The following is a 57,671-nucleotide window of genomic DNA, read 5'->3' as shown; positions in this document are numbered from 1 at the left end:
GCTTTTGCACCACCCTGGGATAACTAGAAGCTTACGCATGTGACACGAGCCTGCGAGGAATTACTTTAGAATGACGAATCGCAACGCACAGTAAGATGATGAGCGAGGAAATGTGCATATCGTAGAGGATAGGTGATGTTGGCGAAATCATCGTATAGAGAATTAACACGCAAAAGCAACTGATTGGTCTTCCGCTGCGTGTTTCATATAACCACACAAATAACGATACCCAGAAAAAGGCAAAGATTGCGGTGCCAATCATTCCGTTTTTGTACAGCAGCGTTCCTAAGATAAAACTGTGAGAACCGACAACAGCATTGTCGTTATTGCCGGCAGCAGCGACAACTTCACCTGTTGCTGGATGACCCCAAATCATTTTATGTTCATTGTCTTTGATACTTTGCCACGTTTGCCGATAGATTTCATATCGCACCTCACTCGAATTGTCACGCACTTCATTAATGGCTTGTGTTGATTGTGTAAACTGAGTTGCGATCAGGTTCGTTGCTGGAGGAATGGCTAGTGCTGTAAAACTCATAACTGCCATCAGTGCGAAAATAATCGTAGGTCCCCAGAGTTTCGTAAGATTATTCAATATGTAATGCAAGATGAGCATAACGGGTAAAGCAACCCAAACTGCCCGCGTTCCACTCCAAAAAAGTAGAAACAGACAGCCAGAAAGTAGACCAATTGACCACAAGTGATTTTTGATTTCTCGGGAAATCAAACTAACAAATCCCAAGTAAATAGCTAAAAACTCTGGATAGATAAAAAAGAGACTATAACGCCACCAACCATTAATATTTCCATAGTTTGTATAAGGCAGCAGGTAATATGGGTTGTTGATAACATTAAAGCCACGGATCTCCTCCCCACTTAACATTGAGTATAGATTGCGAATTTGCAGAGGTAGGAAGAAAGATTCTGGAATCACAAAATGGGCAAGTAGCCAAAGCACGAGCATCTGAACGACACTTATGGTAAATGCCCAGGCAACGACTTCAACGCGAATTTTAATGTTGTTGCTCTGAATATACCAGAGCCATAATGCTGGACAAAATGTTAGTAGCAGTGCGGTAGAAAGCTTATCTCTTCCAGGTACCGAATAAGCGAGTAAGATTGTTGCAATCTGGTAGACACCGAAGGCAATGAAAGCCATCACAGGAACCGTTGGGCGTTTGAGGCGAATTTCACCATGTTTATGCCATTCATAAATGGCAACAACCAACAGCAACAGTGAGGACATATAGCGATAAAGACCGGCAACCCACCAAATTGGTATTAGGAGAATATTAGCGCAAACAAAACGTTCTCCCAAACTTAGCGCTTGCCAACGAATCCAGACACCTGAAAACAAATTATTTGTTTTGGCTGGCATGGCGACAGATTTAGATGGGTAGAGATGAGACATGGTTTTATGCTTCAGTTTCTAGTAATTCACGTTGACGTCCATAGCGATAGCCAACATCTTTTGGTTCAACATAGTTGACCACTAGCCCCATAACTTGGGCGTGATGCTGCACGAGCTGTTCAAAGCCATCCATGACTGCATAGCGATCGCTCTTACCTGAACGCACCACAAACAGGACATTGCGCACAACTGAACTCATCAAGTTTGTTTCACTAGCTAAACCAATCGGTGGGCTATCCACAAGAACATAGTCATAACCGCCTTCTGCTTGAATCTGGTCTAAATTTTGTTGAAATCTACCACGAGCAAAGTATTCGGGAATTTTGGTTTTTGATAGATTAGGTGCTGGCAACAAGTCTAATCCCAGACATACCGAGACAGGTGTTTGTTGACCATTCTTCGGTTGCTTTTGTAGCTGTCCTAAGCGCCGACTAAGTTCAGCTTGTCGCAGATCGCCATCGACAATCAACACGCGAAAACCAAAGTTAACCAAGGCTAGAGCCAGTCCCAAAGTGACAGTAGTCTTGCCTTCGCCTGAGGTAGGACTTGTCACTAATAAACGTTGATGCTCTAACATCAAAACAGCAGAAGCAAGCCGTTGTAACTCGATTGCCACCTCACCCGACAAGTTGCGCTCCATATCGGTACGTTTGAGGCGAGAAATCCGCCCCAGTACTGGGAATTCCACTTGTTCGAGATCCTTCGGACGCAGCATCGGATTGCGCTTTTCTAAGAAGAAAATTAAGCTGATGCTGCCAAACAATCCTGCTAAGATGCCACCAAGAGCGATCGCGCGTTTGCTCGGTTCTTCCGGTTTAGGATCGATGACAGGAGCATCCAAAGTTTGAACGTTAGGATACACGCTGAAGGGATTTGTTTTTGTTTGTTCAACTTGACCAAGAATGCTCTTGTACACTCCCTCTGCAATCTCGTATTGCCGCTGCAAGTTGATCAGCTGCGATCTATTTTGAGTAATGCTGTTGAGTTCTGCGTTGACACGATTAATCTCGCTAGCAATTTGATTGGCTTGTTGCTGCAAGCCAGCAGCATTATTTTGCGATCGAATCAGTTCAGCAATCATTTCGATGCGGCTGTCGCGAGTTCCGTTACCACCCAGCGTCGGATCTATTTGATTGGCACTTGCACCAGGAGCTGCGATCGCAATCTGTTGGTTCATAATCTGCATCAACTCATCGCGCTGAGACAACAACGATTGGACTTGCGGACTTTCATCTGTATACCGACTTCTTGCTTCTGCCAAAGCAGTTTCAGCATCCGAAAGTTTTTGGCGAATCGCTTGGTATTCTCTGTTTTCTCCTAGACGAAGTGAATTCATTGCCTGTTGCGCGTTGATTCCCAAACGTTGAGAAGCTGCTTGTGCCTGAGCTTGATTCGCTTGAGCTTGTGATAACACATTGGTATACGTTGTTCTTAACTCACGCTGTTGATTGATCAGCGATCTTGTTTGCTCTGTGACTTCAGTTAGCCCTGTTGATTGTTGAAAATTGGCTAACTCCGCCTGTGCTTTTGCCAACTGTGCTTGGGCGTCTTCTAAATCAGTTTGAGAAAATTGCTTACGTACATTTGTATCTTGATGGCGCAGTTCGTTAAGACGAAGCTGATAAACATTGATCAGGTTACTTAACCTCTTTTGCGCAATTTCTGGGCTAGAAGCTTTAACTTGTAAATTGATAATCGTTGATTGCTCTTGCGGTGTCGCACTAAATGCCAACTTGTAATCACTGAGTCGTGGATACAAGCTTTTTTCTGGATCAACAGCAAGTGCCCGTTCCATTACAGTATCGCTGGTTAAAATTGTCATTTGAATCTGTAAAGGATTAAGCTCTCTCGTGAATCCTAATGCCGAATTTTGCAGTTGACCTAAGGTTCCTAAATTAGTATCTAACCGTGTTGTTGGTTGGGGAAGATTTAATTTGGCACTTGCCTTCCATACAGGAGCAACATTCGTCTTTGTATAGATGACAGCATACAATGTGCCAGCAAGGATGACACCATTCAACAGTAATAATGGCATCCAGTGCCTACGGATGATATTGACTATGTGGTTCATATTCTTTCTCAGCTATTGACCGAATAACTTGAAACGCAAGTAGCCACGCAGTCCTAAACGCAGAACTGCTCTACCTTCAGAAGGAAATAGAGTACAAATGCCACGCCGTAACAATCGTTCTAGGGTATCCTTAGCGCTCCGCCCAATCTCCATGCTTTCTCGCCATGAAAGCCAAATAATCTCCATTTTTTCTGCCCAAGGAACATTACCCTGCTGTAGTGCTGTGAGCGTGCGGTAGTCTACATCCTGTCGCATATTCAACCGGTCAGCTAACCCTACGTTTGCAGATGCCTGATTAATAAAATTGGCTGTATCTTCTCTTTCCTGAATTAAATACGACAAATTGTCATTGCGAGCTTGTTTGTTGTTACCGTGTATTCGATAAAACATCAACGGTTCGTTGATACAGCCCACCTCACCATAAAAAGGAACAACCACAGTTAAATATGTATCCGCTGCTGCAGCTTTTCGAGTAGGAATAGGTAGTGCTTTTTGCAATGCAGCACGGCGATATGCAAGTCCAGAGGTAATTCCCATTGCATATCTTCCCCATCGCAATAACAAAGGGCGCACATCTCCTTGGTTAAGCAAGGTAGAACCTTGACCAATAGGTAGCCCATCTGTGTCTACAGACGTCCAACAGTGGGAAATTTGAACCCATTCTGGATGTTCGTAAAAGCCTGCAACAACCTTCATCAGTTTGTCTTGATGAAAGTAGTCATCAGCATCGAGAAAACAAATTATTTCTCCGTGCGCATGAGCAATGCCAGTGTTTAATGCCTCCCCTTGTCCAGCGTTCTTTTGAAAGATAGCTGTGAGGTTTTCTGTGTAAGCTTCTATAATTTCACGAGAATTGTCTGTTGACTCATCATCAACAACGATCAATTCCCAGTTTTGATACGTCTGGTGTAAAACACTTTCAATGGCTTGATTTAAGAATCGACCGTAGTTGTAGTTGTTTATAATGACACTTACCAGCGGTGTCTTGTCAATGCTAGAAGGTGTTGATTGTTGTTGAAGTGTTTGAGTCATTGTCTTACCCGCAATATGAATAGAGGCAGGCAGTATTTTTGTGTAAGCGTTTAGCGAATACAAAGTTCTCACACAGCAATGCTGAAGATAACTTCATGCTTTGATGTGACCCATTAAGAAAAAGTGACAACATTTTGCCGTATTCATACGGTAATGCGATCCACTTGCTCACGACTTACTGCAAGATGTTTCGGTTTGATGAATTTGTGTAAGTTGGCAACTTACGGATGAGTTCTCGTAAAACATCTGTTTTTGTTCTTTCTGTTCGTTGGCAATAAGCTTCTAGTGCGCTCATTTCCATTTCTGAAACTTTAAAAGTAATCCACTGCTTCTGTTTGTTTGACACATCTATATACATGAAAAAGGGTTCCGAGTTCCTATCGTTTCGTTGTCTGTGTTAATGCGCCAGCAGGAAGCCGCTAGCAATCAACGCGGCAACTGTTCTGAACAAGCAAGAAACCCATGACCTCACATTTTATAGGTCATGGGCTATTGATAAGTGCTATGACAATTGAATTCAATTATCTATTTGTCACCGGAAAGCTCTCCAGTCAGGTGAGACAGTCCTAGTTTATTTGTTTGAAACAAACGTTGACTCAAAAAGTCACACTTTTTCCGTTGACTTGGTCTGCTTAAGTGCACTCTTGGTGTCTTCTTCAACAGGCCACAACGTAGATGCTCCGCTGGCAGTTCTTATACATATTAGGGTATTTACTACCCTTTCCAACTTTAAATTCTAAGTCGAAATTATATACGTTTAATACTTAGTATGCTGTATGTCATGCTACAAAAAACCAAACTTTACTTAAAATTCCAGAACTCAATCATTAATTGTTCATTATTTATTTGACGAAGTTTCGGTCTAGTGATAAGCTCTTGAGCATTTAAGTTGCCTACCATAGTCATAGAGGAAAAGGAAACAAGCCCAAAGACAAAATGCAAGATGTCACCTTGAATTTGTACTTAGGTCACAATACTTATCAGAAGAATACTTGAAAATGAACTCAAATATCGTTGGCGTAGCGTAATAGAATTGGTAGCTAAGGCCTTTTTATCCAGAGAGGTTTTGGCTGAACGCTATACCTATCTTTTGATAGAAGTTAAAGAACATAAAACTGGTTGATCGTAAAAGAGAGACCTAACTAAGTAGCAGTAAATTACTTTAAGTTTTCTGCTTGTCGCCTATCTTAGGTAAGATACTAATAGAGCTAATGTATTTAAGAGGGATAGCCCTATCCGTTGTCTAAATGTTGTACATTTCAAACTTCACATTTGTGAACTAAGCTTTGACCAATTAAGTCTGTAGATTTGTCCTCATGTGATCTTTGTTAACGACAAGATGTGATCCTGATCAAAGGCGGGATCGTCTCCCCCTCATATCATCTTTGGCGTGTGCTGCACAGAATGTAAAGTAGCTGAGTTGTGGCTTTGATGAATACAAAACTGCCATCTAATCAAGTTCAATTTTATTTGCCGAACTTAGACTCGCTTGAGAGTTCTGAGCAAGCTTTTGCTGATGCCTTTCTGAGAACTGCCCAAACGCTACACCAGTACTTGGCACAACTTCAGTCAGCCGTCAGAGCAATTCAAGGTTTTACAGACGAGCCTTTTAGCTCGGCTATCTTAGGGCTGTACTCCAAAGTATGTAGCCACTACTATTCCTACGTTCTACTGGAAATATACCAACAAGATCAAATCGGAATTAATTTTTTGGTAGAACAGTTATGTGAAGCTACTATTACGCTGATGTATTTGCTGGAGGAAGCAGATCAAGCTCTGTTTTATGAATACATTTCTACTTCAATTGAGCAAGCTTGCTCCCTCTTGGTTGACGTTAAAGAGGAGCTAAAAGAGTCTCCTAAACACATAGAGTTGCTAAAGCTAAAAGAAAAACTAGAGATTTTTGTCTCGACACACCAAGAATATCCTACTCGATACTCATCAGGTGCAAAACAAAAAAAATGGGGTTTTTCCACAGCAGATACGACAAACAAGCGTGCAGAACTTCTAGGATTCAGTTTTATTTGCAATCCAGCTCGGCAGTTTAGCTCGAAAGTTACACCAGCAAGTTGGTTAGATCTCTACCTCAATTATGCTCAACCTTCTCTTACTCATGCTAGTAACCCAGACAACCTATGTATTAACTTTACACGCCTGCGAGATACTTCCCATCTTTGCCTACATACTACCCAAAGTTTTTTAGAAGAAATAGTGCACCGCAATAACTTTAGTAGTTCAAGCTTAGCATCACAGCAAAATCGCCTGACTTCACTTTATGAATGGTTTCACAATGCTCACCGACTGTATCAATTGCATCATTCACGAAATCGCTAAAATAAATTGTGTTATTCATTGATTTGAAATTTGCGTTTTTACCAAATGAATAGAAAGTTTAATCTCTGGTGTAAATCAGTTTTGCTGAAGCCTGACGACTCATACGGTAAGTAAACTCACCAACAGAAGGATTAGGTGTTTCTGGATTAATTGTTCGAGTTGTTTTTCGCCAATCTTGGTTAGTTGCTAGTGAGACATTTAATTTACCATCAGGCTTTCTACAGAGTTTCATCCATAACTTGCCGTGTTCGCCACACAAAAACTCTTCAATCCAGACATTATTATCAACGTATACACCTTTCGCGGCTAACTCAATTGCACTTTGACGTGGCATATTTGCTACATTTTGTTGGATCTCTAATGCTCCTGTATAAAATAAAAAATATTTTGGGCTGCCTAAACGCCACAATCGCCGCTCGCAGTACGGGCAATAAAAGCGTGGTACATTTTTACGACTACTACGTTTGCCAGGCATTAGAAACCTCTTATAACAACTACTGCTCTAGAAAAACTGATTTTTATACTGCAAGCTCAACACCAAACTTCACACCACCTCACAATTAAATAAGCAACAATGAATGTTTTTTATTCTTCGCTCTTTATACTACTTCAATACCAAGAAAGAATTTCCAGGAAATATGGAAAATTACAGCATTAATTTAGCAAAAAATATCAATTTAACTGGAAGTAATCAGGTTATGCAAAATCACATAAAAATAAATTTTGCGGTCGTCATTTAACTAAGATAGATAGCTTAATTTTTTATACAAAATTTACATAAAAACCTCAAGTAAAGAACTAGAACTTAGACCCTTACTTTTGCTGCTCACTATAATTACAACAAATCCTTATAAGGAAGCTGCTGTCAATACGTATTCTTACCATCTTCCGAATACGTTACCTATGAATTCTGTTTGCGATCGCAATCTTAAAATAAGAACTCGGTATACCCAGATATTACTTAGAACTTACTTTCTGCCGCAACTAGTTGTTAAAAACTACCCCTTAATTTATTGTTTTTAATAACTTGCAACGCACTAAAAGAAATCAAAATTTTTGCATCCTAAGTTAAATTTACGCAGATCTATCCCTCTTAACTAGGGTTGTTTAAGTGCACTCTAATGGTGTCTTCTTCAACAACCCACAGCGTAAAAACGCTGGGTAAACTGTCTAGCAGTTAGGACTTAGTTTTTTTGTAGGCAGGAAATATACTGAAATATTCTGTTTTTTTCAGGTGTTATTTACAGTATGTACATACCAACACTAAAAAATCTGTATTCTACTATACAAAAATCTTCTTGTATTCAATAACTCTTTTTTATTTAAGTACAAAACTCGCTTCCGTTCTGTACAAATAGCGGCATTTGCCCAGAAAAGCCTGCTATATTTTTCTTTTTTAAAAGTTGTTTCTTGATCGTGAGAAATAAATTCCCTTGTATATCTAACATCTGTAATTCTCATAGTACTTTTTTGATTGACTTAGCTTCAAAATTAAGTTTGATGAGAAAAAACTTAATTTTAAAAACTATATGAACTTCTCAGCACCAGTGTAGATATTTATGCAGCCAGTTTCAAAGCACTATTTAAAGTTTTGATGAAGTTGCGTTTAAAGATTTTATGAAGGCAAGATAATACTTTTCTCAAAGAAAAGTCTCTGATTAATATCTTGTAACGGAAAAACCTGATTGCGATTACAAAACTATCTTACCTAATTTTGTTAAAAATAAGTTAAAAAAAAACAAATTTTAAAAGATTTGCTCTGGATTAGTGTATAGAGAGTTACTTTTAAGTAGTACTATTATCAAGGCAGTAGTAAGCAAGCAGCAATAAGTTGTGCTCAACACACCAGTTAGCTTCAAATTGAGTAGTAGTTTTCACTCATTTAATTTTGAGTAACAGAATAAAAGTAGCAGGTGCAGGGCTTGTAGCTAATTACAGTCTATTTATCGCTGTTAATTCATTTGGTTTTTGCTCTATAGCTGTGACAGCTACAATGAAAAGCTTGCTAAAAACTCGCATTTTATTAAGAAAGATAAAGATTGTAAAGAACTGTAGATAAATTAACTTAAGTAAAGCTAGGTAAATAAGGTACTCAGTACTATGCCAGAGATTCTCCAACTCAGCACACGCAGTTATCTTTAACTGCGCTTGGCTGTGTATTTTTAAGAACTCAACCCTTGTATACTTCAGGCATTAAAGACAATAGGCTTGTCATTTTCATGTGTCGTCACAAACCCTAACTTGAAAGCGCGTGGCAGCAATGAATCAAGTGTGACTCATTATGCTTATCTACTGATATCAATTGAAAAATGTTTAAGTTGTACCATCGCTCGCAATATTTATGTGTCTTACTGTGTATTGTGAGCTTGACCGTTACTTTAATACTTACTCCTACATTCCATCAAAAGACTGTTGCTAGCACTCGCACTCATTCTGCGGCTGAGTTGCGAGGTGTTTGGTTAACAAATATAGATAGTGATGTTTTATTTGAGAGCGATCGCCTCAAAAACGCAATTGGGCGTCTGCATCAACTTAATTTCAATACGCTCTATCCTACTGTGTGGAATTGGGGCTACACACTTTATCCTAGTCGAGTTGCGCAACGTGTCATTGGGCGATCGCTCGATCCCACACCAGGGCTACAAAGACGCGATGTTTTGAATGAAATCGTACAGCAAGCGCATCGAAAAGGGATGGCAGCGATTCCTTGGTTTGAATTTGGCTTTATGGCACCGGCTGACTCATTACTTGCTCAACGTCATCCCCAGTGGCTTACGAGTCGCCGCGATGGCAGTAAAATTTGGCAAGAGGGAACGCACGAGCGCGTCTGGTTAAATCCTTTTCGCCCAGATGTACAGCAGTTTATTTTGGACTTAATTGTCGAAATTGTTGGTAATTACGATGTAGATGGCATTCAATTTGACGATCACTTTGGTTTACCCTCAGAGTTTGGCTACGATGCTTACACTGTAGCTCTCTACCAAAAAGAACACCAAGGACAAAGTCCTCCCAGCGATCCCCAAGATGCAGAGTGGGTTCGTTGGCGCGCTGACAAAATTACAAACTACATGCAACGAGTGTTTCATACCATCAAGGCTAGGAAGCAGAATTGCTTAATTTCTGTATCCCCAAATCCACAACGAGTTTCTTATGACTTATTTCTAGCAGACTGGGAAAAATGGGAACGCAAAGGATTCATTGAAGAACTGATCTTGCAGGTATATCGTAACGATATTAATGTTTTTATTAGTGAACTACAGTATCCAGAAGTCGTTGCTGCGCAACGACACATCCCAGTTGGTGTGGGAATTTTAAGTGGGCTGAAAAATCGTCATGTTCCCATCAAGCAGGTTCAAGAGCAAGTTACAGAAGTGCGCCGACACAAATTTGCCGGAGTTTCCTTCTTCTTTTATGAAACTTTGTGGAATCTTTCTCAGGAAAAATCAAGCGATCGCCAATCTGTCTTCCAAAGACTTTTCTCAGCCGCAACACCGCGACCAAATATTTACAAGGGGTGGAAGAGTAACTAGTTTTGAATTTTGAGTTTTGAATTTTGAATTGTTCGCTTTCCAAAGGTGCCGGATTTAACTCAACACTTAACACTCATAACTCTCTTAAACTCAACACTCAACATTCAAAACTCAACACTTTTTCTTCCCTCATCCACCGATCCCCAGGCGTCCTGCTAAAGCGGGAGTAAGAGGTAAAAGTGTCGCAACCATTAAAAATAAAGCCAATAGCCCTAAAGCGGCGCGGGCGTCGTCGGGTTCGCTCAGTTCATTTTGGCTGGGGCGTTCTAAGTCGCGTTGTAAGAAAACAATGACAACTGCCCAATATAAAGCTAAAGGATTAGCAAAAGAGGCGATCGCCAACACAATTAAAGTTGCGATCGTCGTGCGTCCAGCAGTTTTACGTCCATAAATTGCTTGCACAATTCGACCACCATCGAGTTGTCCTGCTGGCATCAAGTTTATCGCTGTAATAACTAAACCCAACCAACCAATAACGGTTAGTGGGTGAACCGCGACGACATTCTGTTGGAGTGCAGAACCTAAAATGACACGAGCAATTGTGCCTACTAAAATCGACCCTTGAAAAAACTCAGTCGGCACTTGAAACAAACTTTCAGGACGAGACAGTATCAAACCGAGAACTAATAAAGTAAACGATAAAATGCCGCCAAAGGCAGGTCCAGCAAAAGCAACATCAAACAATACTGTCCGGTTAGGTAAGATTGACTGAAATCGAGTAATTGCACCGAAAGCACCAATTTGCAGAGTTGGGAGAAAAAATGGTGGACTTAGCCGCACTTGATAACGCTGTGCGAGTAACCGATGTCCGAGTTCGTGTGTTAGTAAAACTGCTAAGATACCTGCTGCAATCGGTAATGGTTCTTGATATCGCTGGATATTTGTCAAGAAATCAAAGCCTAGTAAAATGCCTCCGGCTTCCAGACAGGTTGCGATCGTAGCGATGAGTAAGACAACTGCTAGAATTGTTTGCGCTACGTTAGTAGGCTGGGGATCGTTACGGCTAGGAAGAACAATGACAACAGGTCTACCATCAAGGTTCTCAACTAAAAATAAACGATAGCGATCGCCTAATTGCTGGTGTAGATTACTGCTTAATTTCTGAAAAACAGCTTCTGGTTCTCCCCGCAGATTACCTTTAAAGATAATTCCTTCTTGGTAAGGAATGGTTTCTGTCGCAAAAAAAGTATCGATCCCAAAAATACCACGTATTGCTCCCAAGTCTTCTTCAGCAATTGAAACTGCCTCAGGTTGTAGTTGTGGTGGAACATCTGATGCTTGATCGTCTTGAGTTGCATTAGCAAGGCGTTCAGTTGCCCGCGATCGCAAGATAGCATCTTGACCGGCTGCTCTCAATTGCCTTCCCAAAAAAATATATACTACGGCTGAAGCAACTAACAAAAACAAGATCCCGACAATATTGATATAAATTCCAGTAGCAAATAAACCAAAAAATAACAGCCAAGGAGCCATTAACACTACTGACTGTAACCAAGCTATGACTCCTAGTTTGCCGTAAGGTCTAGCGCGATAAAAGCCCCAGCCTAATATGGTGAAAGCTGCTAATACAATCAGCCCGACTATAGAAGTTTCGGATGTTATGGACATTTTCTCCACCTTCGCTTCAACCTGCGATCAGCTCTAGACAGCTAGCTGTTGCCGATACTCTTAATAATTTACAGGACTTCTTTGCTTAGGAGTGAAGAGCTAGTAGTTGATCTCGATAAGTCATGTTGGTAATTGCCTGTGGCTATTTGATTAAAACCGTTTACCAGACTTCAGTTTTGGTTCACTGCACAAGGCAAAATTGAGTGCACGAATCGCTATCGCATTCTTTAACTAGCAGCAGTGCAGTAATTGCCAAATGAGGAAAATTAGACATTGAGGCATTCAGTTTGTTATCTGCTATGACAGTGCATAACGTTTTGTTGCAAAATTAGTCACTAGAGGAAGGGTTCTCTGTATTCTGGATCGTTGGTACTGAAAAATTATGCTTTTTTCAGGTGTGTTATTAAAAAGCTGTTTTTCAGAGGTAACAATGTCATTAAGAGTAGTTATAGAAAGCAATATTGGAATGAAACTTCGTACTATCTGCTTGAGGACGCGTTTTTAAGTTCTGACAATCGAAATGTGCAGTGTAATAAGCTTAGAAATTATTTAACGAACTTGAGAGCCAAACCTACACAAGATTAAATATTACGTAATGACATCCAGCTCACAAGTATTGCAACTTCAGTTACAAATCATTAAAGCACTTTATCCGTAGTACTTAGGTATAGTTTGAACACAAGCATTATACAAGAATTGGGCAAACAATTTAGTCATTTGCCTGCAAATTGTTAATTGGTGGTTATTTCTAGAGTATTGCATCCAAATGTATATATATATACAGTTATTTGAAAGAGAATAATTTTAGATAATATTTACCTGAAGTCAAATTATCAAGGGTGAAAATAAACGTAAGTTAATGCGTTGATGATTAATGGTGAATTGCTATTAACCATGCACCAACCTAAATGTAATATATAATTCTGCCCAGCTACGCCTTGGTTATTTTTTTAAAATTAAGAAAATCTTTAGAACAAACAATATTAATTAGTTTGGCAAAGCTTCTTAGAACTAGCTTGTCATTAGTTTATATAAATTATTGTCATTAATAAAATTTTTCAGATAGCTTGCAATATCAACAACAATGAGTAAGATATCTCGGCGTCAAGTGCTTAGAACTGGGTTAGCTGCTGGTGCAATGTTAACTGCAACCCAGTGTGGTGGTAATAATACTAGTCAGCAGCCTACAACAGGACCAACAATTATTACAAATCAAATCAAAGATGTAACTCTACGCTTGATTGGAACAGGTGTTTCTCAAATTAATGAAATTCGAGCGCAAGCTGAGAAAGATTTAGGGTTTAAGCTTAGTATGCGTGCTCTAAGTACTGAGGAAAACAATCAAATTGCAATTACTCAGCCAAAGCAATATGACATTTTTGATGGAGAATATTTCAGTTTACCCTTAGTTATTCCTTCAGGGAACTTACAGCCAATTGACGTTAAGAGAGTTCCAGAATTTGACAAGATAGTACCCATCTTTACGACTGGAGATTTATATCCAAGCGCGCCTGTAAATACTTCACAAGGAACTGCACCGCGTAACGTGATGTTTGTAACAGGTCAAGATTCAACAGAATTTGCCAACCAACCCACAGAATTTGCCACACTTATTCCTTTCCAGTACAACGCTGATACATTAGGTTATCGCCCCGATCTTGTAGATGACGAAATTGTGTCTTGGGGGCAACTTTTTGACCCCAAATATAAAGGAAGAACAGCACTTTTAGATATTCCCTCAATTGGCATTATGGATGCTGCTATGGTCGTGGAAGCCCAAGGGATCATGCAGTTTGGTGATAAAGGCAATATGACTCGCGAAGAACTCGATCGCATTGCAGCAATTTTAATTGAGCAAAAACGAGCCGGACAATTTCGTGCTTTTTGGAAGACTTTTGACGAATCAGTCAATTTAATGTCTGCTGGAGAAGTTGTTTTACAATCGATGTGGTCGCCAGCTGTGACTGCTGTTAAAGCTAGAGGTTTAGAGTGTGTTTATGCTCCACTCAAAGAAGGATATCGTGGTTGGGGTGGTGGTATTGGACTATCGCGTAATCTTTCAGGGATTGAACTTGATGCTGCTTACGAATACATTAACTGGATGCTAGACGGCTGGGTAGGTGGTTTTTTGGGAAGACAAGGTTATTACAGCGCGATCCCTGAAAATGCCCGCAAGCACATGTCAGCAGCAGAGTGGAATTTCTGGTATGAAGGTCAGCCAGCTTCTGAAGATATCATTGATCCTTTTGGCAAGAAAATTGAGTCGCAAGGCGCAGTACGTGATGGCGGTTCCTTTAACGATCGCATGGGTAATGTTGTCTGTTGGAACTCGGTCATGGACGAACAAACTTACTTAGTACAGAAATGGAATGAGTTTGTTGCAGCATAATAAAGTGGCGCAGGCATCTTGCCTGCTAACATCTTAATAAATTTCATCTAGTTTTAAGAAAGTCTGTAGTAGCACATTTGCACCTTGAGTACACTGTTCTGGCGAAGTATACTCATCTTCGGCATGACTAATACCAGCAAGACTTGGCACAAAAATCATTCCCATATCCGCAAATCGACCAATTTCTTGAGCATCATGTCCAGCGCGACTCGGTAAATAAGTATAACTTAAGCCTGATTGCTGACAAACTTGGGCGATCGCTTCTTGAATATTCGGTGCAGCTAATGTCGGTAATACATGCAGCATTTGCGTCATTTCTATTTCAGTCTGAGTTGCAGCAGCAATGTCTCCCAGCTGATTTTTGATCTGCGCCACCATATCTTCTAGATGAGTCTGAGACATATCACGCAAGTCAATTTTCAAATCTACTTTTGCTGGGACAATATTTGCCGCATTGGGAGAAACACTAAAGTAACCTACTGTCGCTACCTGTTCTCCTGGTGTTTCTGTAGCTAACTTGTTGACAGCTAAGACAATTTGTGATGCAGCTACCAAAGCATCTTTACGCATATTCATTGGGGTAGTTCCTGCATGATTAGGACGCCCCGTAACAGTGACATGGTGGCGGTACTGTCCCACAATGCCAATCACAACTCCGACTTCATCTGCTGTACTTTCTAAAACACCACCTTGTTCGACGTGTAATTCTACAAAAGCAGCAATATCACCAGGCTGGCGCTTTGCGGTTGCCAGTTGCGACCAATCACCACCAATTTGTGCTAAACACGTTTCAATTGGCGTACCATCGTTGCGACGGTAGCACTTGGGATCGAGAACCGCAGTACCCGCCATTGCTTTACAGCCAAGAACGCTATTTTCTTCATCGGTAAAAACCATCACTTCAATTGGATGTTGCAGGCGAATATTATTTTCTTGCAAGACGTGGACAACTTCGATTCCTGCCAAAACTCCGAGAACACCATCAAATTTACCTGCTACCGGAACAGTATCAATGTGCGAACCTGTAGCTAGCGCCCCTGCACCTTCTTTTCTTCCTGCATAAGTACCAATAATATTTCCTGCTGCATCAACTCGCACTGTCATTCCTGCTTCAATCATCCATGATTGTACAAGTTGGCGTGCTAATAAATCTTCTGGAGTGAACGCAACGCGACTCACACCGCCTCCTGGTAATTTGCCAATTTCTGCTAACTGCGAAATATTTCGATTCAAGCGATCGCCATTTACCACAGGTATCAATGCAACAGTCATAATATCCTCTTGATTACGTTGTACTTTGTTGAACGAGTTGTATTACTAACCCTCTTGACGACGGGAAAGAAGTTGGAATGCTGCGATCGCAACTCCAATAAGCAAAAAAGAAAACGCTGTTGTCAGTGTTCCCAATGCATACAACGCTGGTGTTGTCACATTAGTTGTCATGCCAAAAATTTCTAGCGGTAACGTATTGTTTTCCCCAGAAATCAAAGATGTGCGGGTAAATTCATCGTAAGAAAGCGTGAAACCAAATAGACCTACACCAATCAAACTAGGAGCAATTAAAGGTAACAAAATTTGCCAAAATGTCTGAGCATCATTTGCACCTAAGTCGCGCGATGCTTCTTCATAAGAAGGATTAAATCGATTAAATACGCCCACCATAATTAAAAAAGCAAAAGGTAGCGTCCATGTCAAATGCCCTGCTAATGCCGAAGAATACCACTGATTTTCTATGCCAAGTAAACTAAATACAATTCCAATTCCCAAAGACACAAGAATACTTGGGACAATCAAACTAGAAATTGTTAAATAAAATATTAAATTCGATCCCCAAAATTTACTCCGAAATGCCATGCCTGCTAAAACACTCAAAGCAACGGTAATCGCCATTACTAATAAACCTAACAAAAAAGAACGCTGAAATGCACTGACAAAATCACCAACCCGTTGCTGTTGAAAAACTTCTCCCAACCAGTAAAAACTAAATCCCCGCATGGGAAAAGTTAACTGTCCTTCTGATCCTTGTAGTGATAAAAGAAAAATTGCTGAAAAAGGCCCATACAAGAACAAAACAAATAGACCGAAAAAAGCAGCTAATAAATAAAAAGAAAGAGGTCGTTTTTTACTCATTTAATCTAAAGTTCTTTACGAATATCAACTGCGCGTAAAATTCCAAAGACAAGTAGTAGAGTCACTAAAAGTAAAATGACTGCGTTTGCTGCAGCCATAGGATATTGCAAACTTCCAATCTGAGTCCGAATTAAATATCCAACAGAAGATGATTGTCCGCCACTCATGAGCCTAACAGTGGCAAATTCACCCATAACAAGCGTCACAATAAAAATTGAACCGATCGCAATTCCTGGTGCTGCTAAAGGTAAGATAATTTCTTTTTGAATTTGCCATCCTGAAGCACCTGCATCTTCAGCCGCTGCCACTAAAGCGCGATCAATGCGCATCATACTGTTAAAGATAGGAGCAATCATAAATAAACTATAGAGATGCACCATTACTAAGACAACAGCAAAGTCAGAGAACAAAAACATTTCTATCGGCTGATTAGTAACACCAAGTGCCATGAGTGTTTGATTCAGCACTCCTTCACGACCTAAAAATGGAATCCAAGAAATCATCCGAATGATATTAGATGTTAAAAAAGGAATTGTGCAGATTAAAAATAAAACAATTTGCCAGCGCAAACTCGTAACATGAAAGGCTAAAAAGTAGGCAATAGGATAAGCGATCGCTAATGTTATCAACCAGACAATTGCCACAAATTTAAATGTATTGATGTAAGTTGCTAAATAAACTGGAGAAGAAAAAATAGCAGCATAATTGTCCCAGGTGAATGCTGGGGTCATCGAGTAACCAGTGAACTCCCAGAAACTCACCATTAAAATTGCAGCAATTGGAATGACTAAAAATAAGAGAAAAACTAAAGTTTGAGGTGCGACTAATAAATAAGGCTGTATATTTTTCCATTTTTTCATATAAAGTTTAATATTAAAGTGGTAGAAAAACCGTTACACCAATCCTCTAAAATTCAGCATATGTAAACAAGAGAAAATCATTAATTATGCCCTTTGTAATCCCAGAGCAGATTTTTGATTATATTTATTAATGAGCTAAAAAAACACAGTCATCTGTTGACCAACGCAGTGTTATAAGTTGACCTTCTTGTAAAGAACTATTCTGCCAATCACCACTGCGAACTTTATAAAGCAGTTCTTGCCCTGTCTTTTCTACCATCAAGGAAACTCGCGTGACATATCCAGTTAGTTCAACCGCAGTAATTCGTACTAAAATATGATTTTGCTTGGTAGATGGTATCAAAGTTGCTGCTGAGTAGGGTTCTAATTCAACCAAGTCAGCCCGAATGGAACACGCCGCTTCATTTCCGATTACAGCCCCGTATCCGCGACAAAAAAGTGAACCAATTCCTTTTACATCTAACTCAATTAAGTCGCTATTTGTATCAGCAATACAATTGATTATCTTACCTGTAAAAATATTTTGATCGCCCATAAATTTAGCGACAAACTGCGAAGCCGGAGTCCGAAAAACTTCAGCAGGAGTGGCAACTTGTTCGATATGACCGTGGTTCATGACAACAATTTGATCGGATAGTGCAAACGCTTCGTCTACTCCGTGCGTTACCTGAATGAATGTCATACCAAACTGTTTTTGAATTTTGCGCAATTCTCCGCGCATCCTCAACCGTAGAGTTTCATCCAACGCGCTTAAGGGTTCATCGAGAAGTAAGACTTTGGGACGCGTTACTAATGCCCTTGCTAGTGCAACTCGCTGCTGTTGTCCGCCACTCAATTGTGCAGGTTTGCGTTCAGCAAGATGACTTAAACCAATAAGTTCTAACATTTCTCCTACACGGGTACGGCGATCGCTTTGCGGAATCTTACGCATCTTTAAGCCAAAGTCCACATTTTGCCAAACGGTTTTATGCGGAAACAGTGCATAATTTTGAAACATCATTGCAGTGTCGCGCTTGGCTGGCGGTAAGTTATTGACGCGGCGATCGCCTATGAGGACATCGCCACTTGTCACATCTTCGTGTCCTGCAATCATCCGTAGTGTTGTTGTTTTCCCACAACCACTTGGTCCTAACAAGCAGCAATAATCTCCCGCAGGAATATCTAAGTTCAAATTCTCTACCGCAACAAACGAACCATACTTTTTGCTGACTGAGCGTAAACTGACTCCCTGTGCTGTCACACCCAAGTCGCGAACTGCATGAGTTTTTCCTACGCTGTTGATTTTAGTTCCAATGTTCATAGCACATTTCCTGCAAAATGCGGATAGAGAATTTTACACGTTTTGTTGTTGATAAATTGTTAGTTACTGACAGTTGATTAATTATTACTGTATTCTGTATACATTAAAGGCAAACTTGAAAAAAGTTGTTATTAACAATACATTTTTTTCATCCTGATGAGTGTGGAGTTTATTGTATTAGCAGCTACTTAATTCTTTAATACTTTGCATATGCTAAATAAAAAATAGCTAAGTTATCTTAAAGAAAATAGTTGTGATAGCGGCATTTCACTCAGCTCACTCAAGCTTCATCCACCATTTCTAAAATTTGATAATACAAAGCTGAAGACACCCTGAACTGCGAAGTAACAATTAGGTTATCCATTAGTAGCTTAACCGCAGCAACTAAATTTTGGCGTTTTGCCTCAACTAATATACCAAGTAGCCCAGTAATTCTTAATCCTAAACGATTCGCTTCTGCTCTACCACGTCGCTCATCAATCAACAGCAAATCAGCATTCAGTTCTAAGGTAAGAGCAATTGCCTCAGACTCCCCTGGATCTAGCCGTACCTTTTCTTGAAGGAGTTTAACGATCTTACGGTTTGCAATTTGTTTAACTTCAAGCCAGGAGACAGCTTGAAGTTTGAGTGTTGCTGGTGCTGAAGGCTCGGCATCTGTAAGTTCACGATACACTGCTTCAGGAATAATAACTTGATTGTAGAGTTGAAATAGGAGGTGCAAGTGTCGAATTGCTACTAAATTCGTGATTGCCGATGTATCGCTAATAACAATCACAACCGTCCTAATTCTCGCAGATTTTTTAGATCAAGTTCAAAGTCCTCAACATCGTAACAGTAGAGGGGGATATTGTGCTGCTTCAGAAGTTGACGAAAAGCATTAGGTTGCAAATCTGCTAATTGGCTAGCATACCCAAGCGTTAAACGACCTGTCTGAAACAGGTGTAATGCAATTTCTTGACGAAACTCACTTGGTGAAAGCTGAGATGCTTGAAGGATCTCATCTGATATGACAATACTCATGATCCAAATGCCTTGCTTAATACATCAGAATACCTCAAGGATTTTAGGTACCAACAAAAAAGACTGCCATAGCCTAAAACGCAATCAGTGCAACGACTATACACTATCAATGAGTCACGGAGGCGATCGCTTTACCCTCTATTTTTAATTCTGGCACAATTTTATAAGTAGTGAATCCGCTGACAGCAGCACAATTTATAATTCTTCCCTGCTTTTCTATATATAGCAACCCTAAAGCAAAACAACATTAATCGCTACGTGCTGATATGGCTAAGTATACTCCTGCCAAAACTATGGCAAACGCGCACCAATTAGCTATACTCAAATTTTCAGCAAAAATCACGATCGCCAGCACTGCCGCGATCGCTGGAATTGCTAACATCGAAACAGCAACAAACCCAGAAGAAAATCTTGCCAAGCTATACGTGAGTAACCCTTGACCGATGACTTGGCAAACAATTGCTAAAGAAATAATACTCAACCAACCAACTCTAGATGTCGGAAACAATGGTTCTTGAGTCAGCAAAACAACGGGCAATACACCCAAACTACCAATTAAACACGTCCATTGCATAATCACTGGCGTAGCAAATTTAAGGCGGAGTTGCTCTAAACTCAAAAGACACACTGCGGCTAACATCGCCGCGCCTAACGCCGCACTATCTCCGACAACATTACTATTCGTACTCTGAAAGTCTTCAATGCCAATTGCGATCGCACCACAAACTGCAATAGCCATCCCTAGCACAAATCTACCTGAGAATCTTTGACCAAGTACTACCCAAGCTCCCAATGTTGTAAAGATTGGCATCATATTGTTAAGTAATGTGGAATTAGCAACACTTGTTTGTGTTAACGACCATGCCCACAGTGTTAGAGAAGCGGCAAAACTCGTTCCGGCAATTGTTAGTAGACTGCGATCGCGCCAGGTGTAAATTAGCAACGAGACAGAACTTTGCCTGCGTATTTGACTGGCAAACCTAACTCCGTTCCAGCCCGCAAATGCGATCGCTGCCATACCCAAGCGATTCAAAGTTGTCGCATTCGAGCCAATTTCTTGCTGAGCAACGACAGTTAAAATCGAAGCAAACGCAATTCCGAGTAAAGCAATGCCCAGTGCGATCGCTGCAAGTCCATTTGTGATAAGTTCTTGATTTGTATTGCCACCAAGTCGGAACTGCTCCATAATGCGATCGCCATCATCGGAATTATCGGCTTAATATACACTGCTCGGTAGCCTCAAAAATGTATATAAATAGACTCTGTGGTCAAAAGATGATCCCCGCAGTGCTCTCTTAAATTAGCCACAAAAGAACGAAGAAATGAAATGTCATATCTGCTATGACTAGGTTTTAGGTCTTTTCTTATGTAGTATTTATGAAAGAAGATATTTACTGTACTCTGTATACAGTTACCAAATCATCAATTCAATTTTTTTGACGAAACCTTCTCCACTTAAGATAATTGGCGGTTGTAGCTTGTCGTGTAAATAATAAGGAGTCATACTTTGCCCCTGTCACCGCGATCGCTCCAGCGTAATCAATCACTACAGGAGCAAACTTATCAAGCACTACGTACAGCTATCCTATCGGGTGAACTAACTCCAGGACAGCGGTTAATCGAAACTCATCTTGCCAAAAAATTACAGGTGAGTAGAACTCCGATTCGGGAAGCACTGCGGCAACTGCAACGCGAGGAATTAGTGGTCGTTGAGCCAAACAATATTTTACGTGTTGCTACCATTTCTATGATCGATGCCGTACAGTTGTACGATTGCCGACTAGCACTTGAGCAATTATCCGTAGCAGAAGCCTGTGAAAATGCGACCGAAGCTCAAATCCAAAACTTAAATCTGATGGTGATGCAAGCTGAAAAGCTGATCAATAGTAAACCGTCTCAACTAACTAACTTTCAACTTCTCGATTTAGACTACCGTTTTCATCGTTTACTCGCCGAGAGTTCAGGAAACTTGTGGCTGCGATCGCTTTTAGATCAAGTTTTTGATAAGATGATGCTTCTGAGGATTCATACGATTCAAAATAATCGCGACGTGTTAGAAATTCGGACTGAGCATCGCCGGATTTATGAAGCAGTGCAAGCAAGGAATGCTGATGCAGCAACTCAAGCGATTAAAGCTCATCTTGTTGCGAGTAAAGAGCGAGTTGTGCGAGAAATGAAGAATTTGCAACAAACTCGTGGCATTGTTCAAGAAGGTTGATAAAATTTTAGGCTTTGGATTAATATCGCATTTATTTTTAAACTCATTTGACGGGCAATTATTAACAACAGATATGACCGAGACTACTTCAAATTCAGGCACAAAACGGATTTTTATTTGTGGTTCAGCGCTACGCGGACAACCCGACCATCAAAACCTACAATCTGCCAAATTTATCAAAGAAGCAAAAACACAATCTCGTTATCGACTTCATGCCGCAGGTGACGGTTGGCATCCCGCAATTTACGAAGTAGAACAAGGAGGCATTTCGATTCCTGGGGAAGTTTATGAACTCACTCAAGAACAGTTTGATTATTTAGCCTCAACTGAACCACCAAATATGTATCCGAGTGATATCGTTCTAGACAATGGCGAAGTTCTCACTGCTTTTCTTTATCCACAAGAGTTAGTAGAAAAATATAATTGGCCTGATATTTCGCATCATGGTGGTTGGGCGGCTTATAAAGCTGCGGGCTAGGGATGTACGAATGCGATCGCTTCCCTGCAAAATTCGCGTAGCAACTCCGCAAGAAGATGCCATCATTGCGGAGCATTTCTGTTTGATGTGGCAAGATATTATTTCTGCTGACTCTGTTAAATCCAACTGGCAAGAAATCACGCTAGAGTTTATCGAACACGCACGCCAAGATTTTTTTTACCAAGCTTTTGTCGCCGAAGTTGATTCTAAAGTTGTTGGTTCTGTAGGTTGTCAGTTATTTGCTGGACTTTACCCGCATGTTCTCACTGAGCAGTATCGTAAAAGTGGCTACATCTGGGGTGTTTATGTTGAGTCAGCTTACCGCAGACAAGGTATTGCAAAACAACTCACACTAAAATCACTCGAATATCTCAAATCTCTCGACTGTACAAGAGCAGTTCTTCATGCTTCTCCATTAGGTAAACCTGTGTACTCTAGCTTAGGCTTTACTCAAAGTAATGAAATGTGCTTTGATTTAGAGAATCATAATTTACATTAACTGCCTGCATAAATGCGAGTGCAAATAGAATTCGCAGCTAAACAAACAAAGTCCACCTCCGTGGACTAACTCATACAAGTTCTATATCTTAGTATGCCTCCGCACACTTCGTTTTGATAGCCCCGACTTCAGTCGGAGGGCATTTGGTTCATAAAAGCAAAACCCTGAAGCATTCCCGTATATGGCTTAGCAATGGGATAAGCTAAATCGCCTTTCTTACTCGTATTTAAGCCCAAACTTACCAAAGCTTCCACAAATTTAACTGCAACACTGACTCCATCAATGACAGGAACTCCTAATTCTTGACTGAGTTGCGCTGATAAGTCAGCCATACCGCCACAGCCTAAAACGATCGCTCCTGCACCATCTTCTACTAAAGCTTGACGACATTCATCAAAAATCGTTTTTCTTGCATGAGAATTTTCATCTTCAAGTTCGAGTACAGGCAAATCTATCGCCCGAATTCGACGGCAAAAGTGCGTCATACCATAGTTTGCAACTAAATGTTGAGCAATGATCCGCGTTCGACTTAACGTTGTCACAATCGAAAATCCAGTAGAAATCAAACTGGCAGCGTGCATGGCAGCTTCTGCAATTCCCACCACCGGACCTTTTGCTAATTCCCGCGCAGCGAGTAACCCAGGATCGCCAAAGCAAGCAATCACATAACCATCAATACCTGCAGCTTCTCCTTTTTTGATTTCTTCAAGAATGCCAATAACACTCAGTGCTTCATCATAGTGTCCTTCAATTGATACAGGTCCCATCTGCGGGTTACACGCAATAATCTCAGTTTCAGAACTTGCTGAGGCGATCGCACTCTCAGCAATCTTTTGTGTCATGCTTGCAGTGGTATTAGGGTTGATGACTTTAATTTTCATTGATGTTTTTTTGCCTGAATGCCTTGAGAACTAAAAATGACAAGTTCTAAATACGAGTGATTAATGCAAGAAATCTGATATTCAGGACTCTAACCGTTACGTTTGAAAAGCTGCCAGAATTGAGGGGCGAACGTTCAGATGTTTCACGACTAGAGTATGAAGCCAAAAATTCCACAACATCATTGAAAATGCAGTGGCTAGTGCAGCACCGACAATTCCTAACCAGTGGATGCCAATTAAATTTAAAACGACGTTGACAATAGCAGTTGCTCCCATTACCAATGCTGCCTGAGTTTGATGTCCTGTCATCATCAATAAATATCCTACTGAGCCTGTCCCAACGTTAATAAGTTGCCCTAAAATGAGAATGATCAAAGATTCTTTAGCGACCGTGAATTCTGATCCAAATAATTGCAGCATAGGCGTAGCAAAAATAATTAGACCTATACCAATAACTAACGCCGGATAAAACATCCATCGAGCAATTGTAGAAATTAATTGTTGCAATCCTTGGCGATCGCCTTGAGCATATAGTGCAGCGATCATCGGAGCAGAAATTGCATTTACGGCTTTGAGGATAAAGTTAACCCAAAGCGATGTTTTCAGCGCAGCACCATAAACACCAACCGCTTTGGCTCCAAGCATCACTCCGAGCATCAATGTATCAGTTTGACTCAGAATAACAGATGAGCCATCAAATAACATCAATGGTAGTGCAACTCTCCACCACTGACTCATCGCATAAACTGGCTTAGCTTGCTCAACTTCGGTATTTAACTTTTGCTGAAAAAGCAACGCCTGAAGAGTTAAAACTATCAACATTGACAGTATTGACAAGCTAATGACGACTGTGCTGTTCAAACTTTGGTGTAATTGCCAAACGAACGCAATGCCAATTAAAACTAAGGGATAAATAATTAGATATGGAGCATAAGCAAGCGTCATTTGCTGGAAGGCTCTAATAATTTGTTGCAGAAGATTTGCCAATGCGATCAAAGGCACAATCCAAATACCGATCAGGAGTGTTTGCGAATAATCTAATCTTTGATACAGCGCTAACCACAATAAAACAGCTGTGCTAAATGCTACTGTAATTAAGCTAGCAATCAAAGTTTGTTGCCAACTCCCGCGAATAATTCCCCGCAAATGTGCCCAATCTTGCTTAACACGGTATTCAGGAATAAATCGTAAAACAGCAGTTGGTAAGCCTAACCCTGCGATAAACGCCAGAGAAAGACTCAGTGCGATCGCAAAATCATAAATGCCATACTCAGTAACTCCCATCCAACGAGCCAGCAAAATTTGGGATGCATAGATTGTGCCAATACTAATAATTTGCACACTGAGTGCTACTCCCGCACCGCGTACTAGCGTTATCAGCAAGTCAGGCTGACGTTTTATCCACAATTTAAGACGCAATTTAGGCATTTCTCAGATAAAAGTGAACACAAGATGCCCATCCCACAGTGATTTGATGTTTTTTTTGTAGGGTAGGCTTCTAGCCTGCCTATGCCGTAACAAGAAAACCCACGTTAGTGGGCTGCTAAAAAATATGCCTGTTAAGGACTCACAATATTTAAAGGTTTGAGAACACCTAACACATTGATACAATCAAACCATTCCTGATGGCGCTTGCATCGCTGGTTGAACTTGCGGCTGGAATTGGAACAAGGAGTATACCACATTTCGGCGAATATTAGTCATCATATCCAAAAACAACTCATATCCTTCGCTCTTGTACTCAATTAATGGATCTTTTTGTCCATAACCGCGCAATCCTACCGATTCGCGCAACGCATCCATTTGTTGTAAATGTTCGCGCCACAAAGTATCAATCTGCTGCAAAATAAAGAATCGCTCAGCTTGACGCATTAATCCTGGTTGAATTTGATCGACCTGTGCTTCCTTAACATCATACGCAATTCGTACTTGCTCGTGAAGGAAAGTTTTAATTTCACTTACCGAAAGATCTTCCATCTGATTCGGTTCTAAATCAGCCAGAAGATAAACAAATTCTTTGACCTTGCTCACCAAATTTGTCAGATCCCACTCTTCTGATGGCAAATCGGGATTAATATAATAATCCACAATTTCATCCATCGTTTTTTCGGCGTACTTAATCACCAACTCTTTCAAGTCCAAACCTTCAAGAACGCGGCGACGTTCAGCATAAATTGCTCGACGCTGGTTATTCATCACCTCGTCGTACTCAAACACCTGCTTACGGATGTCGTAGTAGTACGTTTCGACTTTCTTTTGCGCGCCTTCTAAACTGCGAGTCAGCATCTTAGACTCAATGGGCATATCTTCTTCAACCTTAAAGGCACTCATCAAGCCCGCAACGCGATCGCCGCCAAAAATCCGCAGTAAGTTATCTTCCAAACTCAAGAAAAAGCGCGTCGAACCAGGGTCGCCTTGTCTTCCGGCGCGTCCCCGCAATTGGTTATCAATACGGCGTGACTCGTGACGTTCCGTTCCAATGACATGCAAGCCACCAAGTTGCACAACCTCATCATGTTCGCGGGATGTAAATTGCTCGTATTCGCGTAACAGAGCATTATAAACTTCTCGCAGCTTTTGAATCACAGGATCGTCAGTCGGCGCTTTTTCTGCTGCAACTGCGACTTTATCTTCAGCCGCGAGTTCAGGTAAACTGCGCTCGCCATACTCTCTTACAGCAAATTCTACTGCTGTTTTCAGTTGTTGCTCCAATTCCCGCGATAGCTGAGTTGGGAAAATCTGCGGTGAGGCTTTCCATGTTTTGACTTTCTTGCCAGGAACAAAACCTTGACCGCTACCACTACTTGATGCGGGTAAACCTGATGCTCTTTCTACTGCAAAAATATCTTCATCTTCGGGTTGCACAATCCGAGGCATAAAGTATTCGCGCAGCTTAAGTCGTGCCATGTAATCCGCATTACCACCGAGAATAATATCGGTTCCGCGACCCGCCATGTTTGTTGCAATTGTGACAGCGCCTTTACGACCAGCTTGGGCTACAATTTCCGACTCGCGTTCGACGTTCTCCGGTCGGGCATTGAGTAAGTTGTGCGGTACGTTACGTTGACTTAATAAGGCACTGAGATATTCCGATTTTTCGACACTTGTGGTTCCTACTAAAACAGGGCGACCTTGTTCGTGCATTTCGGTACATTCTTCGGCGATCGCCTGCCACTTACCTCGTTCTGTTTTATATACCACGTCAGATACGTCTTGACGTCTGGTAGGACGATTTGTCGGAATAATCGTCACTTCTAACTTATAAATTCTTTCAAACTCTGCTTCCTCTGTTTTTGCTGTTCCGGTCATCCCTGCTAATTTGGGATACAGCAAAAACAAGTTTTGATAAGTAATTGTTGCTAAAGTTTGTGTTTCTGGTTGAATTTCAACTCTTTCTTTTGCTTCGATTGCTTGGTGTAGTCCATCACTCCAGCGCCTTCCTGGAAGAACTCGTCCTGTGAACTCATCCACAATTATGACTTCATCATTACGGACAATATATTTAACGTCTTTGACGAACAGTTCTTTTGCCTTAAGTGCGTTAAAGATGTAGTGTGCCCAAGGGTCGTTAGGATCGTATAAATCTTTAACTTGCAGCATTTCTTCTGCTGCTGCGAAACCTTCATCCGTTAAAATGACGTTGTGAGCTTTTTCATCAACTTCGTAGTGTTCCTCTTTTTGTAGCGCAGCAGCGACTTGGGCGGCTTGCAAATATTTTTCTGTTGGACGTTCAACTTGTCCAGAAATAATCAGAGGCGTCCGTGCTTCGTCTACGAGAATTGAATCAACTTCGTCAATCACACAGTAGTTAAAAGGACGTTGTACAACTTCCTGAATGGAAGAAGCCATATTATCGCGCAAGTAGTCAAAGCCTACCTCGCTGTTTGTGACATAGGTAATATCGCAATCATAGTTTTTCTTGCGTTCTGATGGTCCCATTCCTGCTTGAATCAAGCCGACACTCAGCCCCAAGAAACGATGAATTTGACCCATCCACTCAGCGTCACGGCGTGCCAAGTAGTCGTTAACTGTAACAATATGTACGCCTTTTCCTGAAATGGCATTGAGGTAAGCAGGAAGCGTTGATACCAACGTTTTGCCTTCTCCAGTTTTCATTTCGGCGATCTGACCTTGATGTAGGATTGTTCCACCGAGAATTTGTACATCAAAGTGACGCATTCCTAGCACTCGTCTTCCCGCTTCTCGCACTACTGCAAAAGCTTCTGGCAGCAGATCGTCCAAGGTTTCGCCTTTATCCAACCGCTGCTTAAACTCTGCTGTTTTGCTACTAAGTTGCTGATCGGAAAGTGCTTGAATGTCTTCCTCAAGGAGGTTGACTTCTGTAACGTAAGGCTGGAATTTTTTGAGCTTACGAGCGTTAGGGTCGCCCAGCAAGTTTTTCAGCATGGCAGGTAAAGGAAACTTTAGAAATTATTCTGATTTTTGAGCATAAAGATGGAGTTAGCAAACTGCAAGCACTTGATTTTTGATTGAATACACGTCTACAAGTGAATTACAGCTAAAAACTCAAACATCTTATTAGTCTGTCTTGGCTAGATGCTCTAAGTTTAGACTATATCCATCGTATCATCTTGCTCTCAGGAAGGGTGGCAATTAAGGTGCGGATCGCCCTGCAACTAAAATCGAATTCCTACTTGACCGTTGACTCCCCGAACTGAGTTATAGCCAACACCGACAACTAAGTTACTAGCTGTGTCTACCTGTAAACCACCCGACAAAGCTATACCTTGATCGTCAGAATATAAACCAATACCAACGTAAGGAGAAATCACAGGTAAACCAAAAAATTTGAGCACATCTACGCCAGAAGAACTATCTGGTCCTCTACCTAATTCAACACCCAAATCAAAGACTCTTGCCCCTACAGAAAATGTTACATCACCTTCCCTGCCACCTACAGAAACCCACGGTTGAGGAATCAGTTGCGCGTTGACTGGAGTAGGTGCGGCTAACACAACCAAAGCTGAAGTCGCTAAAATTTCTTTAATTCTCATCTCTCACACTCCTCATTTTTTATTTTCACAAAGTAAAAAAATAACAATTTATATTGTGGGGTAGACATCTTGCTTGTCCTCTGCCTGAGACTTACTGTGATGCTTCCCACTCAGGTGATAGACGCCGAAAATTGTATTCTGTTGCACCAGAATGGCAGCTCACACAGCTACTGACATCGACGGGGCGGGGTAGTTTAATGTTAGGATGCAAGGCTTTGAAATAACGCGATTCTCCAACACGGTAAGGTGTGGGTTCTTCCTTAAGCAAAGGACGTGAGAAATTACGTAGATAGTTCCAAATCAGTAAACGTGGTGGATCGACTAGTTGCGGAAGTGTGACACCGTAGTGCTGCTGATCTTGCAATAGCCTTTGCCAAGTTTGAGTTGGCATAACTGCGGGAGGTAAAGCAATATGGCAACTCGCACAATTTTCTAGATAAAGTTCTTGTCCTAATTGATAGCGTGACGGCACGATATCTACAGTACCAATTTCTTCTGTAGCTGCCTCTTGTTGAGGAGAAGGCTGGGCTGTGGCGATCGCTAGCCCCCAACCCATCAGGATACTCCACAGCAAAATGACTAGTAGAAAAAATTGCGATCGCCTCCGATGCTGCGCTGCGCGCGATCGCTTCCTAGTCCAGTATGGTTTTTGCATCATCCGATCGCCCCCTCATCACATTCGAGCTTTGCTGAATATAGCAATAGAACAATTCAATAGTATTCGCTGAGTTGCTGATAATTCACACTTTTTACTCAGTCACAAGGACGCGGTACAATCAATCGAGATCGGGAAGCAGTTGTTCTCACTTCATACCACAGTCGTTCATATTGAGTCGCCATAACTTCTGCAGTAAAGCTTTTAGCTGCTATTTCTTGCCCTTTTTGCCCAAAGCGCCAGCGCAGTTCTGGATTGTCTCGTAAGTGACAGATTGCGCTTGCCAGCCCATCAACATCATCTTGAGCGACCAAAATGCCAGTCTCGCCATCGATAACGGCTTCTGACACACTTCCTACACGAGTCGCAATCACAGGACACGCCGCTAGCATTGCTTCAACGATCGCCAGCGGAAACCCCTCAGACCGTGATGGTAAAACAAAAATATCAAAATTAGCTAAGTAGCTACGCGGATTGTCAACCCAACCTGGCATTTTTAAGCGATCGCTGATACCTAATTTTTGTGCAAGTTGTTCGAGTTCTTGACGTTGCCCACCTTCACCGAGAATAACGACTTGCACTTTTTCAACTTTAGCTATTGCTCGTAGTAATACATCATGAGCTTTCATTGCATCTAATCGTCCGACGCTACCCACAACAATTTCACGCTTGGGCTGTGGTGGTTGGGGAGGTACAATATCTGGTACGCCGTTGGGTATGGAAATAACTGTATTGCGTCCTAAGGCATAAAAATCTTCCATTTGTCGGGCGCTTGCTTTACCAACTGCAACATGAGCATCAACACGCAAAGATAGCATTCGCGTTCGTAATAAAGTCGTAGGATCGGTAGTTCTTAGGGGTAATTGATCGACACGTACAACTCGCGTGTTAGGAAGTAAAAGCGCAGCAAATAAGCCTGTTGCACCTTGCCACGGCGTACAAAGGTTCAAATGGATAATATCAGGACGTAAGCGGTACAGTGCCCTATAATGGGCGGCAAATGACCAAGGATGATTAGGCGTAACAATAACACGCGTTGCTTGGGGACGACGCGAGGCGATCGCATCTACAACTTGCTTTGAAGTTCCCATAACAGTAGCGGCGATGCTATCTGATACCTGGGCAACAAGATGACCAAGACTAATTTCTGCACCACCAATTCCCTCAGAATCAGTGTAGGTCACTACACGCAGTGGACGATCTAAGTTCATCTGAGTTGTCATTTAATTGCTAATACAATCATTCTGCGGCTATCCAGTGTTAGTGGTTCACCGTTATTTCCATAACCTTGTACTTCTTGAAAACCAGTTTGTAACAACCAATCGCGTAATTCAGTAAAAGTGAAGTGACGTACAAAGTAATTCATTTGCCGTACTTGCCCATCACGAATAACAGTACGCTTGGTATAAGTTCTATTGGTAAATACATCAAAGCGAGTACGATCAATTAAATAATTGCAATCACGCTCTGTCACAGCATTAGCCCGAAATTCTTTCAAAATTCGGTACAAGCTTTGCAATTCTAATAGCAACTTACCACCTGGTTTGAGAGCGCGGTAAGCTTGTGCTAGCACTTTACGATTGTCTTCATCGTCAAAGTAGCCAAAAGCAGTGAACCAGTTAATAATACAATCAAAGTGTTCTGTCCAAGGTAGCGATTGCATATCACCCTGAATGTATTCAACATCAATACCTACTTGAGCATCTTTACGCGCTTTCTCCAGAAACAAAGCTGTAGCATCCAATCCTATGACACTACAGCCGCGCTGTGCGAGTAGATTAGCAATTCGCCCATGTCCACAGGCTAAATCGAGTACGGTCATTCTGGCTTGTAGTTGCAACAAATTCCAAATTAAATTGACTTCACGCTCGTTGCGTTCTGGTGTTAAATACGGTTCATAGAAGTACAAATAGTCTTCATTGAACAAAGCGGCAAAGTCAAATTCAGACATCACTCAGTTTAGGGAATGGGAATTGATCGCAATAGCCTTTCTATAACAGATTTAGCTTTGCGTCCGCCAGCTGGGATGAGACGATGACACAAGACATGAGGTGCTAGATATTTTACATCATCAGGAATCGCATAAGTGCGATCGCACAAATAAGCTAACGCCTGTGTTGCTTTGTGTAATGCTACTGTACCACGGGGACTTACGCCTAGCATGATATCTTCATCTTCTCGTGTTGCGCGTACAAGCTCGATCATGTAACGTTGTAATGATTTTTCCACTTTGACAGCCGCACAACTGCGGCGTAATTCTGCAACTTCTGCTAATGTGATGCAAGGTTGTAAATCAGCTACTGTAATGCCTTCTTGTAACCGTTGCAACATAGATAACTCTTCTGCTTCACTCGGATAACCCAAACTCAAAGACAAAATAAAGCGATCCATTTGTGCTTCTGGTAAGGGAAAAGTTCCTTGGTATTCAATTGGGTTTTGAGTTGCAATCACAAAAAAAGGACTCGGAACTCGCCGCGAAACTCCATCAACAGTGACTTGTTCCTCTTCCATCACTTCTAATAGCGCCGATTGCGTACGCGGTGTTGCACGGTTAATTTCATCTGCTAGTAGTACATTTGTAAATACTGGACCTGGAAGATATTCAAATTCCCCTGTTTTAGGATTCCAAATGTTAGTTCCAGTAATATCTGTCGGTAATAGATCAGGAGTGCATTGTAAGCGCTGAAACTTACCCGCAACCGAACGCGCTAATGATTTTGCTAGCAGAGTTTTACCGACACCAGGAACATCTTCTAGCAGTACATGACCTCCAGCAAGCAAGGAAACTAAAACTAAGCGAATTGGTTCAGCTTTACCAACAATCGTACGACCTAGGTTCTGCGTGAGAATCTCGATTTTTTTCATGCACTACTACAGTTTTTCAATCAGCAATTTAGAGTGTTGAGGATCAAGAATAACCTTGGGGCAACTACACTCAGCAGTTCATCACTTAGTGTTCCCTTGTAGTACCTCTTTTGCAGCAGTGCAATCAAATTGAATTTGTGCCTTTAATTCATCTAATGAAGCAAACTTTTGTTCTGGGCGTAAAAATTTTTCTAGCTGTACAGTTAATGTTTTGCCGTATAAATCTCCCGACCAATCAAATAAATATACTTCTACGGATGGATGCGTACCATTGATGGTAGGACGATTACCAATATTCATGACGCCTTGACAATTATCTCCATCTTGAATAAAAACCTGAACTGCGTAAACTCCTTTACTTGGAAGAAATTTCTCAGGCGGTACTGCGATATTAGCAGTAGGAAAACCAATTGTTCTACCTAACTGTTGTCCTTTAACTACGGTTCCTGTAAGAGTGTAGGGGCGTCCTAATAATTCTTTAGCACATGGTAGATCACCATGTTCAAGTGCTTGACGGATTGCAGAACTACTGATGCGATCGCCTGCACGCGCATGAATCGGAACAATCGTTACCGGAATGCCAAAACCCGCCGCGATCGCTTTTAAATCTTTAGCAGTACCACAACGCTGCTTACCAAAACAAAAGTTTTCTCCAACACTAATTTCTTGACAACACAACTGCTGAATGAGGATTTTTTCAACAAAGTCTTGCGGGCTTAAAGCCGCTAAATCCTTTGTAAATGGCACTCGCACTAGTTGTTCTACGCCTAAGGATTGTAATTGCTTTACCTTCTCATCTAAAGGTGTCAACAGCGATCGCTTTTTCCCTGTAAAAAACTCTTGTGGATGTGGATTAAAAGTTACAACAGTACTATAAATATGTTCGGGGCGATCGCTACTAGATACTTGTTGTGTTTCAGCATTAACTGATAAAGGGTAAGACAGTAAGGATTTTACTTCCTCCTGGCTCTTGATGCGATGCAAAATTGGACGAATAACCTCTTGATGCCCAAGGTGAATGCCATCAAAGTTTCCTAGGGCAACCGCAGTTGGTGTCAAAGCATTAGTTAGAGAAGAAGTAACCCACACGCTTTACATTTTGACATAAATAGGTCAATGGTAACAGATTAGGAGAGGTCAGGGGTCGGGGGTTAGAGATTGGGAAAGTTTTTTCTGCTAATTTTATTCTGCGATTTCTCAACCCCAATCTTTCTTTTGGTCAAATTTCCATTTGGACAAGGGATGCAGTGCATCTAGGTAAGTCAAGTTGTAGTGCAACGGTGTAATTGTAATGAAATTGTGACGAATTGCCTCGACATCAGTTGGCATATCCTGCGGTAGATCTAAACCTTGTTTGGCTGGTGTAACGTCTTCAAGTAACTCTCCAGCTAGCCAGTAATAAGTTTTACCACGCGGATCGACACGCTTTTCAAAGACATCAACATAGCGACGAATTCCCTGACGTGTGATTTGCACCCCTGCAATTTCTGCTAATTCGACCGCAGGAATATTAACATTGAGTAACATGACTTCGGGTAAAGGCTGACTTGCGATCTTGTCGAGTAAATCAACTGCAAATGTCGCAGCCGGTTGAAATGCTTTAGAAGTAAAACTTGTCAGTGACAGTGCGACACTAGGTATACCCTCAATGATACCCTCCATAGCGGCGGAAACAGTACCAGAGTAGAGAATATCAGTACCTAAATTTGCACCCTGATTGATACCGGAAAGCACAAAATCTGGTGGACTATCAAGCAATGCCCATAGTGCTAGTTTCACGCAGTCAGCAGGAGTTCCTGAACAAGCCCAAGCTTTGATACTAGGGTGAAATACCGACTCGACAAGTTCCGCACGAATTGGTTGATGTAACGTTAATCCATGTCCAGTTGCCGATCGCTCGCGATCTGGACAAACAACAGTAACTTCGTGTCCGGCTGCTGCTAAAGTATCGGCTAGAGTACGAATTCCCAGCGCGTAAATACCGTCGTCGTTGCAGATAAGTAATTTCATAGAGGTCGGAGATCAGAGGTCGGAGATCAGGGGAAGAATTAGTAACTAGCCACTAATCACTAGCCACTAATCACTAGCCACTCGCTCCTCGCCCCTACTCCCTTTTAAACTGATACGATACACTTAATATTGAATTGAATAGCTGGCTTTCAGAGAATTACTGTTGAATACAACAAGCATGAGCAATCAGCCTAGCACTTTAAAGGCTCAACTAGAAACTTTACGACAAGAAGGCATAAGCGCGATCGCTGCTGCTGATTCCTTGGATCGATTAGAGGAACTTCGAGTAGTTTACCTCGGTAAGAAGGGTCAACTATCAGGATTATTGCGCAGCATGGGGCAATTGAGTGCTGAAGAACGTCCGCAAATTGGGGCGATCGCCAATGTTGTTAAAGAAGCTTTACAAGACGAACTAGAAAACCAGCGTCAAAAATTACAAGCGGCTGCAATTCAAGCACAATTAAAAGCAGAAACGATTGATGTCACCATGCCTGGTGTTTACCGCCCGCTTGGTCGCGTTCATCCGCTCCACAGTACAATGGATAGGGTGCTGGATATCTTTGTTGGTCTAGGCTACACTGTGGCTCAAGGACCAGAGATGGAAACTGATTACTATAATTTTGAAGCACTTAATTTCCAACCAGATCATCCTGCACGCGATATGCAGGACACTTTGTTTCTTCCTGATGGAAACTTACTACGGACGCATACTTCCAACGTGCAAATTCACTACATGGAAGATAACGATCCGCCAGTAAGAGTTGCAATTCCAGGACGCTGCTATCGTCGCGATACTGTAGATGCTACCCACGCCGCAGTGTTCCACCAAATCGAAATTTTGGCAATCGATGAAGGTTTGACTTTTACCGACCTCAAAGGAACAGTTAAAATATTCCTACAAGAATTATTCGGTGATTCACCAATTCGCTTCCGCGCAAGTTATTTTCCCTTTACTGAACCTTCCGCCGAAGTAGACGTGCAATGGAAAGGTCGTTGGTTAGAAGTAATGGGCTGCGGTATGGTTGATCCTAATGTGCTTAAAGCCGTAGGTTACGACCCTGAAGTTTATACAGGGTTTGCTGCAGGAATGGGTGTGGAAAGATTAGCAATGGTATTGCACGAAATTGATGATATTCGTCGTTTCTATAACAGCGACTTGCGCTTTTTACAACAGTTTTAGAATGCAAACTAACGACAGCGATCGCAATGTCCACAATTAAATGCTGCTTGATCGAACCCAAATGCACTTAAGAGAAATCGCCAACGACACGCACGAGTGTTCAGATATTCATTAATTTGATCCGCGACATTGAGTTGTCCTGGAGATTGTAAGCGTGTCTGATGAATAATGTAATTGAAAGGATCTTGCCATTCAAGTTGACCATTACTGTGAAGTAGTGCAAGGGCGATCGCACTTTCAGCATCTCGCGGAACTTCACCTTTTGTAGGTAACTTTTTGGCTAACTGCTGTGCTTTGATGTATTGCGATCGCACTGATGCCGTAAAAAATTCTTGACGTTGCTTATCTTCAGAATCTAGCCATCCTGTCGGTTCACTCACAAGTGTTAAAGCAATACTGAGTTTACCATCACGCCCTGCGCGTCCAATTTCTTGCACATATTCGGAAAGTAACATTGGTGCATGAAAGTGAATTACCCAGCGGACATCGGGCTTATTAATCCCCATGCCAAATGCTGAGGTACAAACCACAACAGGTATTTTGCTACTTAACCAGTGATTTTCAATTTCTCGACGTTCTTCTGGGCTTAAACCTGCATGGTAAGCAGCTGTAGTGTAACCTTGTTGGTTCAACCATTGAGCTAAACTTTCGCTATCTCGACGTGTACGCACATAAATTAATCCAGCCTGTTTTGGTTTGGCTTGAATAAATTTTAATAACTGTTGTTTTCGACCGCGTGGTGTCCACACGGTTTGAACTTTAAGGTGGAGGTTTGAACGATAGGGATTTTGGCGAAAGAATTGAGGTTGCTGGAGTTGTAAAACTTGTTGAATTATACTTTGAGCTTGCGGATCGGCAGTAGCGGTAAAAGCAGCGATCGCAATTTTTGTTCCCTGTGGTTTTGATTGTAACAATGCAGGTCGTACTGCACCTAAACGGCGGTATGCTGGGCGAAAGGTATCTCCCCACTGTACTAAACAATGTGCTTCATCAAGAATCAGGCTGTTGATCTTTACTTGCGGTTGACACAAGCGTTCCCACACAGGTGCACTAAGCAGTGTTTCGGGTGAAAGATAAAGTAACTTGAGCTGCTGTCGTTCTAATTGCTGTAAAATTTGCTTGCGTTGATATGTTGATAATTCGCTGTGTAATAGTGCAGCTGCTAGGCGGCGATCGCGTAATTCTTTGACTTGGTTTTCCATCAAAGCGACTAACGGCGACACTACCAGCGTTAAACCAGGTTGCAGTAATGCCGGAAGTTGAAAGCAAATCGATTTACCCCCACCTGTGGGCATGATGATGAGAGTATCTTGCTGCGATAGTAAGCTACAGATAATTTCTTCCTGGGGTTGGCGGAATTCTTGATATCCCCAAATTTTTTGTAAAGTGTCTCGCAGTTTTTGCGTGGCGATCGCGTTTGACTGATTCATCAGTAATAAGGTGGATTGTCAGGATTTACTTTTAAGGTTTCCCCCAAAATGAAGTAAATGCGATCGTAAGCTTGGCGAATAAATTCGCAGCTTAACAAACCTGATCCACCTCCGTAAACTCATAAAATCAGAGTCGTATAAAACGATCGAGGTAAAACTCGTTTATTCATACCAATAAAAAGATGATTGCATCCAATATTCAACGATCTCATCTCGTATCTCCTCTGCTTCTTCTGTTAAGCGTGTATTAACACTGGAAACTTATGAACTTAATAAAATTCCTTTCTCTCAATCCAACTGATACAATATTTTGTCTTGCTCGCAACATACTCCAAACAACAAGACTATTGATACCTAAGTTATCGATATGACTTATTAAGAGTGTGTTTGTACGTAAATATTGAATTTACTTTTGAGAAAAATGGATAAAAACAAAAGTCAAGCTTACTGGCGGGCTAACACAGCTTTAATCCGAAATCTTTTAATTGTCTGGGCGCTAGTATCGCTTATTTTCAGCATTTTACTTGTTGAACCATTAAATGCGATACAACTTGGTCGAGTTCCTCTTGGTTTCTGGATGGCACAGCAAGGCTCAATTTTAACGTTTGTTGTGCTGATTTTTATTTACGCGGTGCAGATGGATCGGCTCGATCGCAAATACGGAATTAGAAAGTGAGGGTAAATCATGTCAGTTGAACTTTGGACGATTGGATTTGTTGCCCTGACTTTTGCGTTATATCTGTATATTGGTTGGCGATCGCGCGTGCGAGATAGTTCGGGTTTTTACGTCGCTGGGCAAGGTGTTCCCCCAATTGCTAACGGCGCAGCAACAGCAGCAGATTGGATGTCAGCAGCTTCGTTTATTTCGATGGCGGGGCTAATTTCCTTTTTGGGTTACGACGGTTCAATTTACTTAATGGGTTGGACTGGAGGTTATGTATTATTAGCGTTACTGTTAGCACCATATCTGCGGAAGTTTGGTAAATATACTGTGCCAGATTTCGTAGGCGATCGCTACTATTCCAACATTGCCCGTTTAGTTGCGGTTGTTGCAGCTTTGTTTGTGTCTCTGACGTATGTTGCAGGACAAATGCGGGGTGTAGGAATTGTATTCAGCCGCTTTTTACAGGTAGATATCGCTACAGGTGTGATTATCGGGATGGTGATTGTGGCATTCTTTTCTGTATTGGGAGGAATGAAAGGAATTACTTGGACACAAGTAGCACAATACTGTATATTAATCGTTGCCTTTTTGATTCCCGCATCCGCGATCGCACTTCTACTCACAGGAAACCCCATTCCACAACTAGCTTTTACTTTTAGCGATATTGTTGCGAATTTGAACCAAGTTCAACTCGACTTAGGTTTTCAAGAATATACGCAGCCGTTTGCGAATAAAACACAGTTAGATGTTCTATTCATTACGATTGCCTTGATGGTAGGAACTGCTGGATTACCTCACGTTATTGTGCGTTTTTACACGGTTCCTGATGTTCGCGCTGCGCGTTATTCAGCAGGTTGGGCATTACTGTTTATCGCCTTGTTGTATACCAGCGCTCCTGCATTAGCAACGTTTGCGCGATATAACCTGATTAATTCTTTACATAATCAAACCATTGAGGAAGTCCGTCAGCTGGATTGGGCAAATAAATGGGAACGAACAAAACTACTGGCTTTTGACGATCGAAACAACAACGGGCGGTTTGAATTAACACCCGATTCTGCAACCAACGAAATTACGATTGATCCTGATATTATTGTGCTTTCTACTCCAGAAGTTGCCAACCTGGCACCGTGGGTGATTGCTATTGTTGCAGCAGGAGGACTCGCAGCAGCATTATCTACTGCGTCAGGATTACTCTTAGTGATTTCGAGTTCAGTAGCGCACGATATTTACTATCGTATCCTCAAGCCGGACGCCACAGAAACACAACGAGTATTTGTTGGGCGAATTATGGTAGGGCTTGCAGTGGCGCTAGCAGGTTACTTCGGCATTAATCCTCCAGGATTTGTCGCGCAGGTTGTTGCTTTCGCGTTTGGTTTAGCCGCCGCTAGCTTTTTCCCTGTGATTATTCTCGGCATTTTTGATAAACGAACAAACCGTGAAGGTGCGATCGCCGGAATGGTAACAGGTTTACTCTTTACAATCTTCTATATTGTCGGTGTTAAATTCTCTGGAATGACACCGTGGTTCTTTGGCGTTTCTGCTGAAGGAATTGGTACTTTGGGCATGATCATTAACTTTATCGTCACCATAGTTGTCTCGCGTTTGACACCACCACCACCACTAGCAGTACAAGAAATGGTTGAAGACTTGCGATCGCCCGCCGGAGAATTACCACCCGAAGCTGTACATTAGGGTAGTTGGGGAGACTAAGAGAGTTATGAATGTTGAGTGTTGAGTTATGAGTTAAGAAAATTCTTTTAATTCAAAATGTGCTAAAGCACCGCTACGCTAACAAAACTCAAAACTCTATTACCTACTCTCCTACTCTCCCACACTCCACTAAGCAATCACTCTTTGTTATCTCAATTACCAATTACCGGTTACCCATTACCCATCAACCCTAAATCACTGCAATACATTCAATCTCTACCAATACATCTTTGGGCAAACGCGACACCTCGACACACGCACGGGCAGGGGCGCTAGATTCATCAAAATACTGGCTATACACAGTATTCATTGCCGCAAAATCATTCATATTAGCGAGAAACACTGTCGTTTTCACAATATCTGAAAACGTTGCACCAGCAGCTGCTAAGATTGCTTTAAGGTTTGCCATAACTTGTGTCGTTTGCTGTGATACATCATCACCCACGATCGCACTTGATGGATCGAGGGGAATTTGACCGGCAACAAAAATCATTTGACCACTTGCAGCAATGGCTTGATTATATGGTCCTACAGGTGCAGGAGCCTGAGCAGTACGAATAATTTTCCGTGTCATTGTGTATTTGATTCTAATTAAGATAAACGAGGTCGGATACCATAATGGCGATAACGCCAATAATCTCGCAAGATGCGATCGTGATCAAAGCAAAGATGCGTTGGCATCCGCCAAGATTCAAAAATCCCCAAGTTCTTTGCATCATCTCCAGCTTGTGGTTCGCCAGTTGCTGTTGCTAAAAAGACGACACTCAGCGTATGCTTGCGCGGATCGCGATTTGGATCTGAATATACCTGAAATTGTTCAATAAGTTCTACTTGCAAGCCTGTTTCTTCTTCAGCTTCGCGTAGCGCTGCAGTCTCTACAGATTCCCCATAGTCAACAAAACCCCCAGGAATTGCCCAACCTAGCGGTGAATTGAGACGCTCAATTAATACAATTGGTCGATGCGGTTTATCAACCAACTCAATAATAATGTCAACTGTGGGAACGGGATTGCGGTAGTTCATTAATTAATAAGTTCTATTTTCTTCACCTATTGAGAACTCATCAGTGGGTATCCAAGACGTTGTAATTCTACTCCAGCGATCGCCTCATATTTAACTAAATTTTCGCCTACAAGAATATCTTGCCATTTGCGCTTACTCGTACTGCCATCTGTTGCCAATGGATACTGTTCCACAGGATGTAATGATATAGCGCGTTCCACATCACTTGGTGTGACAGATAAACCAATAAACTCTGCGAGCGAGAATAGCTGTTCTGCCGTTGATTTTTTTAAATCTTCATAGTAAATAATCTTATAACTTTCAGGCGATCTTGTTGATAGCCCATCTAGCCAACCTGCTACATGAACGTGCCACTGACAAGGCCATACACTCTTATCAAAGTAAATCTCATAGGGAGAGAGATCTGATTTAATTTTGCCTTCTTTTACTTGCAGATAATAATAAGATAATAGTGCATCTCTTCCATCTCTAACAACATAGATTACTTTTGCAGGTATATCGACAAAAGGAGTATGGCTTTTAACAATGAGTGGTCTAATGCTAGGTTTTTTTTTCTTCTCTAATTTATATTTATGAATATCAGGTACTGTACTCTCTGTTAACCGCCATCCACCTCTTTTTTGATGAATTAATGCAGTTAGTAAGCGCCGTAACCAAGTATTACCAGATCTTGGGAAAGATATTAAGTAAGTTTCATTACGAGCCACTCTAGGAAAAAGGTATGGGTGATCGTAGTATGTACCAAGGACTAAACGTTTAATCTTATCATCAAGCGAATTATAGGCAGGAAGCAATAATCCACGCGCGTACATACTCTTTCCTCTGGTTGTTTATAGACCAAATTATCTACAGTTATTCGTATTTTAATATTAGGAGTAGATCTTTAAACTTCGTATTAAGAAAATCTTGAGTTTCCTGACTTAATTTTTCTTTGTGATCTCCTGGAGTGGCTTTTCTAATGTGTTTAAGTTTATTTTCTTCTACTTGATTACCGCCTCCTTTCATCTCAAATAATATATTTCTATCTTGCTCATTAATTGAAATTTGAAGGCACTCTCCTAATTGTTTTACCCATAAATCAAAGTTTTGCATGAAGTCTTCATATCGCAGCCATTGAAGATTTTGAGTTTTAATTAAGTTGCAGTACTCATCGTACATACGATAAAAGCGATCAGCCCTTTCAATAACATACTCATCTACTGATTGTTTTTGAATTCTTTCTCGAAAATCTAAAAACTCCTTTTTGCGTTCTTCGTCAAGAGGTAATGAATGACTAAACCCTAAAGAATAGTAGTTTGATACAATAACATCACGCGGGTCTCTTAGCATTAATAAAATACGATAATTTTCTATATTTTTAATAGGAACGTATTTACGTAGCGGAGCATATAAAATACCTTGAGGTTGAAAAGCTGTTAAATTTTCTTCTAAAACTTGATACATATCTTGATTAGAATACTGCCATATATAAGACTCAAAGTTAACCGGAGTTAAATTTAAATATTTTTCATTGAGATACTCAATACATTTATCCATATAAGTAGAAGCACATTTGCGCGTTGTAAAGAAGATCGCGCTTTTTTCACTACTTTGAGAAACTTTTTTGCCTTTGAGTAATTGAATCTCATTACTATATTTTTTATTTTTGTTGTAGTTAGCTTTGATTTTCTTTAATATAGGCTCTGGAACAATAGTCTTGATTGCTTGCCGTAAATACATAAATGACGACCTCAGTATAAGTTGAAGTTTTGAAAAATATTATAGAGTTATTCTCAGTGAAATTGAGTAAAACATTGCTATATTAAGCACAAATAATTACTAAGGAACTATAACAAATAGACAAAAGAAGATCATTTGGGCTTCATAACCACAGGTAGGTTTTAAACAAGGATGCAGCATGGTAAATTCATTGCGACTGCTCTTAATAATTTAGACTAAATATGCCTTTTCCCAGAGCTAGTGGTATGTTGTTACATCCCACCTCCTTCCCCAGCAAATTTGGTGTCGGCGATCTTGGCGAATCAGCCTATTCTTTTATTGATTTTTTAGTGCAAAGCGCTCAACAGTTGTGGCAGGTTTTACCACTAGGACCTACAGGTTATGGTAACTCTCCTTATGCTGCTTATTCGGCGATGGCAGGTAATCCTCTGTTGATCAGTCCTGAAAGATTAGTAGCGCAGGGATTACTGACACCGGATGACTTTGTTAATTTACCAGATCCTCACAACAAGGTCGATTTTGACCAAGTTGTACAAACTAAGATTCCTTTACTCAAGAAAGCCTGCGAAAACTTCAGGACAAAAGCAACATCACAACAGGAAGAATTTAGCCAATTTTGTACTGCTAAAGCCTATTGGTTGGATGATTATGCATTGTTCATGGCGCTGAAAGATACAAATAAGGGAATGAGTTGGTATCAATGGGAACCAGAAATCGCGCGCCGTCATCCAGAAGCTTTAGTGCGATCGCGCCAACAACTCGAAGCAGAAGTTTTTTACCACAAATTTGTGCAGTTTGAGTTTTTTCGTCAGTGGAATGAGCTAAAACATTATGCTAACGAGCATGGTATCGTCATTATTGGTGATATACCTATTTATGTAGCACATGATAGTGCTGATGTCTGGGCAAATCCAGAGATTTTTTGTTTGGATGAAGAAACAGGCGAAGTCGCTTTAATGGCCGGAGTACCACCAGATTACTTTAGTGATACTGGTCAGTTGTGGGGCAATCCCGTATACAACTGGGAAAAATTACAGCAACTGAATTTTAAGTGGTGGGTGCAGCGTTTTCAAGCAATCCTTGATTACGTAGATATAATTCGGATTGACCACTTTCGAGGATTTCAAGCTTACTGGGCGGTGCAACAAGGAGAAACGACCGCGATGAATGGAGAGTGGATTGAAGCACCAGGAGAAGCGTTATTTCATGCGATTAACGAACAGTTGGGTAAGCTGCCTGTTTTAGCTGAAGATCTAGGCGTGATTACACCCGAAGTCGAGGCGCTGCGCGATAAGTTTGAATTTCCTGGAATGAAAATTTTGCAGTTTGCCTTTGGTTCAGATGCCGCTAATCCTTTCTTACCATTCAATTTTCCACGTAACTGTGTTGTTTATACAGGAACGCATGATAATGATACGACGGTTGGTTGGTTTAATAGTGCTTCCGAGTACGAAAAAGAAAGACTCTTACGTTATTTGGGTTGTATAAGTTCTGACGGTATTCACTGGGATTTAATTCGTTTAGCTTTGAGTTCAGTAGCAAACCAAGCTCTGATTCCACTACAAGATTTATTAGGATTGGCTACAGAAGCCAGAATGAACTATCCGAGTAAACCTGAAGGCAATTGGGAATGGCGCTACTCTGCTAGTGATTTGACTCCAGAGTTAAGCGATCGCCTAAAATCTCTGACAGAATTATCTGGTCGCGCTCCTGTAAGGAGGGACTAGGAGCGAGGAGCGAGAGGCGAGTGAATATTTTTGAGTTTTGGAAAGCGCCCCTCGTGCCGGAGGCAATTATGAAAAGAATTGTTTCATAACTCAACACTCTTAACGAGTAACTTCTCTGAACCCTCAATATTCAAAGTCGCCGATTTGCTGCGAAGGTAACTTCTTGCATTTGACCAGGATTGCCTATTTGCTTGGCTTTTTCCTGGTTAAACTGTACTAACACGCCGCCTGCATTTTCTGTTCTGAGTGTAAGTTCTTCTTGGGCTTCCCAAGAACGTTGAGTTCCTTGAGGTAAAGTCCCTTCAAACTCAGTTTTCCCATCAGCAGTAATCCGCAACCACGATTGTGCTTTCAAAGTTACACTAACTCTCACTGGTTTACCGTTCTCAGTATTCTCGACAGTGCTGATAGACTTTATATCTGATTGCTGTATTTGTGTAGATGATAACTGCTTTTTAGTTTGAAGATTACTCGCTTGCATTTCTCCACGAGTTAATGTGTGAGACAAAGCATTTACCGCCCAGAAAACAACAAATAAATATAACAAGTAAAGATGAACTGGTCTTAACTGCGCTGCTGGTAAGATTCGTACTGAGGGTTTAAACTGCAATTGCTGATCTTCTCTAGGAAAGTTGCTAGACAACTCAGCTCCATCTAAACCGAGTGCATTAGCATATTGTTTAATATAACTCTGAATATAAATTGGTTCTGGAAGTTCTTCCAAACAACCTGCTTCAATCGCCCGCAGCAGATGCCGTTGAATCATAGTTTTTGCTTCTGCTGCTTCCAAGGATAAAGCTTGGGCTTGACGAGCTTGATGTAGTTGCGCACCAATTTCTAGTAATTTTTCTACTTTTCTTTGTTCGAGCGAAGGTTCAATCTCAATCTTTTTCCTACACCACTTCATAATTTGTCACTCCTTGATTGCACCTGATTCTTCAACACGTAGACGGTCTATTTGATCCCGCAAAAATTGCAGTTCAAAGTCTTTTAAGGGACGATAGCAACCCTCAGATAAGGGTGGCGGTTGTAATCGAATCAAGCCAATCGCCGTTCGCTGTAACCGATGTACGGGATATCCTAAAGCTTGAGCAATACGTCGGATTTGACGATTTCTTCCTTCTTGGAGAATAACCTCTAAGCAAGTATGTGTTTTGTTTTGAGCGATCGCACTGACCTTAGCTGGTCGAGTTCTACGACCATCCAAAATTATGCCGCGACGCCATTGTTGTAACACTGTTGGTGGTGGATGACCTTCTACCCAAACATGATAAGTTTTCGTAATATTATGTCTGGGATGAGTGAGTGCTAGTGTCAAGTCTCCATCATTGGTCAGGAGTAATGCTCCTGTAGAATCTGCATCCAAACGTCCAACAGGATGAATACCTTGACCGACACGTAATTCTGGTGACAGGAGATCCATAACAGTGCGGCGTCCTTGGGGATCGTGACGAGTAGAAATAACTCCAGCTGGTTTGTTGAGTAAGAGATAAACTGGTTGCGGACGCGATCGCAGTTGGATCAGCTTGCCATCAACTGTAATTGCATCAACCTGAGGATCGGCTTTTTGTCCTAACTCAATGACTTTTCCATTGCACTGCACCCGTCCCAGCCGAATCATCTCTTCTGCTTGTCGCCGTGACGCAACACCCCACTGGGAGAGAATTTTTTGAATTCTTTCCTCCATGATAAAAAAAATTAATCGGTTCTGCCTATATAAAATTTTGTCATTGTATGTAGTAAATTGTGTACAAATATTAAAGAAAAACTACGGGTTCAATCATAAGAGCTAGAGGCGAGAACGTGGGGAGTCAAAAGACAGAATTTGAAGCGGAACATAGTAGCCATTCTAAACAAAGTCAGATCATCACCAAAGTGTTGTCACCTGCTGTACGCCTATTGCTGAGATCGCAAGTTCAGCAGGTCGCGCATCTCGATGTTCAGATTTCAGGAGGCGATCGCCAAATTCTCTCAGGTTATATTCCCCAAGTATCTATTTCGGCGCAAAACGCAGTTTATCAAGGACTTTATCTTACCCAACTAAAAATCGCAGGCAACAATATTAAAACAAATCTGGGCGGAGTATTGCGCGGTCAACCATTACGATTACTCGAACCTATACCAGTTTTCGGCGAAGTACGCTTGGATGAATCTGATTTGAATGCTTCCTTAAAGTCTCCCTTACTTGCAGAGGCGCTGACTACCATACTTAAATCGTTTCTTACAGAAAATAGCATTACACATCAAGCAGTTCACTGGGAGCAAGTCATTCTCAGTAATGATCGCCTAACAATCAACGGCATAATGGAGAGCGATCGCCAAATGCCACTCATGCTGAACACGCGATTAGAATTAATTGATGGTCAAACATTAGCGTTAAAAGAACTACAAATTCATTCCGACACAGAACTATTTGATATCGATCATTTTCAGATCGATCTCGGCTCAGAAGTTGCAATTGAGACATTGACTTTAACTTCAGGTCAACTAATGTGTTGTGGTCGCATCAATGTTCTTCCTTAAAATTGGTAACTGGTAATTGGTAATTGGTGATTAAATAGCGATTAGCTATTGGCTATTAACTTTTTTAGGCTAAATGCTAACAGAAGAAGTGCTTTTCAAGTTCCCTATTACCCATTACCTATTACCCATTCCCAAACGTTATTTAAGCAACGATCCGATCATTTCCGACATTTGATCCGATCTTTTCCTACTGCCAATAATCATGGTTTTCTCTAAGCTAGATGGTATCAGCAATCCATTCAGCGATCGCAATTAGCCTCAAGAACAACAGTCACAGAATTGCATGATTCAATTCTACTGAACTGCAACTTGATATTTATTTCAGCTTGATAACTTAATTCCGGCTGCTGTATTAAGCACGTCGCGGATGGGTTTGTGCTAACAACACTGGCTAGCACATTACATTTAAACCCACTACTAAAAAAAGGACAAAACTATGATTATTTCAGAAAAAATCTCTAAACAGACAAAAGCGATCGTTGCACTAGCAACTTTGATGTCTGCGACAGCAATTACTACTAGCCCAGCATGGGCTGATTCATACAAAGCATTCCCAGGTAGTATGTGTCAGCACTCAACTTCTACTGATCTTCCAAAACTGGTTCGAGGATCAAATTACATATATAACTCTAGTACTTCGTATGCATATGTAGCTTGTCCCATTGTTCGGGGAGTTCCTGGAGACGATGAAGGTACTACGACTGGACCTTATACAACTGTTTATGTCCTTAAAAATTACAACAATCAGACAGTGACTTGCACTCTTTCAGGTTACTGGTCAGATAGCAGTGGTGCAAGTAGTCAGAGTGCAAGCACAAGTACTCAAGGAATGTCATCGATGAGTACTGCAAGAATTGCCAAAAGGAATATTTATGGACTTTTCTGTAGCTTAGCGCCGCATAGCGGAATTTACAGTTACTACTCGTTCTTCAAGTGAGCGTGTTCATATCAAATTGCTTTTGACGCACAAACATAGGGACATAAAGGAAAGTTGCATAACATCCATTTATTCCCTATTCAAAAATATTGAAGATTTTCTAAATCAGTTGAAAATGTATGGTTCCCTCTAATATTGAATTCGCATCTTTTCAAGATGTTTTGGATCGCATTGAAACCAAAAAAGCAGAGTTTGCTCAAGCTCCTTTATTTCAATTCATGCAAGACAGCAGTATCTCTCCATTACAACGACTAGGATTTTCTCCTTGTATCGCCCATTTCATCATGAGTTTTGGGGATCTCAATAAATATGTATTTCGTGACGAGACTAGCAACTTTGATCTAGTTCAGAACGCGATTAACGAGCATACCTATGAAGATGACCATCATTGGCATTGGTTCTTGAGAGATTTGCAGGTGCTGGGATTTGACCGTCCTCAAAGTTTTGTGGATACCTTACGATTTCTCTGGGGCAAAGACACTTGCATGACTCGGCAATTATCTTATCAACTCTCTGCATATACCCTAAATGCCGATCCAATTGTCAAAATGGCAGCTATTGAAGCTATTGAAGCCACAGGCAATATTTTATTTAGCCACACTACACGAGTTGCCCAGGAGTTACAAAGCATCACGCAACAGGAATATATTTACTTTGGCAAGTTTCATCTTACTGTGGAAACGGGACATGCCATTAGAGATGACAATAGCGAGTTTCAACTCGCATCTATTCCCTTAAGTTTGGAGATGAGACAACAAGCATTAGAGGTTGTGAATGATGTCTTCGCTCTCTTCACAGCTTGGTTAAATGAAATGTTGATCTATGCGAAACTCCACCCCGTTCAAAATTGGCTTTCTGCTACTCCTGAGCGCGTATAAATCAACACGCAGCTAAGCTCTGAAATCTTCTAAGTAGCGATCGCTAATCAAAGAATTTATTCAGTCACTTTTATACCAGCAGTTCGATCGCGAGCAGGTTGTAGGTGGTTTTGTGCTGAGCAAATAACGTTGTCGGCTGCAATTAACTGCATAAAACACTAGCTGATCTATTACATACCAACTCAAAGAAAGGAAGGATATATATGGCAATTATTATAGGCAGCCCCACTGATAGTAGCGACAATATTGTTGCAGATGCAGCTAACGACAACATAGACGCCCTCGCAGGTAACGATACCGTTGCCGGTGGTGCAGGTAATGATACTCTCCTTGGTAATACTGGTGCTGATGTTCTCATTGGTGGAGCAGGTAATGATTCCATCGATGGTGGTAGTGGTATTGACCGAGTTGTTGCTGAGCAAGCCGATGTTAACTACACTATTACCGACACTAGCCTGACTGGTAATGGCACAGATCAACTCAATTCAATTGAGAACGCAACGCTATTTACTTTAGGTGGCAATAACTTCATCGATGCGTCTGCTTTCAGTGGCTCGATTTACTCTTTTACTGGACACGGTAACGACACAATTCTTGGTGGTGCAGGCAATGATGCAATTTCTGGTCAAAGTGGCGATGACTCAATCGATGGTGGCGGTGGTTTTGATCTGTATTTTGAGTCGGGTGATGTTAACTTCTTCTTGACTAACAATAGCCTAACAGGTCAAGGCACTGATAGCCTCACCTCGATTGAAAGAGTAGTGCTGACAGGTGGTGCTAGTAGTAATATCATGAATGCTTCTAGTTTCACTGGTTCAGTGTCGCTCACCGGTAGAGGTGGCAATGACATCCTCGATGGAGGAACGGGTAACGATATCCTGAATGGCGGAGATGGCAACGACTTCTTTTCTGGTAGAGGCGGTAACGATACCTTTGATGGTGGTGCTGGCATTGACACATTAATTGAGTCGCGCAACGGAAACTTCACTCTGACCGATACTAGCTTGATAGGTAATGGTACAGATACTTTAAGTAGCATTGATCGCGTCACGCTAACCACTGCCACTGGTAATGACATCATTAATGCATCGAGTTTTACAGGAACTGTCAACTTGTTTGGTGGTGGAGGAAATGACATCCTCGCTGGAGGAGCAGGTGGCGACAGTCTTAACGGTGGAGACGGCGATGACGGTTTGAACGACAACGGAGCTAGTAACGATACTCTTGATGGTGGTGCTGGCTTTGATGTGCTGAATCAGTCAGGTAATGTCAATTTTACCTTGACCGATACCAGCTTAATAGGTAATGGCACAGATACCCTGAGCGGAATTGAATTTGTGCGACTAGAAGGCGGTTCTAGTGCTAACTCTCTCAATGCTAGGGATTTTACACGTGGAGATGTCAGACTTTTGGGTTTAGGAGGTGATGACGTTCTTATTGGCGGTACACGCAACGATCTCTTAGAAGGCGGCGATGGTAATGACAACTTCGGAGGTGGATTAGGCAATGACATCTTCAACGGTGGAGCTAACTTTGACACACTTTTTGAGTCGGGTGATGTCAACTTTACCCTAACTAGCAATAGCCTAATAGGTATTGGCACTGATAGCATTAACTCGATTGAGAGAGTAGAGCTGGTAGGTGGTTTTAGTAGTAACATCATCAATGCTTCTGGCTTCCTGGGATCTGTCAGGCTAGCGGGTGGAGGTGGCAATGATTTCCTCGCAGGAGGAGAAGGTAATGACTACATCGCTGGTAGTCCCACCGATCCTGGTGGTGCAAGAGGTAATGACCGCCTTTTTGGTGGAGATGGTAATGATATCCTGGATGGTCAGGGTGGCAACGATACTCTCATTGGTGGAGACGCTATTGACACTCAATCTGACTTCGATAGGCTTGCAGGCTTTGTTGGTGCTGATACTTTTGTCCTGAGTGACGGGAATGTGAGTCATTACCAGGGAGCGGGCTTTGCAGTAATTGAAGATTACCGATTTTTGGACGGGGATTTAATTGACTTGGCAGGCTCTCGCGACCAATACAACTTGATACTAGGAAATACTCAAGGTGGCTCAGGTATAGATACCTTTATTCACTTAAAGTCCAATGGCGATCTAATTGCGATTGCTGCCGATGCCAATTTAATTGAAGCTAGTGTCTTCATCTAGCCAAGTTGGAGCAGCTATTCAGGGCTACAAGTAGTGATGGGCTATCAGCGATCGCAACTTGCAGACAAACCTACTTTTCCTGTGGGAGCGATCGCGTATAACTCGACACGCTACTAAACTTTCAAACGGACAGCTAAGAATAATTTTTGGCACTACTGAGGAAATCACATGATTCATCATATTTCGATTGCTGTCAACAATCCACAACACGTTGCTAATGTGATTGCCGAATTGTGGCAGGGGCAGGCTGTTCCATTCCCTGGTCATGAGGGAAGCTATGTCGCATTGACTTTTGATTCTTATGGCACAGCCATTGAGGTGATGCCGAAAAGCCTCATCTTGAAGCCAGGTTTAGAAACGGAACCTGTTCAGTTTTCTGACTTCAAGCCTGCAACGAGTTATACAGCTACTCATGCAAACATTGAAGTCCTCGTGAGTGAGGCAAAAATTTGGGAGATTGCTGAGCGTGAAGGTTGGCGGGCTGTTCGATGCAGACGGGCAGGGGTAATTGACTTAATCGAGTTGTGGGTTGAAAACCAGGTAATGCTGGAATTGTTACCTCCAGACTTGATGCCAACATACCTTGCGGCTGTGCAGCCAGAAAGCCTGAGAACACTTTTGAAAAACCTGTCTGCCTGAAGGTGTCGAATTTATGTGTTGTCAATTCGATAGTTTTTCTTGCTTCGTTGTTCAGCCTTCTAAATCCCTCATTCTGGGAAGATTTTTAGACAAGGTTTCCGGTTCAAAGTCCTCCAATTTTGGGGATCGGCTTCCAGGATCTACAACCGCAGTTCGCTTCATCTACAACGACACCAACGGTAACTTATTCTTTGACCGCGATGGTGTAGATGGAGCCACCCAAGTACAGCTAGCAACACTGAAATGAGTGCGATCGCTAACTCTTTTGAAGCTTGAAAAGAGCGATCGCTAACAATCTAGGAATTCAGTTAATTCTACCAATCCAACTTGCAAAAGTTGCAAAAAAGCAGGCTGCGAGTGATTTTGTCCTCGCTAAATTTCTGCTGAACAAGCACTCTGCACAAGACCCAACAAAGGAAGTATAAAACTATGGCAATTATTTCAGGCAACCCAACCAACGGAAACGATGTCATCGTTGCGGATGGAGCTAACGACATTATTGATGCACTTGCAGGCAGCGATCGCGTCGATGGTGGCGGTGGTAATGATGCTCTGCTCGGCAACACAGGTAATGATAGTTTGTTCGGTAACACAGGTAACGATACTCTTCTAGGAAATACAGGTAACGACGTTCTCAGGGGTGGATTAGGCAATGACATTCTCGATGGTGGAGAGGGCATTGATCGCGTTACTGAGTCCGGTGATGCGACTATCCGCCTGAACAACACCAGTTTAAGAGTCGGTAATGAAACTGATACACTCAGCAACGTTGAAACGGCAACACTCACTGGAGGTGCAGGTAATAACTCAATTAGTGCCTTTGAATTCACCCTTGGATCGGTAACTCTCAATGGCTTAGCTGGCAACGATCAACTCAGAGGTGGTACTCGCGATGACACGCTCAATGGTGGAACTGGCAACGATCTTCTTGATGGTCAAGCTGGCGATGATGTCCTCAACGGTGGTGATGGCAATGATAACTTAGAGGGCGAGGCTGGCAATGACACATTAAATGGTGGCGCGGGTATTGACCGAGTTACTGAGTTCAGCGATTTCAACCTCACTTTAACCAATACTGCTTTAGTGGGTGAGGGTGTCGATCAATTAAATAGTATTGAAACCGCGTTACTACGTGGTGGTAACAATGGCACTGTTGTTGATGCTTCTCAATTCACCTTGGGATCTGTTGATATTGGCGGTGGAAATGGCAACGATCTCCTCTTTGGTGGCAGTGGTAATGACGAACTTGATGCGGGTTCATCAGGCTCCGACACGCTTAGAGGTGGTTTAGGCAATGATACTTACGAAATCACTGGCTTTAATGATATCGTCATTGAGAATCCTGGGGCTGGCATCGATATCGTTGAGTCTGACGGCAGCTTTACGCTGGGAGCCAACGTAGAAAACTTGGATCTCAAAGGTTTTGACGCTGTTAACGGTACAGGTAATGAGCTTAATAACTTTATTGATGGCAACCGAGCTAATAATACGCTCAACGGAGGAGTTGGCAATGACACTCTCAAAGGCAGTCAAGGCGATGATGTCTTGATTGGCGGTAATGGTAACGATCAATTCCTCTTCAGCACAGGTCAAGCTTTTAGATTTGACGATCTTGGTGTAGATACCATTACAAACTTTGGTGTGGGTAGCGACAAGATTGTTTTATCCAAAACCACATTTGACACGCTCTTTAGTGGTGCAGGCGGTACTTTGAATCCGTCTGAGTTTGAGGTTGTCGATAGCTTCTCTGAACAGTTCTCCAGTAATGCCAAGATTACCTATAACTCGGTCAGAGGCAACTTATGTTTTAACCGCAACGGCTCAGTCGTTGTCGGCGGCGATGCGGAAGGGAATATCATTGCCGACCTCAATCCTAGCAATACTTTTGGCGGCTCTCCTAATATCAGTGCCGCAGATATCCTAATTGTTGCTTAAAAATGGTGCTTGCACTTGTAGTGGGTAAGAGTGCGAGCGCGAAGTGTTTCTGAAAGAGAATCACACCTACCCATTACCAATTACCAGGCAAGGAAAACGACATGGCAACAATTCTTGGTACTAACGGGGATGACAACAACCTTTTTGGCGGAAATGATCTCGTAGGAACGACCGGAAACGATGATATCTTTGGCTTTGCTGGCAATGATGAATTAATTGGCGATCTCGGCGATGACTTTCTTTCAGGTGGAGTGGGTAACGACATCCTCAATGGAGGGGCGGGAACTGACTTCCTTGATGGAGGTTCGGGTAACGACTCCCTCTTTGGCGGAGATATTGGGATTAATGTTCCCAGTAACATTCTCAACGGAGGTAATGGCAATGACTCCCTCCGTGGGGGAGATGGCGATGACTCGCTCTTCGGTGGTGCGGGTAATGACACGCTCTCTGGTGTTTTTGGTGTTGACAGCCTTATAGGTGGCGCAGGTAATGACGTCTATGATGTCTTTGAGCGTAATAATGTTGACACAATCGTCGAGGCTGCCAATGGTGGTATTGATACCGTCGAGTCGGATGACAGTTTTACGCTGCCTGACAATGTAGAGAACTTGGTACTCAAGTTTGAAAGTGGACTCATTGGCACGGGCAATGAACTCAACAACAATATGACATCCACGATTATCAATGTCATCCTCAGCGGGTTAGGAGGTAATGACTCGCTTAATGGAGGTTTGGGCAATGACATCCTCTCTGGAGGAGACGGTAACGATCTATTAATTGGAGGATCTGGGAGCGATCGCCTACTCGGAGGTGCAGGTGCAGACCGCTTTCGTTTCAATGCCTCGAATGAAGGAATTGATTTGATTACAGACTTCGTCGCTGTGGATGATTTTATTCAGGTTTCTGCTGCTGGTTTTGGCGGTGGGCTAAATGCAGGTGCGATCGCATCTGGTCAATTCCGCCTTGGTTCCTCTGCGGCTGATGCTAATGACCGATTCATTTACAACAACAATGGAGCGCTGTTTTTTGACTCTGATGGTACAGGTGCAGCGCTTCAAGTCCAAATTGCAACGCTTGTTGGAATTCCAACTCTTAGCGCTGTAGATATTGTTGTTATTTAACCATACTTAAGGAAATACCACTATGCTCGCTTTACGAAAAAGTTTTAGCGCTCTTTTTATCACTAGCCTGCTGTTTACAGGCTCGGTGGCTGCATTACCGGAAGCCCGCGCCCAACTTCCAGAAGCACCAGCAGATAGCTTGAGCCGCACCAATCTTTTGCTGCAAGATGAGTTATATTTTGGCAGATCTCGACCAGGCGGAATTGTCTCTGAGGAACAATTTCAAAGATTTCTGCGCAATGTCGTCACGCCGCGTTTTCCTGATGGATTGACTGTCTTCGATGCAAGCGGACAATTTCGCGGAAGTAATGGAACCATCGTTCGAGAACCAACAAAGGTCTTAATTTTGATTTATCCGAATAGCCCTGCAAAAAGACGCGCAATTGAGGAAATTATTAGCCTGTACAAGACGCAGTTTCAACAAGAATCAGTTTTGCGTGTGACAAGCGTACCAGTACGAGTTGGTTTTTGAAATTAGGTAATAGGTAATGAGTAAATATATATTTTTACGATGACCGCCGTTCTGCTTGGAACACCACAAGCAGCGTGCGGCGGCTTCGCCAATTACCAATGACTAGTTACCAAAAGTTTTAATTATCAATATGAGTCTTTTTTGTCTCGTTCACGGAGCCTTCCAAGGCGCTTGGTGTTGGGATTTGCTAATTCCCTACCTAGAAGCACAAGGTCACAAAACTGTGGCAATGGATTTGCCAATTGAAAATGCATCTACAACTCTGTCTCAATTTGCCGATACAGTCGTGCAAGTGCTGCCAAAAACTGACGATGATATTGTGCTAGTTGGTCACTCGATGGCTGGTACGATTATTCCCCTGGTTGCTGAAGTAGTAAAGGTGCGTCAACTCGTATTTGTAGCCGCGTTGATTCCACATCCTGGAGTCAGTACACTCGACCAACTTTCGCATCATCTTGGTTCTGATGCGCTCAAATCACTCAATTACCAGCCAAAAGACCCAATTATGCTCGAACAATTTCATGATGAGCCTGATATTTTTGAACCTGCTTCTGTAGGGAAAGACTTTTCAGACGCAGCAGTATTAAGGGACTTTTTCTATTCTGATTGTCAACCGGATGTAGTACAGTGGGCGATCGCGAAAAGTCGTTCGCAACAATCTCTGGCATATATTTTTGAAAAAAATCCTCTCCAAGCTTTGTCTGCGGTTGAGTGTAAATATATTGTTTGTACCAATGATCGCATCATATCTCCTACATGGTCACACTACGCTGCACGCAAGCGCTTAGGAGTTGATGCGGTTGAGTTAGCTTCTGGACATTGTCCGCATCTGTCTCATCCTGATTTTCTAGCTTCAGTATTAACAAATGATTGATTTTTGAGCAACGAACAATCGCGCTTTTACTAGGGAAGCGATCGCCGATCCAAGCTCAGATGTTTTCTAACCTTTTAATTGAATGGAGTTACTCTTATGATTCATCATATCTCAATCGACGCTTACGATCCATTGCGTGTTGCTAGCGTTTTAGCAGAAATCTTGAAGGGTAAAGCCTACCAGTTCTTTTATCCTGGTAGTTACAACGTAATGCCTTTTGACAGCTATGGTACCGGTATCGTGGTGTTTCCTCAAGGGACTGTGTGGACTCCAGGTGCTGATATCAAACCAGCTCAGTTGTTACCTTCCACATCTACTGATTTAGTGGCTATCCATGCTGCAATTTCGGTTCCCACAACTCAGCAGCAGATTGAGCAAATTGGGCAACGGGAAGGGTGGCGTGTTTTGACTCGCGATCAGGAAGACAGTATCTTCAGGCTGGTTGAGTTTTGGGTGGAGAATCGCATCTTATTGGAGTTTTTGCCACCAGGATTTGAAACCCAATATTTGCAGACGATGCAACCAGAGATGATTGAGCAAATTTTAGGACAGCCAATTCAGCTCATAGCAGTTTCTGCTCCTCGATAGGTTGCTCCTCGCGGGAATCCTTCATTCTGAATCTATTCAAGATCGCAGGTGCAGATCTGTAGAAAGGTATCGTAATCTTCCTCATAGAAAGCTCGATACAATTCAAGGTTTGTCATGTGCTGTAAAATATTGACCGTTCGGTACAAGTAATGCTACCATACCACCATGAGCCGAGGACCCGAGAAACAATTCGATCCTGAAGTTGCCCTCGCAAGGGCAATGGAAGTGTTTTGGGCACGAGGATACGAGGCGGCTAGCCTTTCCGAACTGCTTGAACACATGAGAATCGGTAAAAAGAGCCTCTATGACACGTTTGGCAACAAGCAATCGCTTTTCCTCAAGGCATTAGACTACTATGCTCAAACAGAGGTGCAATCAATTCGAGATCAGCTTTTGGTTGCGGGTTCGCCCCTGGCAAACCTTGAGCAAGTCCTACAAAATTTGCAGCAACGACATTCATTACCCAGAAGTCGAGGTTGTATGTTAGGTACAAACATTGCTGATTTTGACACAGATGATATAGAGATTGCATCGGTTTTGTGTTACCACCTCCAAAGGTTGGAAGATGCCTATTGTACCGTTATTGATCGTGCTCAAAAAGCAGGTGAAATCAGTTTAGCCGTTAACTCCCGCAACGTTGCTCGTATGCTGCTTTGCACCACTCAAGGGATGGCTTTGCTAGGTCGAGTCGTGGAAGACGAAAAGCTTTTGCAGAGTACTATAGAGGCAACAGTAATGCTGCTCAAAATGGTCTAATTTTTTTGCCTTAATTTAGACTAATTGGTCTAAGTTGATCTACAAACTATTAAGAGGAATCGCTATGGCACGCTTGAACAACAAAACAGCGGTTATTACAGGTGGAACAACAGGAATCGGGTTTGAAACTGCCAAACAGTTTGTCGTAGAAGGCGCACGGGTCATTATTACTGGACAGAATGAAGAACGTCTGCAATCCGCAGCAAAGGAACTTGGAGTTATTCCGATCCGTGCAGATGTGCGATCGCTGCACGATCTCAACGCGCTAGCAGCACAGGTAAAAGCAGAATTTGGTGGTCTTGATATTCTGTTTGCCAATGCAGGCATCGGCTTGTTTGCGCCACTAGATGTCATAGACGAAGTGTTCTACGACGATCAATTTGATATTAACGTCAAAGGTGTATTTTTCACAGTGCAAAAACTTGCAGAATTACTGAATGAAGGGGCAAGCGTCATCTTGAATGCATCAGCAGTAAGTGAGAAAGGTGCGGCTATGGGTAGTGTATACTTTGCAACAAAAGCAGCAGTGCGATCGTTGGCTCGAACCCTGGCGGCTGAATTGGCATCTCGCAAGATACGCGTGAATGCTCTTAGCCCTGGCTTTGTACCAACTAATTTTCAAAACAAAATGGGACTAGCACCTGAGGTACTCAACAGCTTTGAAAACTACATTAAGCAATCTGCCCCTCTAAAACGGTTTGGTGCAGCGGAGGAGATTGCTCTTAGTGCCGTTTTCCTTGCCAGTGATGAGTCTTCCTACATGACAGCAGCAGATCTAGTTGTTGATGGTGGCTTTATGAACGTTTGAGGCTAAGTTGTATTTTCTTAAATTGAATTGAAATACAATCTCTCTATGCTTTGTGCCGTCACAGCGATCGCTTCTCACTGATAACCCTGATGGGGTGACAGGAGGGCTAAAAGTAAAGCTAGATAATAGTTTTAAGCTTTGGGTCAAAAAAAGATAGGCTGGCTATTGACATCGCCTGCCTATCACAAAAAATGCTGCCTAAATTCTATCAGA

54 protein-coding genes (1 of these 54 running past the window's edge) are annotated in these 57,671 nt (G+C 41.9%); 23 read left to right on the top strand and 31 right to left on the bottom strand.

All coding sequences use genetic code 11. The features are described 5' to 3' along the window. From CSQ79_RS25845 to CSQ79_RS25825, 5 genes are all read right to left on the bottom strand, one after another. Positions 1–39 carry the 5' portion of a glycosyltransferase family 4 protein gene (locus CSQ79_RS25845; RefSeq protein WP_099703983.1) on the bottom strand. 1,134 nt of this gene lie to the left of the window's left edge, so 39 of the gene's 1,173 nt are visible here — the first part of the coding sequence; the start codon lies at positions 37–39; its stop codon lies off the left edge, out of view. After that, entirely contained in the window at positions 32–1,411 is a 1,380-nt protein-coding gene (locus CSQ79_RS25840) for an O-antigen ligase family protein (protein WP_099703982.1), read from the bottom strand. Before CSQ79_RS25840 ends, CSQ79_RS25845 begins: the two co-directional genes overlap by 8 nt. A gap of 4 nt (positions 1,412–1,415) precedes the next feature. Next, positions 1,416–3,482 (bottom strand): GumC family protein, encoded by a 2,067-nt coding sequence (locus tag CSQ79_RS25835; RefSeq protein ID WP_099703981.1) that lies wholly within the window; start codon positions 3,480–3,482, stop codon positions 1,416–1,418. A 12-nt stretch (positions 3,483–3,494) separates the two neighbouring features. Then, positions 3,495–4,514 (bottom strand): glycosyltransferase, encoded by a 1,020-nt coding sequence (locus CSQ79_RS25830; protein ID WP_099703980.1) that lies wholly within the window; start codon positions 4,512–4,514, stop codon positions 3,495–3,497. Between the two features lie 175 nt (positions 4,515–4,689). Beyond that, positions 4,690–4,860, bottom strand: a complete 171-nt coding sequence (locus CSQ79_RS25825; RefSeq protein WP_289501556.1) for a molybdenum-pterin-binding domain-containing protein — start codon at positions 4,858–4,860, stop codon at positions 4,690–4,692. A gap of 1,085 nt (positions 4,861–5,945) precedes the next feature. Between CSQ79_RS25825 and CSQ79_RS25820 the strand changes: the two genes are divergently transcribed. Then, positions 5,946–6,848: a DUF5677 domain-containing protein gene (locus CSQ79_RS25820; RefSeq protein ID WP_099703978.1), complete on the top strand. Its 903-nt coding sequence runs from the start codon at positions 5,946–5,948 to the stop codon at positions 6,846–6,848. 58 nt (positions 6,849–6,906) lie between these two features. On the opposite strand, the gene CSQ79_RS25815 is transcribed toward CSQ79_RS25820, so the two are convergent. Continuing rightward, entirely contained in the window at positions 6,907–7,323 is a 417-nt protein-coding gene (locus tag CSQ79_RS25815) for a hypothetical protein (RefSeq protein ID WP_099703977.1), read from the bottom strand. Positions 7,324–9,157: 1,834 nt separating this feature from the next. On the opposite strand from CSQ79_RS25815, the gene CSQ79_RS25810 reads away from it, so the two are divergent. Beyond that, positions 9,158–10,378, top strand: a complete 1,221-nt coding sequence (locus CSQ79_RS25810; protein WP_099703976.1) for a glycoside hydrolase family 10-like protein — start codon at positions 9,158–9,160, stop codon at positions 10,376–10,378. A gap of 129 nt (positions 10,379–10,507) precedes the next feature. On the opposite strand, the gene CSQ79_RS25805 is transcribed toward CSQ79_RS25810, so the two are convergent. Next, positions 10,508–11,986, bottom strand: a complete 1,479-nt coding sequence (locus CSQ79_RS25805) for a site-2 protease family protein (RefSeq protein ID WP_099703975.1) — start codon at positions 11,984–11,986, stop codon at positions 10,508–10,510. A 1,084-nt stretch (positions 11,987–13,070) separates the two neighbouring features. On the opposite strand from CSQ79_RS25805, the gene CSQ79_RS25800 reads away from it, so the two are divergent. Then, the gene (locus CSQ79_RS25800; protein WP_099703974.1) at positions 13,071–14,375 is read left to right on the top strand and encodes an ABC transporter substrate-binding protein; all 1,305 of its coding nucleotides are present in this window, start codon (positions 13,071–13,073) and stop codon (positions 14,373–14,375) included. Positions 14,376–14,408: 33 nt separating this feature from the next. On the opposite strand, the gene CSQ79_RS25795 is transcribed toward CSQ79_RS25800, so the two are convergent. The 7 genes from CSQ79_RS25795 to CSQ79_RS25765 form a co-directional block, all read right to left on the bottom strand. After that, positions 14,409–15,647 (bottom strand): Zn-dependent hydrolase, encoded by a 1,239-nt coding sequence (locus CSQ79_RS25795; RefSeq protein ID WP_099703973.1) that lies wholly within the window; start codon positions 15,645–15,647, stop codon positions 14,409–14,411. A gap of 45 nt (positions 15,648–15,692) precedes the next feature. Further along, a complete protein-coding gene (locus tag CSQ79_RS25790) occupies positions 15,693–16,505 on the bottom strand; it encodes an ABC transporter permease (RefSeq protein WP_099703972.1) in 813 nt (270 codons plus the stop codon). Between the two features lie 5 nt (positions 16,506–16,510). Next, on the bottom strand, positions 16,511–17,365 hold the full coding sequence (locus CSQ79_RS25785) for an ABC transporter permease (protein ID WP_099703971.1): 855 nt from the start codon (positions 17,363–17,365) through the stop codon (positions 16,511–16,513). A 127-nt stretch (positions 17,366–17,492) separates the two neighbouring features. Further along, positions 17,493–18,665 (bottom strand): ABC transporter ATP-binding protein, encoded by a 1,173-nt coding sequence (locus tag CSQ79_RS25780; protein WP_099703970.1) that lies wholly within the window; start codon positions 18,663–18,665, stop codon positions 17,493–17,495. 280 nt (positions 18,666–18,945) lie between these two features. Next, positions 18,946–19,440, bottom strand: coding sequence for a PIN domain-containing protein (locus tag CSQ79_RS25775; protein WP_099703969.1), 495 nt, complete (start codon positions 19,438–19,440; stop codon positions 18,946–18,948). After that, complete coding sequence (locus CSQ79_RS25770; RefSeq protein WP_099703968.1) at positions 19,437–19,685, bottom strand: UPF0175 family protein; 249 nt, start codon at positions 19,683–19,685, stop codon at positions 19,437–19,439. Before CSQ79_RS25770 ends, CSQ79_RS25775 begins: the two co-directional genes overlap by 4 nt. Positions 19,686–19,932: 247 nt before the next feature. After that, entirely contained in the window at positions 19,933–20,871 is a 939-nt protein-coding gene (locus CSQ79_RS25765) for a DMT family transporter (protein ID WP_099703967.1), read from the bottom strand. Between the two features lie 321 nt (positions 20,872–21,192). Between CSQ79_RS25765 and CSQ79_RS25760 the strand changes: the two genes are divergently transcribed. The 3 genes from CSQ79_RS25760 (at position 21,193) to CSQ79_RS25750 (ending at position 22,880) form a co-directional block, all read left to right on the top strand. After that, the gene (locus tag CSQ79_RS25760) at positions 21,193–21,903 is read left to right on the top strand and encodes a GntR family transcriptional regulator (protein ID WP_099703966.1); all 711 of its coding nucleotides are present in this window, start codon (positions 21,193–21,195) and stop codon (positions 21,901–21,903) included. Positions 21,904–21,976: 73 nt separating this feature from the next. Further along, a complete protein-coding gene (locus tag CSQ79_RS25755) occupies positions 21,977–22,381 on the top strand; it encodes an allophanate hydrolase-related protein (protein ID WP_099703994.1) in 405 nt (134 codons plus the stop codon). Positions 22,382–22,391: 10 nt separating this feature from the next. Beyond that, positions 22,392–22,880 (top strand): GNAT family N-acetyltransferase, encoded by a 489-nt coding sequence (locus tag CSQ79_RS25750; RefSeq protein ID WP_099703965.1) that lies wholly within the window; start codon positions 22,392–22,394, stop codon positions 22,878–22,880. A gap of 128 nt (positions 22,881–23,008) precedes the next feature. On the opposite strand, the gene CSQ79_RS25745 is transcribed toward CSQ79_RS25750, so the two are convergent. From CSQ79_RS25745 to surE, 10 genes are all read right to left on the bottom strand, one after another. Next, the gene (locus CSQ79_RS25745; RefSeq protein WP_099703964.1) at positions 23,009–23,761 is read right to left on the bottom strand and encodes an aspartate/glutamate racemase family protein; all 753 of its coding nucleotides are present in this window, start codon (positions 23,759–23,761) and stop codon (positions 23,009–23,011) included. A 96-nt stretch (positions 23,762–23,857) separates the two neighbouring features. Beyond that, positions 23,858–25,189, bottom strand: a complete 1,332-nt coding sequence (locus tag CSQ79_RS25740) for a flippase (protein WP_099703963.1) — start codon at positions 25,187–25,189, stop codon at positions 23,858–23,860. Between the two features lie 183 nt (positions 25,190–25,372). Next, positions 25,373–28,168: a preprotein translocase subunit SecA gene (gene secA / locus CSQ79_RS25735; protein WP_099703962.1), complete on the bottom strand. Its 2,796-nt coding sequence runs from the start codon at positions 28,166–28,168 to the stop codon at positions 25,373–25,375. Between the two features lie 230 nt (positions 28,169–28,398). Beyond that, entirely contained in the window at positions 28,399–28,776 is a 378-nt protein-coding gene (locus CSQ79_RS25730) for a hypothetical protein (protein ID WP_099703961.1), read from the bottom strand. A 91-nt stretch (positions 28,777–28,867) separates the two neighbouring features. Next, on the bottom strand, positions 28,868–29,434 hold the full coding sequence (locus CSQ79_RS25725; RefSeq protein WP_289501553.1) for a diheme cytochrome C: 567 nt from the start codon (positions 29,432–29,434) through the stop codon (positions 28,868–28,870). 95 nt (positions 29,435–29,529) lie between these two features. After that, positions 29,530–30,654, bottom strand: a complete 1,125-nt coding sequence (locus tag CSQ79_RS25720) for a glycosyltransferase (RefSeq protein ID WP_289501552.1) — start codon at positions 30,652–30,654, stop codon at positions 29,530–29,532. Next, positions 30,651–31,382, bottom strand: coding sequence for a class I SAM-dependent methyltransferase (locus tag CSQ79_RS25715; protein WP_099703959.1), 732 nt, complete (start codon positions 31,380–31,382; stop codon positions 30,651–30,653). The genes CSQ79_RS25720 and CSQ79_RS25715 overlap by 4 nt, the downstream gene beginning before the upstream one ends. Positions 31,383–31,390: 8 nt before the next feature. After that, positions 31,391–32,296, bottom strand: a complete 906-nt coding sequence (locus CSQ79_RS25710) for an AAA family ATPase (RefSeq protein ID WP_099703958.1) — start codon at positions 32,294–32,296, stop codon at positions 31,391–31,393. 81 nt (positions 32,297–32,377) lie between these two features. After that, the gene (locus tag CSQ79_RS25705; protein ID WP_099703957.1) at positions 32,378–33,385 is read right to left on the bottom strand and encodes a bifunctional riboflavin kinase/FAD synthetase; all 1,008 of its coding nucleotides are present in this window, start codon (positions 33,383–33,385) and stop codon (positions 32,378–32,380) included. Positions 33,386–33,493: 108 nt separating this feature from the next. Then, positions 33,494–34,306: a 5'/3'-nucleotidase SurE gene (gene surE, locus CSQ79_RS25700; protein WP_099703956.1), complete on the bottom strand. Its 813-nt coding sequence runs from the start codon at positions 34,304–34,306 to the stop codon at positions 33,494–33,496. A gap of 178 nt (positions 34,307–34,484) precedes the next feature. On the opposite strand from surE, the gene pheS reads away from it, so the two are divergent. Next, positions 34,485–35,486 carry a phenylalanine--tRNA ligase subunit alpha gene (gene pheS / locus CSQ79_RS25695; RefSeq protein ID WP_099703955.1) on the top strand — a complete coding sequence of 334 codons (1,002 nt, stop codon included), beginning with the start codon at positions 34,485–34,487 and terminating at the stop codon, positions 35,484–35,486. 8 nt (positions 35,487–35,494) lie between these two features. Here pheS and CSQ79_RS25690 read toward each other — a convergent pair whose 3' ends face one another. Further along, a complete protein-coding gene (locus CSQ79_RS25690) occupies positions 35,495–36,916 on the bottom strand; it encodes a RecQ family ATP-dependent DNA helicase (RefSeq protein WP_099703954.1) in 1,422 nt (473 codons plus the stop codon). 421 nt (positions 36,917–37,337) lie between these two features. Between CSQ79_RS25690 and CSQ79_RS25685 the strand changes: the two genes are divergently transcribed. Both CSQ79_RS25685 and CSQ79_RS25680 read left to right on the top strand, forming a co-directional pair. Further along, on the top strand, positions 37,338–37,592 hold the full coding sequence (locus CSQ79_RS25685; protein WP_099703953.1) for a DUF4212 domain-containing protein: 255 nt from the start codon (positions 37,338–37,340) through the stop codon (positions 37,590–37,592). Positions 37,593–37,601: 9 nt separating this feature from the next. Next, on the top strand, positions 37,602–39,275 hold the full coding sequence (locus tag CSQ79_RS25680; RefSeq protein ID WP_099703952.1) for a sodium:solute symporter family protein: 1,674 nt from the start codon (positions 37,602–37,604) through the stop codon (positions 39,273–39,275). A gap of 208 nt (positions 39,276–39,483) precedes the next feature. On the opposite strand, the gene CSQ79_RS25675 is transcribed toward CSQ79_RS25680, so the two are convergent. From CSQ79_RS25675 to CSQ79_RS25660, 4 genes are read right to left on the bottom strand one after another with little or no spacing between them, the layout of a single operon-like run. Next, positions 39,484–39,867, bottom strand: a complete 384-nt coding sequence (locus CSQ79_RS25675; RefSeq protein ID WP_099703951.1) for a RidA family protein — start codon at positions 39,865–39,867, stop codon at positions 39,484–39,486. 17 nt (positions 39,868–39,884) lie between these two features. Next, positions 39,885–40,316 (bottom strand): NUDIX domain-containing protein, encoded by a 432-nt coding sequence (locus CSQ79_RS25670; protein WP_099703950.1) that lies wholly within the window; start codon positions 40,314–40,316, stop codon positions 39,885–39,887. A 26-nt stretch (positions 40,317–40,342) separates the two neighbouring features. Continuing rightward, on the bottom strand, positions 40,343–41,128 hold the full coding sequence (locus CSQ79_RS25665; protein ID WP_099703949.1) for a sulfotransferase domain-containing protein: 786 nt from the start codon (positions 41,126–41,128) through the stop codon (positions 40,343–40,345). Positions 41,129–41,168: 40 nt separating this feature from the next. Then, complete coding sequence (locus CSQ79_RS25660) at positions 41,169–42,035, bottom strand: sulfotransferase domain-containing protein (protein ID WP_099703948.1); 867 nt, start codon at positions 42,033–42,035, stop codon at positions 41,169–41,171. Between the two features lie 221 nt (positions 42,036–42,256). On the opposite strand from CSQ79_RS25660, the gene malQ reads away from it, so the two are divergent. Further along, positions 42,257–43,762 carry a 4-alpha-glucanotransferase gene (gene malQ, locus CSQ79_RS25655; protein WP_099703947.1) on the top strand — a complete coding sequence of 502 codons (1,506 nt, stop codon included), beginning with the start codon at positions 42,257–42,259 and terminating at the stop codon, positions 43,760–43,762. 130 nt (positions 43,763–43,892) lie between these two features. Here the strand turns inward: malQ and CSQ79_RS25650 are convergent, their stop codons facing one another. Together CSQ79_RS25650 and CSQ79_RS25645 are read right to left on the bottom strand one after the other, a co-directional pair. Beyond that, complete coding sequence (locus CSQ79_RS25650; RefSeq protein ID WP_289501548.1) at positions 43,893–44,669, bottom strand: helix-turn-helix domain-containing protein; 777 nt, start codon at positions 44,667–44,669, stop codon at positions 43,893–43,895. A 6-nt stretch (positions 44,670–44,675) separates the two neighbouring features. Further along, positions 44,676–45,449 carry a pseudouridine synthase gene (locus CSQ79_RS25645; protein ID WP_099703945.1) on the bottom strand — a complete coding sequence of 258 codons (774 nt, stop codon included), beginning with the start codon at positions 45,447–45,449 and terminating at the stop codon, positions 44,676–44,678. A 116-nt stretch (positions 45,450–45,565) separates the two neighbouring features. Between CSQ79_RS25645 and CSQ79_RS25640 the strand changes: the two genes are divergently transcribed. From CSQ79_RS25640 to CSQ79_RS25575, 13 genes are all read left to right on the top strand, one after another. Next, the gene (locus CSQ79_RS25640; protein WP_099703944.1) at positions 45,566–46,285 is read left to right on the top strand and encodes an LmeA family phospholipid-binding protein; all 720 of its coding nucleotides are present in this window, start codon (positions 45,566–45,568) and stop codon (positions 46,283–46,285) included. 436 nt (positions 46,286–46,721) lie between these two features. Further along, the gene (locus tag CSQ79_RS25635; RefSeq protein WP_099703943.1) at positions 46,722–47,222 is read left to right on the top strand and encodes a hypothetical protein; all 501 of its coding nucleotides are present in this window, start codon (positions 46,722–46,724) and stop codon (positions 47,220–47,222) included. Between the two features lie 119 nt (positions 47,223–47,341). Then, positions 47,342–48,100: a heme oxygenase-like domain-containing protein gene (locus tag CSQ79_RS25630; RefSeq protein ID WP_099703942.1), complete on the top strand. Its 759-nt coding sequence runs from the start codon at positions 47,342–47,344 to the stop codon at positions 48,098–48,100. Positions 48,101–48,303: 203 nt separating this feature from the next. Further along, positions 48,304–50,265, top strand: a complete 1,962-nt coding sequence (locus CSQ79_RS25625; RefSeq protein ID WP_099703941.1) for a beta strand repeat-containing protein — start codon at positions 48,304–48,306, stop codon at positions 50,263–50,265. Positions 50,266–50,433: 168 nt separating this feature from the next. Next, on the top strand, positions 50,434–50,904 hold the full coding sequence (locus tag CSQ79_RS25620; RefSeq protein WP_099703940.1) for a hypothetical protein: 471 nt from the start codon (positions 50,434–50,436) through the stop codon (positions 50,902–50,904). A 13-nt stretch (positions 50,905–50,917) separates the two neighbouring features. Continuing rightward, the gene (locus CSQ79_RS27180; RefSeq protein WP_143755506.1) at positions 50,918–51,151 is read left to right on the top strand and encodes a hypothetical protein; all 234 of its coding nucleotides are present in this window, start codon (positions 50,918–50,920) and stop codon (positions 51,149–51,151) included. A gap of 182 nt (positions 51,152–51,333) precedes the next feature. After that, a complete protein-coding gene (locus CSQ79_RS25610) occupies positions 51,334–52,839 on the top strand; it encodes a calcium-binding protein (RefSeq protein WP_143755505.1) in 1,506 nt (501 codons plus the stop codon). A 101-nt stretch (positions 52,840–52,940) separates the two neighbouring features. Continuing rightward, positions 52,941–53,960 carry a calcium-binding protein gene (locus tag CSQ79_RS25605; protein WP_099703937.1) on the top strand — a complete coding sequence of 340 codons (1,020 nt, stop codon included), beginning with the start codon at positions 52,941–52,943 and terminating at the stop codon, positions 53,958–53,960. Between the two features lie 22 nt (positions 53,961–53,982). Further along, positions 53,983–54,432, top strand: coding sequence for a DUF3574 domain-containing protein (locus CSQ79_RS25600; RefSeq protein WP_099703936.1), 450 nt, complete (start codon positions 53,983–53,985; stop codon positions 54,430–54,432). A gap of 130 nt (positions 54,433–54,562) precedes the next feature. Continuing rightward, positions 54,563–55,306, top strand: a complete 744-nt coding sequence (locus CSQ79_RS25595) for an alpha/beta fold hydrolase (RefSeq protein ID WP_099703935.1) — start codon at positions 54,563–54,565, stop codon at positions 55,304–55,306. A gap of 96 nt (positions 55,307–55,402) precedes the next feature. Next, positions 55,403–55,894, top strand: a complete 492-nt coding sequence (locus tag CSQ79_RS25590; RefSeq protein ID WP_099703934.1) for a hypothetical protein — start codon at positions 55,403–55,405, stop codon at positions 55,892–55,894. 165 nt (positions 55,895–56,059) lie between these two features. After that, on the top strand, positions 56,060–56,650 hold the full coding sequence (locus tag CSQ79_RS25580) for a TetR/AcrR family transcriptional regulator (protein WP_099703933.1): 591 nt from the start codon (positions 56,060–56,062) through the stop codon (positions 56,648–56,650). A 64-nt stretch (positions 56,651–56,714) separates the two neighbouring features. Then, positions 56,715–57,458 carry an SDR family oxidoreductase gene (locus CSQ79_RS25575; RefSeq protein WP_099703932.1) on the top strand — a complete coding sequence of 248 codons (744 nt, stop codon included), beginning with the start codon at positions 56,715–56,717 and terminating at the stop codon, positions 57,456–57,458. Positions 57,459–57,671 lie beyond the last annotated feature (213 nt).

The sequence above is a fragment of the Gloeocapsopsis sp. IPPAS B-1203 genome (assembly GCF_002749975.1).
In the GTDB taxonomy this organism is placed as follows: domain Bacteria; phylum Cyanobacteriota; class Cyanobacteriia; order Cyanobacteriales; family Chroococcidiopsidaceae; genus Gloeocapsopsis.
This window is presented reverse-complemented; position numbering and strand designations above follow the sequence as displayed.

Excerpts from the sequence above, each read along its gene's own strand:
- CSQ79_RS25840 (WP_099703982.1), bottom strand. The coding sequence starts at position 1,411 with ATGTCTCATCTCTACCCATCTAAATCTGTCGCCATGCCAGCCAAAACA.
- CSQ79_RS25815 (WP_099703977.1), bottom strand. The coding sequence starts at position 7,323 with ATGCCTGGCAAACGTAGTAGTCGTAAAAATGTACCACGCTTTTATTGC.
- CSQ79_RS25730 (WP_099703961.1), bottom strand. The coding sequence starts at position 28,776 with ATGAGAATTAAAGAAATTTTAGCGACTTCAGCTTTGGTTGTGTTAGCC.
- CSQ79_RS25685 (WP_099703953.1), top strand. The coding sequence starts at position 37,338 with ATGGATAAAAACAAAAGTCAAGCTTACTGGCGGGCTAACACAGCTTTA.
- CSQ79_RS25810 (WP_099703976.1), top strand. The coding sequence starts at position 9,158 with ATGTTTAAGTTGTACCATCGCTCGCAATATTTATGTGTCTTACTGTGT.
- CSQ79_RS25750 (WP_099703965.1), top strand. The coding sequence starts at position 22,392 with ATGCGATCGCTTCCCTGCAAAATTCGCGTAGCAACTCCGCAAGAAGAT.
- CSQ79_RS25690 (WP_099703954.1), bottom strand. The coding sequence starts at position 36,916 with ATGAATCAGTCAAACGCGATCGCCACGCAAAAACTGCGAGACACTTTA.
- CSQ79_RS25710 (WP_099703958.1), bottom strand. The coding sequence starts at position 32,296 with ATGAAAAAAATCGAGATTCTCACGCAGAACCTAGGTCGTACGATTGTT.
- CSQ79_RS25830 (WP_099703980.1), bottom strand. The coding sequence starts at position 4,514 with ATGACTCAAACACTTCAACAACAATCAACACCTTCTAGCATTGACAAG.
- CSQ79_RS25675 (WP_099703951.1), bottom strand. The coding sequence starts at position 39,867 with ATGACACGGAAAATTATTCGTACTGCTCAGGCTCCTGCACCTGTAGGA.
- CSQ79_RS25740 (WP_099703963.1), bottom strand. The coding sequence starts at position 25,189 with ATGCCTAAATTGCGTCTTAAATTGTGGATAAAACGTCAGCCTGACTTG.
- CSQ79_RS25610 (WP_143755505.1), top strand. The coding sequence starts at position 51,334 with ATGGCAATTATTTCAGGCAACCCAACCAACGGAAACGATGTCATCGTT.
- pheS (WP_099703955.1), top strand. The coding sequence starts at position 34,485 with ATGAGCAATCAGCCTAGCACTTTAAAGGCTCAACTAGAAACTTTACGA.
- CSQ79_RS25805 (WP_099703975.1), bottom strand. The coding sequence starts at position 11,986 with ATGTCCATAACATCCGAAACTTCTATAGTCGGGCTGATTGTATTAGCA.
- CSQ79_RS25660 (WP_099703948.1), bottom strand. The coding sequence starts at position 42,035 with ATGTATTTACGGCAAGCAATCAAGACTATTGTTCCAGAGCCTATATTA.
- CSQ79_RS25790 (WP_099703972.1), bottom strand. The coding sequence starts at position 16,505 with ATGAGTAAAAAACGACCTCTTTCTTTTTATTTATTAGCTGCTTTTTTC.
- CSQ79_RS25595 (WP_099703935.1), top strand. The coding sequence starts at position 54,563 with ATGAGTCTTTTTTGTCTCGTTCACGGAGCCTTCCAAGGCGCTTGGTGT.
- CSQ79_RS25680 (WP_099703952.1), top strand. The coding sequence starts at position 37,602 with ATGTCAGTTGAACTTTGGACGATTGGATTTGTTGCCCTGACTTTTGCG.
- CSQ79_RS27180 (WP_143755506.1), top strand. The coding sequence starts at position 50,918 with ATGTGTTGTCAATTCGATAGTTTTTCTTGCTTCGTTGTTCAGCCTTCT.
- CSQ79_RS25590 (WP_099703934.1), top strand. The coding sequence starts at position 55,403 with ATGATTCATCATATCTCAATCGACGCTTACGATCCATTGCGTGTTGCT.
- CSQ79_RS25795 (WP_099703973.1), bottom strand. The coding sequence starts at position 15,647 with ATGACTGTTGCATTGATACCTGTGGTAAATGGCGATCGCTTGAATCGA.
- malQ (WP_099703947.1), top strand. The coding sequence starts at position 42,257 with ATGCCTTTTCCCAGAGCTAGTGGTATGTTGTTACATCCCACCTCCTTC.
- CSQ79_RS25605 (WP_099703937.1), top strand. The coding sequence starts at position 52,941 with ATGGCAACAATTCTTGGTACTAACGGGGATGACAACAACCTTTTTGGC.
- CSQ79_RS25725 (WP_289501553.1), bottom strand. The coding sequence starts at position 29,434 with ATGATGCAAAAACCATACTGGACTAGGAAGCGATCGCGCGCAGCGCAG.
- CSQ79_RS25600 (WP_099703936.1), top strand. The coding sequence starts at position 53,983 with ATGCTCGCTTTACGAAAAAGTTTTAGCGCTCTTTTTATCACTAGCCTG.
- CSQ79_RS25715 (WP_099703959.1), bottom strand. The coding sequence starts at position 31,382 with ATGTCTGAATTTGACTTTGCCGCTTTGTTCAATGAAGACTATTTGTAC.
- CSQ79_RS25650 (WP_289501548.1), bottom strand. The coding sequence starts at position 44,669 with ATGAAGTGGTGTAGGAAAAAGATTGAGATTGAACCTTCGCTCGAACAA.
- CSQ79_RS25670 (WP_099703950.1), bottom strand. The coding sequence starts at position 40,316 with ATGAACTACCGCAATCCCGTTCCCACAGTTGACATTATTATTGAGTTG.
- surE (WP_099703956.1), bottom strand. The coding sequence starts at position 34,306 with ATGAAATTACTTATCTGCAACGACGACGGTATTTACGCGCTGGGAATT.
- CSQ79_RS25780 (WP_099703970.1), bottom strand. The coding sequence starts at position 18,665 with ATGAACATTGGAACTAAAATCAACAGCGTAGGAAAAACTCATGCAGTT.
- CSQ79_RS25575 (WP_099703932.1), top strand. The coding sequence starts at position 56,715 with ATGGCACGCTTGAACAACAAAACAGCGGTTATTACAGGTGGAACAACA.
- CSQ79_RS25835 (WP_099703981.1), bottom strand. The coding sequence starts at position 3,482 with ATGAACCACATAGTCAATATCATCCGTAGGCACTGGATGCCATTATTA.
- CSQ79_RS25765 (WP_099703967.1), bottom strand. The coding sequence starts at position 20,871 with ATGGAGCAGTTCCGACTTGGTGGCAATACAAATCAAGAACTTATCACA.
- CSQ79_RS25820 (WP_099703978.1), top strand. The coding sequence starts at position 5,946 with ATGAATACAAAACTGCCATCTAATCAAGTTCAATTTTATTTGCCGAAC.
- CSQ79_RS25635 (WP_099703943.1), top strand. The coding sequence starts at position 46,722 with ATGATTATTTCAGAAAAAATCTCTAAACAGACAAAAGCGATCGTTGCA.
- CSQ79_RS25625 (WP_099703941.1), top strand. The coding sequence starts at position 48,304 with ATGGCAATTATTATAGGCAGCCCCACTGATAGTAGCGACAATATTGTT.
- CSQ79_RS25720 (WP_289501552.1), bottom strand. The coding sequence starts at position 30,654 with ATGACAACTCAGATGAACTTAGATCGTCCACTGCGTGTAGTGACCTAC.
- CSQ79_RS25800 (WP_099703974.1), top strand. The coding sequence starts at position 13,071 with ATGAGTAAGATATCTCGGCGTCAAGTGCTTAGAACTGGGTTAGCTGCT.
- CSQ79_RS25620 (WP_099703940.1), top strand. The coding sequence starts at position 50,434 with ATGATTCATCATATTTCGATTGCTGTCAACAATCCACAACACGTTGCT.
- CSQ79_RS25755 (WP_099703994.1), top strand. The coding sequence starts at position 21,977 with ATGACCGAGACTACTTCAAATTCAGGCACAAAACGGATTTTTATTTGT.
- CSQ79_RS25745 (WP_099703964.1), bottom strand. The coding sequence starts at position 23,761 with ATGAAAATTAAAGTCATCAACCCTAATACCACTGCAAGCATGACACAA.
- CSQ79_RS25580 (WP_099703933.1), top strand. The coding sequence starts at position 56,060 with ATGAGCCGAGGACCCGAGAAACAATTCGATCCTGAAGTTGCCCTCGCA.
- CSQ79_RS25770 (WP_099703968.1), bottom strand. The coding sequence starts at position 19,685 with ATGAGTATTGTCATATCAGATGAGATCCTTCAAGCATCTCAGCTTTCA.
- CSQ79_RS25785 (WP_099703971.1), bottom strand. The coding sequence starts at position 17,365 with ATGAAAAAATGGAAAAATATACAGCCTTATTTATTAGTCGCACCTCAA.
- CSQ79_RS25665 (WP_099703949.1), bottom strand. The coding sequence starts at position 41,128 with ATGTACGCGCGTGGATTATTGCTTCCTGCCTATAATTCGCTTGATGAT.
- CSQ79_RS25630 (WP_099703942.1), top strand. The coding sequence starts at position 47,342 with ATGGTTCCCTCTAATATTGAATTCGCATCTTTTCAAGATGTTTTGGAT.
- CSQ79_RS25645 (WP_099703945.1), bottom strand. The coding sequence starts at position 45,449 with ATGGAGGAAAGAATTCAAAAAATTCTCTCCCAGTGGGGTGTTGCGTCA.
- secA (WP_099703962.1), bottom strand. The coding sequence starts at position 28,168 with ATGCTGAAAAACTTGCTGGGCGACCCTAACGCTCGTAAGCTCAAAAAA.